General features: G+C 68.8%; 55 protein-coding genes (1 of these 55 only partly in view). 11 read left to right on the top strand and 44 right to left on the bottom strand.

Features of this window, described 5'->3' with window-relative positions:
* From QSV35_RS19005 to murC, 7 genes are all read right to left on the bottom strand, one after another.
* Window positions 1–167, bottom strand: partial view of a DivIVA domain-containing protein gene (locus tag QSV35_RS19005; RefSeq protein ID WP_286290533.1) — the 5' end (the start) only. It extends 400 nt beyond the left edge of the window; only the first 167 of its 567 coding nucleotides appear in the window; the start codon lies at window positions 165–167; its stop codon lies beyond the left edge, outside the window.
* A 91-nt stretch (window positions 168–258) separates the two neighbouring features.
* On the bottom strand, window positions 259–558 hold the full coding sequence (locus QSV35_RS19000; RefSeq protein WP_286290531.1) for a YggT family protein: 300 nt from the start codon (window positions 556–558) through the stop codon (window positions 259–261).
* A gap of 13 nt (window positions 559–571) precedes the next feature.
* Window positions 572–1,042, bottom strand: coding sequence for a cell division protein SepF (locus QSV35_RS18995; protein WP_286290529.1), 471 nt, complete (start codon window positions 1,040–1,042; stop codon window positions 572–574).
* Between the two features lie 33 nt (window positions 1,043–1,075).
* The gene (locus tag QSV35_RS18990) at window positions 1,076–1,762 is read right to left on the bottom strand and encodes a YggS family pyridoxal phosphate-dependent enzyme (protein ID WP_286290528.1); all 687 of its coding nucleotides are present in this window, start codon (window positions 1,760–1,762) and stop codon (window positions 1,076–1,078) included.
* Between the two features lie 47 nt (window positions 1,763–1,809).
* A complete protein-coding gene (gene ftsZ, locus QSV35_RS18985; protein ID WP_286290527.1) occupies window positions 1,810–2,988 on the bottom strand; it encodes a cell division protein FtsZ in 1,179 nt (392 codons plus the stop codon).
* A gap of 193 nt (window positions 2,989–3,181) precedes the next feature.
* The gene (locus tag QSV35_RS18980) at window positions 3,182–4,165 is read right to left on the bottom strand and encodes an FtsQ-type POTRA domain-containing protein (RefSeq protein WP_286290526.1); all 984 of its coding nucleotides are present in this window, start codon (window positions 4,163–4,165) and stop codon (window positions 3,182–3,184) included.
* A 3-nt stretch (window positions 4,166–4,168) separates the two neighbouring features.
* On the bottom strand, window positions 4,169–5,581 hold the full coding sequence (gene murC, locus QSV35_RS18975) for a UDP-N-acetylmuramate--L-alanine ligase (protein ID WP_286290524.1): 1,413 nt from the start codon (window positions 5,579–5,581) through the stop codon (window positions 4,169–4,171).
* A 108-nt stretch (window positions 5,582–5,689) separates the two neighbouring features.
* Between murC and QSV35_RS18970 the strand changes: the two genes are divergently transcribed.
* Window positions 5,690–6,058 carry a GntR family transcriptional regulator gene (locus tag QSV35_RS18970; RefSeq protein WP_286290523.1) on the top strand — a complete coding sequence of 123 codons (369 nt, stop codon included), beginning with the start codon at window positions 5,690–5,692 and terminating at the stop codon, window positions 6,056–6,058.
* Here the strand turns inward: QSV35_RS18970 and QSV35_RS18965 are convergent, their stop codons facing one another.
* The 10 genes from QSV35_RS18965 to QSV35_RS18920 all read right to left on the bottom strand — a co-directional run bounded on the left by QSV35_RS18965 (window position 6,059) and on the right by QSV35_RS18920 (window position 17,000).
* A complete protein-coding gene (locus QSV35_RS18965; RefSeq protein ID WP_286290522.1) occupies window positions 6,059–7,135 on the bottom strand; it encodes a UDP-N-acetylglucosamine--N-acetylmuramyl-(pentapeptide) pyrophosphoryl-undecaprenol N-acetylglucosamine transferase in 1,077 nt (358 codons plus the stop codon).
* 9 nt (window positions 7,136–7,144) lie between these two features.
* On the bottom strand, window positions 7,145–8,416 hold the full coding sequence (gene ftsW, locus QSV35_RS18960; protein ID WP_419956871.1) for a putative lipid II flippase FtsW: 1,272 nt from the start codon (window positions 8,414–8,416) through the stop codon (window positions 7,145–7,147).
* Entirely contained in the window at window positions 8,376–9,920 is a 1,545-nt protein-coding gene (gene murD / locus QSV35_RS18955) for a UDP-N-acetylmuramoyl-L-alanine--D-glutamate ligase (protein ID WP_419956873.1), read from the bottom strand. Before murD ends, ftsW begins: the two co-directional genes overlap by 41 nt.
* Entirely contained in the window at window positions 9,917–11,020 is a 1,104-nt protein-coding gene (gene mraY / locus QSV35_RS18950; protein WP_286290520.1) for a phospho-N-acetylmuramoyl-pentapeptide-transferase, read from the bottom strand. Before mraY ends, murD begins: the two co-directional genes overlap by 4 nt.
* The gene (locus tag QSV35_RS18945) at window positions 11,017–12,429 is read right to left on the bottom strand and encodes a UDP-N-acetylmuramoyl-tripeptide--D-alanyl-D-alanine ligase (protein WP_286290519.1); all 1,413 of its coding nucleotides are present in this window, start codon (window positions 12,427–12,429) and stop codon (window positions 11,017–11,019) included. The genes mraY and QSV35_RS18945 overlap by 4 nt, the downstream gene beginning before the upstream one ends.
* Window positions 12,430–12,452: 23 nt before the next feature.
* Window positions 12,453–14,240: a peptidoglycan D,D-transpeptidase FtsI family protein gene (locus tag QSV35_RS18940; protein ID WP_286290518.1), complete on the bottom strand. Its 1,788-nt coding sequence runs from the start codon at window positions 14,238–14,240 to the stop codon at window positions 12,453–12,455.
* A gap of 4 nt (window positions 14,241–14,244) precedes the next feature.
* Window positions 14,245–14,898, bottom strand: a complete 654-nt coding sequence (ftsL, locus tag QSV35_RS18935; RefSeq protein ID WP_286290517.1) for a cell division protein FtsL — start codon at window positions 14,896–14,898, stop codon at window positions 14,245–14,247.
* Complete coding sequence (rsmH, locus tag QSV35_RS18930; protein WP_286290516.1) at window positions 14,895–15,866, bottom strand: 16S rRNA (cytosine(1402)-N(4))-methyltransferase RsmH; 972 nt, start codon at window positions 15,864–15,866, stop codon at window positions 14,895–14,897. Before rsmH ends, ftsL begins: the two co-directional genes overlap by 4 nt.
* 99 nt (window positions 15,867–15,965) lie before the next feature.
* Window positions 15,966–16,397 carry a division/cell wall cluster transcriptional repressor MraZ gene (gene mraZ / locus QSV35_RS18925; protein ID WP_286290594.1) on the bottom strand — a complete coding sequence of 144 codons (432 nt, stop codon included), beginning with the start codon at window positions 16,395–16,397 and terminating at the stop codon, window positions 15,966–15,968.
* Window positions 16,398–16,634: 237 nt separating this feature from the next.
* Window positions 16,635–17,000, bottom strand: coding sequence for a DUF3040 domain-containing protein (locus tag QSV35_RS18920; RefSeq protein ID WP_286290515.1), 366 nt, complete (start codon window positions 16,998–17,000; stop codon window positions 16,635–16,637).
* Between the two features lie 65 nt (window positions 17,001–17,065).
* Between QSV35_RS18920 and QSV35_RS18915 the strand changes: the two genes are divergently transcribed.
* Complete coding sequence (locus QSV35_RS18915; RefSeq protein WP_286290514.1) at window positions 17,066–18,145, top strand: polyprenyl synthetase family protein; 1,080 nt, start codon at window positions 17,066–17,068, stop codon at window positions 18,143–18,145.
* 9 nt (window positions 18,146–18,154) lie between these two features.
* On the opposite strand, the gene QSV35_RS18910 is transcribed toward QSV35_RS18915, so the two are convergent.
* Entirely contained in the window at window positions 18,155–18,499 is a 345-nt protein-coding gene (locus tag QSV35_RS18910; RefSeq protein WP_353618991.1) for an Rv2175c family DNA-binding protein, read from the bottom strand.
* A gap of 208 nt (window positions 18,500–18,707) precedes the next feature.
* On the opposite strand from QSV35_RS18910, the gene QSV35_RS18905 reads away from it, so the two are divergent.
* Both QSV35_RS18905 and pknB read left to right on the top strand, forming a co-directional pair.
* Complete coding sequence (locus QSV35_RS18905) at window positions 18,708–19,913, top strand: LysM peptidoglycan-binding domain-containing protein (protein WP_286290512.1); 1,206 nt, start codon at window positions 18,708–18,710, stop codon at window positions 19,911–19,913.
* 97 nt (window positions 19,914–20,010) lie between these two features.
* Entirely contained in the window at window positions 20,011–21,972 is a 1,962-nt protein-coding gene (gene pknB / locus QSV35_RS18900; RefSeq protein WP_286290511.1) for a Stk1 family PASTA domain-containing Ser/Thr kinase, read from the top strand.
* Between the two features lie 68 nt (window positions 21,973–22,040).
* On the opposite strand, the gene QSV35_RS18895 is transcribed toward pknB, so the two are convergent.
* Genes QSV35_RS18895 through QSV35_RS18885 form a run of 3 tightly spaced genes read right to left on the bottom strand, consistent with a single transcriptional unit; the run spans window position 22,041 to window position 25,060 of the window.
* Entirely contained in the window at window positions 22,041–23,378 is a 1,338-nt protein-coding gene (locus QSV35_RS18895) for a class II 3-deoxy-7-phosphoheptulonate synthase (protein WP_286290510.1), read from the bottom strand.
* Window positions 23,379–23,419: 41 nt separating this feature from the next.
* Window positions 23,420–24,109 carry a lysophospholipid acyltransferase family protein gene (locus tag QSV35_RS18890; RefSeq protein WP_286290509.1) on the bottom strand — a complete coding sequence of 230 codons (690 nt, stop codon included), beginning with the start codon at window positions 24,107–24,109 and terminating at the stop codon, window positions 23,420–23,422.
* Window positions 24,110–24,124: 15 nt separating this feature from the next.
* On the bottom strand, window positions 24,125–25,060 hold the full coding sequence (locus QSV35_RS18885; RefSeq protein ID WP_286290507.1) for an ROK family glucokinase: 936 nt from the start codon (window positions 25,058–25,060) through the stop codon (window positions 24,125–24,127).
* A gap of 133 nt (window positions 25,061–25,193) precedes the next feature.
* Between QSV35_RS18885 and QSV35_RS18880 the strand changes: the two genes are divergently transcribed.
* Entirely contained in the window at window positions 25,194–27,026 is a 1,833-nt protein-coding gene (locus QSV35_RS18880) for an AMP-dependent synthetase/ligase (protein ID WP_286290506.1), read from the top strand.
* 55 nt (window positions 27,027–27,081) lie between these two features.
* Here the strand turns inward: QSV35_RS18880 and def are convergent, their stop codons facing one another.
* From def to QSV35_RS18865, 3 genes are read right to left on the bottom strand one after another with little or no spacing between them, the layout of a single operon-like run.
* Entirely contained in the window at window positions 27,082–27,570 is a 489-nt protein-coding gene (def, locus tag QSV35_RS18875) for a peptide deformylase (protein ID WP_286290505.1), read from the bottom strand.
* A 4-nt stretch (window positions 27,571–27,574) separates the two neighbouring features.
* Window positions 27,575–29,689: a MinD/ParA family ATP-binding protein gene (locus QSV35_RS18870; RefSeq protein ID WP_353618990.1), complete on the bottom strand. Its 2,115-nt coding sequence runs from the start codon at window positions 29,687–29,689 to the stop codon at window positions 27,575–27,577.
* Between the two features lie 54 nt (window positions 29,690–29,743).
* On the bottom strand, window positions 29,744–33,151 hold the full coding sequence (locus QSV35_RS18865; RefSeq protein ID WP_286290504.1) for a pyruvate carboxylase: 3,408 nt from the start codon (window positions 33,149–33,151) through the stop codon (window positions 29,744–29,746).
* A gap of 73 nt (window positions 33,152–33,224) precedes the next feature.
* On the opposite strand from QSV35_RS18865, the gene QSV35_RS18860 reads away from it, so the two are divergent.
* A complete protein-coding gene (locus QSV35_RS18860) occupies window positions 33,225–34,037 on the top strand; it encodes a ParA family protein (RefSeq protein WP_286290502.1) in 813 nt (270 codons plus the stop codon).
* 53 nt (window positions 34,038–34,090) lie between these two features.
* Here QSV35_RS18860 and QSV35_RS18855 read toward each other — a convergent pair whose 3' ends face one another.
* The 3 genes from QSV35_RS18855 to QSV35_RS18845 all read right to left on the bottom strand — a co-directional run bounded on the left by QSV35_RS18855 (window position 34,091) and on the right by QSV35_RS18845 (window position 35,928).
* Entirely contained in the window at window positions 34,091–34,636 is a 546-nt protein-coding gene (locus QSV35_RS18855; RefSeq protein ID WP_286290501.1) for a MerR family transcriptional regulator, read from the bottom strand.
* 99 nt (window positions 34,637–34,735) lie between these two features.
* Entirely contained in the window at window positions 34,736–35,434 is a 699-nt protein-coding gene (gene ftsR, locus QSV35_RS18850; protein ID WP_286290500.1) for a transcriptional regulator FtsR, read from the bottom strand.
* A complete protein-coding gene (locus tag QSV35_RS18845; protein ID WP_286290498.1) occupies window positions 35,434–35,928 on the bottom strand; it encodes an FHA domain-containing protein in 495 nt (164 codons plus the stop codon). Before QSV35_RS18845 ends, ftsR begins: the two co-directional genes overlap by 1 nt.
* 182 nt (window positions 35,929–36,110) lie before the next feature.
* Between QSV35_RS18845 and QSV35_RS18840 the strand changes: the two genes are divergently transcribed.
* On the top strand, window positions 36,111–36,464 hold the full coding sequence (locus QSV35_RS18840; RefSeq protein ID WP_286290497.1) for a hypothetical protein: 354 nt from the start codon (window positions 36,111–36,113) through the stop codon (window positions 36,462–36,464).
* Window positions 36,465–36,489: 25 nt separating this feature from the next.
* Here QSV35_RS18840 and QSV35_RS18835 read toward each other — a convergent pair whose 3' ends face one another.
* Window positions 36,490–36,897 carry a four-helix bundle copper-binding protein gene (locus QSV35_RS18835; RefSeq protein ID WP_286290494.1) on the bottom strand — a complete coding sequence of 136 codons (408 nt, stop codon included), beginning with the start codon at window positions 36,895–36,897 and terminating at the stop codon, window positions 36,490–36,492.
* A gap of 102 nt (window positions 36,898–36,999) precedes the next feature.
* On the opposite strand from QSV35_RS18835, the gene QSV35_RS18830 reads away from it, so the two are divergent.
* On the top strand, window positions 37,000–37,638 hold the full coding sequence (locus QSV35_RS18830) for a copper resistance CopC family protein (protein ID WP_286290493.1): 639 nt from the start codon (window positions 37,000–37,002) through the stop codon (window positions 37,636–37,638).
* 10 nt (window positions 37,639–37,648) lie between these two features.
* Window positions 37,649–39,046: a dihydrolipoyl dehydrogenase gene (gene lpdA / locus QSV35_RS18825; protein ID WP_286290492.1), complete on the top strand. Its 1,398-nt coding sequence runs from the start codon at window positions 37,649–37,651 to the stop codon at window positions 39,044–39,046.
* Window positions 39,047–39,207: 161 nt separating this feature from the next.
* Here lpdA and QSV35_RS18820 read toward each other — a convergent pair whose 3' ends face one another.
* Window positions 39,208–39,822 carry a CYTH domain-containing protein gene (locus tag QSV35_RS18820; protein WP_286290482.1) on the bottom strand — a complete coding sequence of 205 codons (615 nt, stop codon included), beginning with the start codon at window positions 39,820–39,822 and terminating at the stop codon, window positions 39,208–39,210.
* Entirely contained in the window at window positions 39,815–40,042 is a 228-nt protein-coding gene (locus QSV35_RS18815) for a response regulator (RefSeq protein WP_286290480.1), read from the bottom strand. The genes QSV35_RS18820 and QSV35_RS18815 overlap by 8 nt, the downstream gene beginning before the upstream one ends.
* A gap of 96 nt (window positions 40,043–40,138) precedes the next feature.
* On the opposite strand from QSV35_RS18815, the gene glgP reads away from it, so the two are divergent.
* Window positions 40,139–42,694 (top strand): alpha-glucan family phosphorylase, encoded by a 2,556-nt coding sequence (gene glgP, locus QSV35_RS18810; protein ID WP_286290479.1) that lies wholly within the window; start codon window positions 40,139–40,141, stop codon window positions 42,692–42,694.
* A 147-nt stretch (window positions 42,695–42,841) separates the two neighbouring features.
* On the opposite strand, the gene QSV35_RS18805 is transcribed toward glgP, so the two are convergent.
* Window positions 42,842–43,153 carry a YciI family protein gene (locus tag QSV35_RS18805; RefSeq protein WP_286290478.1) on the bottom strand — a complete coding sequence of 104 codons (312 nt, stop codon included), beginning with the start codon at window positions 43,151–43,153 and terminating at the stop codon, window positions 42,842–42,844.
* Window positions 43,154–43,287: 134 nt separating this feature from the next.
* Between QSV35_RS18805 and QSV35_RS18800 the strand changes: the two genes are divergently transcribed.
* Complete coding sequence (locus QSV35_RS18800) at window positions 43,288–44,955, top strand: GspE/PulE family protein (RefSeq protein WP_286290476.1); 1,668 nt, start codon at window positions 43,288–43,290, stop codon at window positions 44,953–44,955.
* A gap of 48 nt (window positions 44,956–45,003) precedes the next feature.
* Here QSV35_RS18800 and QSV35_RS18795 read toward each other — a convergent pair whose 3' ends face one another.
* From QSV35_RS18795 to QSV35_RS18735, 13 genes are all read right to left on the bottom strand, one after another.
* Window positions 45,004–46,695, bottom strand: coding sequence for an MFS transporter (locus QSV35_RS18795; RefSeq protein WP_286290474.1), 1,692 nt, complete (start codon window positions 46,693–46,695; stop codon window positions 45,004–45,006).
* Window positions 46,696–46,842: 147 nt separating this feature from the next.
* Window positions 46,843–48,081 (bottom strand): type II secretion system F family protein, encoded by a 1,239-nt coding sequence (locus tag QSV35_RS18790; protein ID WP_286290473.1) that lies wholly within the window; start codon window positions 48,079–48,081, stop codon window positions 46,843–46,845.
* A 1-nt stretch (window position 48,082) separates the two neighbouring features.
* A complete protein-coding gene (locus tag QSV35_RS18785) occupies window positions 48,083–49,219 on the bottom strand; it encodes a type IV pilus twitching motility protein PilT (protein ID WP_286290472.1) in 1,137 nt (378 codons plus the stop codon).
* A complete protein-coding gene (locus tag QSV35_RS18780) occupies window positions 49,216–49,959 on the bottom strand; it encodes a hypothetical protein (RefSeq protein ID WP_286290471.1) in 744 nt (247 codons plus the stop codon). The genes QSV35_RS18785 and QSV35_RS18780 overlap by 4 nt, the downstream gene beginning before the upstream one ends.
* Window positions 49,959–50,609 (bottom strand): hypothetical protein, encoded by a 651-nt coding sequence (locus tag QSV35_RS18775; RefSeq protein WP_286290470.1) that lies wholly within the window; start codon window positions 50,607–50,609, stop codon window positions 49,959–49,961. Before QSV35_RS18775 ends, QSV35_RS18780 begins: the two co-directional genes overlap by 1 nt.
* Window positions 50,609–51,754 (bottom strand): type IV pilus biogenesis protein PilM, encoded by a 1,146-nt coding sequence (gene pilM / locus QSV35_RS18770; RefSeq protein WP_286290469.1) that lies wholly within the window; start codon window positions 51,752–51,754, stop codon window positions 50,609–50,611. The genes QSV35_RS18775 and pilM overlap by 1 nt, the downstream gene beginning before the upstream one ends.
* A gap of 70 nt (window positions 51,755–51,824) precedes the next feature.
* Window positions 51,825–52,682, bottom strand: a complete 858-nt coding sequence (locus QSV35_RS18765) for a prepilin peptidase (RefSeq protein WP_286290468.1) — start codon at window positions 52,680–52,682, stop codon at window positions 51,825–51,827.
* A complete protein-coding gene (locus QSV35_RS18760; protein ID WP_286290467.1) occupies window positions 52,682–54,295 on the bottom strand; it encodes a hypothetical protein in 1,614 nt (537 codons plus the stop codon). Before QSV35_RS18760 ends, QSV35_RS18765 begins: the two co-directional genes overlap by 1 nt.
* A complete protein-coding gene (locus QSV35_RS18755; protein ID WP_286290466.1) occupies window positions 54,292–54,831 on the bottom strand; it encodes a prepilin-type N-terminal cleavage/methylation domain-containing protein in 540 nt (179 codons plus the stop codon). The genes QSV35_RS18760 and QSV35_RS18755 overlap by 4 nt, the downstream gene beginning before the upstream one ends.
* Window positions 54,828–55,226 carry a type IV pilus modification PilV family protein gene (locus QSV35_RS18750; RefSeq protein WP_286290465.1) on the bottom strand — a complete coding sequence of 133 codons (399 nt, stop codon included), beginning with the start codon at window positions 55,224–55,226 and terminating at the stop codon, window positions 54,828–54,830. Before QSV35_RS18750 ends, QSV35_RS18755 begins: the two co-directional genes overlap by 4 nt.
* Before the next feature lie 81 nt (window positions 55,227–55,307).
* The gene (locus QSV35_RS18745) at window positions 55,308–55,727 is read right to left on the bottom strand and encodes a prepilin-type N-terminal cleavage/methylation domain-containing protein (protein ID WP_286290464.1); all 420 of its coding nucleotides are present in this window, start codon (window positions 55,725–55,727) and stop codon (window positions 55,308–55,310) included.
* A 229-nt stretch (window positions 55,728–55,956) separates the two neighbouring features.
* On the bottom strand, window positions 55,957–56,316 hold the full coding sequence (locus QSV35_RS18740) for a prepilin-type N-terminal cleavage/methylation domain-containing protein (protein ID WP_286290463.1): 360 nt from the start codon (window positions 56,314–56,316) through the stop codon (window positions 55,957–55,959).
* A 104-nt stretch (window positions 56,317–56,420) separates the two neighbouring features.
* The coding region (locus QSV35_RS18735; protein WP_286290462.1) for a prepilin-type N-terminal cleavage/methylation domain-containing protein at window positions 56,421–56,775 on the bottom strand (355 nt) is incomplete at its 5' end.

The following is a 56,775-nucleotide window of genomic DNA, read 5'->3' as shown; positions in this document are numbered from 1 at the left end:
TCGAGCGAGGCGACCTTGGCCTTCAGCTCGTCGTTCTCCGCGATGGTCTTGCGCCACTCCACGACGATCTCGTCGAGGAAGTCATCGACCTCGTCCGGGTCGAAGCCCTCCTTGAAGCGAACGTGCTGGAACTGCTTGGTGACGACGTCATCCGGAGTCAATGCCATGGTTTTCCTCTTTCGGGGCTCGGGGCTGGCCGATGTCTGGGGGTGACGAGCCGGGTGTCGGTTCGTCCTTGCAAGCATAGCCGCCGCTCTTTCACCCCGCGAGGGAGCGGGTCACCCCGATGAGGATGAAGCAGAGCAGCAGCGTCAGTGTGAAGGCGAGATCGAGCGCCACGGGCCCGATCCGCAGGGGAGGGATGAAACGGCGGAAGAAGCGGATCGGCGGATCCGTCACCGTGTAGACGACCTCGGCCGCGATGAGACCGGCGCCGCGCGGACGCCATTCGCGATTCAGCATGGGCATGAAGTCGAGGATCATGCGCGCGAGCATCACGAACACATAGACGAGCAGCAGCGTGTTCAGGATGAGCGCGATGAGGGTGATCACACCCACAGACGCTACCCGGTCACGACTGGGTGAACGGCGCAGCCTCCGGGTCGGCCTGTGCGACCGTGCCGTCGCCGGACACGGCGACGTTCTCCGGCGACAGCAGGAAGACCTTGCTGGTGACGCGCTCGATGCGACCGTAGAGCCCCATCGACAGGCCGCTCGCGAAGTCGATCAGGCGCCGCGCGTCCGAGTCGCTCATCTGCGAGAGGTTGATGATGACGGGGATGCCGTCGCGGAAGTTCTCTGCGATGACCTGGGCATCCCGGTACTGCTTGGGATGCACGGTGAGGATCTCGCTGACGGCGGTCGCGACGGGCTGGCGCACGACCTCCGGGCGGCGGATCGGCGTCACCGGGGCAGCGGGCTTGTCGACCACTGCGGATGGCGTCGACTTGCGCGGGGCGGGCTGGGACACCTGCTCCTCGTAGGCCTCTTCCTCATCGGCGAGTCCCAGGTAGACCATGGTCTTCTTCAGCGGGTTCGACATCGCATTCCTCCCATTGCTTCGTCTGTTCCGAGGTTAACCGCGGGTCGGCCGCGGTCCGGTGATTGCCGACCCGATCCGCAGGTGTGTCGCACCGCAGGCGATCGCCTCCGCGAAGTCGGCCGTCATGCCGGCGGAGATCCAGGTCGCATCCGGCGCGATGCGCCGCACGCGCTCTGCGTAGCCCGCGAGTCGTTCGAACGCGGGCGCGGGATGCTCGTCGAGAGGAGCGACCGCCATCACGCCGCGCAGCTGCAGGGATCGGCATCCCTCGACGTGTTCGGCGAGCTTCTCGAGGCCGTCAGGCGTCACTCCGCCGCGTCCGGGGTCGGCTGTGAGATTGATCTGAATCAGGACGTCGAGGTCCGGCGTGTCGTCGTCGGCGACCGCATCGAGCGCGTCGGCGAGACGCGCGCGGTCGACGGAGTGCACGACGGATGCCGCATCCCGGATCGCGCGCGCCTTGTTGGTCTGCGCCTGTCCGATGTAGTGCCAGCGCAGACCGTCGAGACGACCGAGCTCGGCCGTCTTCGCGGTGAGCTCCTGCTGGCGGTTCTCCCCCACATCGCGAACGCCGAGGCCGTAGAGGCTCGCGACGAGGTCGGCGGGATGGAACTTCGTCACGACGATGCGCGTGATCTCGGCAGGGTCGCGCCCCGCCGCTCTCGCCGCGTCGGCGATCCGGGCGTCGACCGCGGCGAGGCGGGCGGCGAGGTCTTCCATGCGTGTGTCGGTCGCTTCCTCAGCGGTGGATGCCCGTCGGGGCCCGCTTACTTCAGGAACTCGGGGATGTCGAGGTCGTCGTCGCCGAACGCGGACTCGTAGCCCGACTCGGGCACGCTGACCGCGACGGGGACGCGCTCGGCGATCTCCTCGCGCTCCGAACCTTCGAGGGCGGGCTCGGTCGTGCTCTGCCCGATCGTCGCGGCGGTGCTGGGCACCGGAACGCTCGACGAGGAGACGGGGCGCGTGTCGTGCACGGTGTCGATCCGCAGCGACGGCTCGCCGCCGTCGAAGCCTGCCGCGATCACTGTGACGCGCACCTCGTCGCCGAGCGTGTCGTCGATCACCGTGCCGAAGATGATGTTCGCCTCGGGGTGCGCCGCCTCCTTGACGAGCTGCGCCGCATCGTTGATCTCGAAGATCCCGAGGTTCGAACCGCCCTGGATGGACAGCAGCACGCCGTGGGCGCCCTCGATCGACGCTTCGAGCAGCGGCGACTCGACCGCAAGCTCGGCCGCCTTGATCGCACGATCCGCCCCGCGCGCGGAGCCGATGCCCATGAGGGCGGAACCGGCGCCCTGCATGACCGACTTGACGTCCGCGAAGTCGAGGTTGATGAGGCCGGGGGTCGTGATGAGGTCGGTGATGCCCTGGACACCGGCGAGGAGCACCTGGTCGGCCGTGGCGAAGGCCTCGATCATCGAGATGCCGCGGTCGCTGATCTGCAGCAGCCGGTCGTTCGGGACGACGATGAGGGTGTCGACCTCTTCCTTCAGCTTCGCGACACCCGCCTCGGCCTGGCTCTGACGGCGACGGCCTTCGAACGAGAACGGCTTGGTGACGACGCCGATCGTCAGTGCGCCGATGGACTTGGCGATGCGTGCCACGACGGGCGCGCCGCCCGTGCCGGTGCCGCCACCCTCGCCCGCCGTGACGAAGACCATGTCGGCGCCGGCGAGCGCCTCCTCGATCTCCTCGGCGTGGTCCTCCGCAGCGCGTCGGCCGACCTCGGGGTCGGCGCCGGCGCCGAGACCGCGGGTCAGCTCGCGGCCGACGTCGAGCTTCACATCGGCGTCGCTCATGAGCAGCGCCTGGGCGTCGGTGTTGATCGCGATGAACTCGACCCCGCGCAGCCCCAGCTCGATCATGCGGTTCACGGCGTTGACACCACCGCCGCCGACGCCGACGACCTTGATCACTGCGAGGTAGTTCTGGTTCTGGCTCATGCCGGTCTCCCTATCGTCCCGAACCGTTTATCGCTTAAACCTTCAACCTCATGTAGAGGTTTAAAGAATTGCCCGGTATGCAATTCCTGAATTCGAAGGTAAGCGGGCCCATTGCGCGCGCCCGCATTCGGTTCGGCGTGTCACACAAGTCGGTCCAGGACACGACCGCGGAACGCCGATTCGCAGGCGCGATTCAGCGGAAGACGACCGCTCCGGCCGACGAGACGTCATACGCGCTGACGGATCCCGGCGCCTTCGCCTTCATCGCCCTCTCCAGCACGAGGGCCTTCAACGCCGACTGGTCGGCGCTCCCCCACACGACCTGCGTACGCGTGCCGCCGAGGGTGAAGGTGACGTCGTCGGGAGTGGTCGCCGTCGCCGCGGTGACCTGGCTGCGGATGGCCGCCGGGAGCGCACGCATGACCTGGCCGAGCGAGTCGAACGCCGACGAGTGCACGTTCGGCACTGTGATGAGCGGCTGCCCCGCGGGCGGGGTCGTCGTGGTGGACAGGGCGACGCCGGCCGCATCGACGACGGTGTAGCCGGCATCGCTCTGGATCGCGCCGACCGGGGTGCGCTCGACGATCCGCACGATGAGCTCATGCGGCGGCATCGCCTCCAGCGTGTACGACTCGACGAGCGGGAACCTCACGAGGGCCGCCTTCACCGCACTCTCGTCCACGAGCGGCAGCGGAGTGCCGAGCTGGCTCGCGAGCGCCTTCTGAACGTCGACGGCCTTCAGCTGCGACGTGCCCGCCACCCGGATCTGCTCGACGGCGAACAGCGGACTGTACGCGGCGCCGAGCGTCACGAGAACGAGCAGGACGAGGGATGCGGCGACCCCGATCCAAATCGCGCGCCGTCGGCGCTGGCGACCGGTGAAGCGGCGCACTTCCGCGCGCAGCGCCTTCCGTCTGGCGCGCGCCGCGCGCCAGACGTCCCGCATCCCGACGGACTCGCTGTCAGTCGCGTGCTCGTCCGGCGTCGGCCCGGCCGCATCCTGCTCGTCGACGCGTGCCCCCGGGGGCGGCGCGTCGATCGGAGTCACGGGAGCGAGCAGTGCAGAGCTCTCCGCCTCGGGCGCGAGAGAACCCGGGAGGGGCTCGACGGGCGGACGCGACCCGCCCCCGCGCGCGGGCTTCTCAGCCTGCGGCGGGAGCGGCGTGGGTCGCTGCACGGGTCACGCCTCGCCGGCGCCGTCGGAAGGCTCGCAGAGCGCGGCGAGCACCTGCGGGATGATCTGGTAGACGTTGCCGCAGCCGAGCGTGATGACGTAGTCGCCGGGCCGGGCGATCGACGCGGTGTAGTCCGCGGCATCCTGCCAGTCCGGCACGTAGTGCACGTGGGACGGGTCGGCGAACCGCGAGGAGACGGTCTCGCCCGTGACGCCGGGGATCGGATCCTCGCGCGCACCGTACACGTCGAGCATCACGGTGTGGTCGGCGTAGGTCTCGAGGACTTCGGCGAACTCTCCGGCCATCAGCTGCGTGCGCGAATACGTGTGGGGCTGCTGGATGGCGATGATGCGGCCGTCCCCCACCACGGTCCGCGCGGCGGCGAGCGCTGCGGCGACCTCGGTCGGGTGGTGCGCGTAATCGTCGAAGACGCTGACGCCCCGTTCGACGCCGTGCAGCTCGAAGCGGCGGATCGTGCCGGTGAAGCCCTCGATCGCGCGCACTGCGGGCTCGAGGTCGTAGCCGAGCGAGAGGAGCACGGCGACGGCGCCCGTCGCGTTGACCGCGTTGTGGGCGCCGGGGATCGGCAGTTCGGCGTCGACGACCTCGCCGTCGTACTCGACGGCGAAGGAGACGGGACCGTCCGTGCGGATGTCGCGAACGCGGACGCCGGCATCCTCCGCCGTGCCGAACGTGAGGACGCGCGGGTGCTTCAGGCGCTTCGTGACCTCGACGGCACCGGGGTCGTCGGACGAGATGACGACCACCTCGCGCGCGCCGTCGCCGAAGCGCGCGAACGCGTCGAGGAAGGCGTCATGACTGCCGTAGTGGTCCAGGTGGTCCGGATCGACGTTCGTGATGAGCGCGATCGACGTGTCGTAGAGGAGAAACGTCCCGTCGGACTCATCCGCCTCGATCACGAAGAACGGGTCCGCGCCGCTGCCGCTGGACACGCCGAGCTGCGAGATCACGCCGCCGTTGACGAAGTTGGGGTCGGCGCCGAGCTCCTTGAGCGCCGTGACGATCATGCCGGTGGACGTCGTCTTCCCGTGTGCGCCGGCGACCGAGACGAGCCGACGTCCGCCGATCAGCCAGTACAGGGCCTGCGAACGGTGGATGACCGGCATCCCCCGCTCCTTCGCAGTGATGTACTCGGGGTTCTCCGGCCAGATCGCACCGGTGTGGATCACGGTGTCGGCGTCGCCGAGATTGGCCGCGTCATGGCCGACGTGCACGCGCGCGCCGCGCGCGGCCAGGCTCTGCAGCGCGGCGCTGTCGGCGCGGTCGGAGCCGGACACGGCGATCCCGCGGTCGAGGAACATGCGGGCCAGGCCCGACATGCCGGATCCGCCGATGCCGATGAAGTGCGCGGAACGGATGTCGTCGGGAATGGGGAGGCTGAGGTCGGGTCGGATCATGGCCCTACGAGTCTAGGTCGGGCACGGGACGCGGTCGCCCCGGCACGCCCGGTCTTCACTCGGTGATTTGTATTGACACAATTGGCCGGGCATGCCACCATCACACGCATGATCGTCATCGACCCGGCATCTCCGACGCCGCCGTTCGAGCAGCTCCGCGCACAGCTCGTCGCGGCGGTCTCCACGGGCGAGCTGGTGCCCGGCGACCGTCTGCCGACCGTCCGCGGGCTCGCCGAGGACCTCGGCGTCGCGCCCGGCACCGTCGCCCGGGCCTACCGCGAGCTCGAGGCGGCCGCGGTCATCGAGACGCGCGGACGCAAAGGGAGCTTCGTCCGCGGCGGCGACGATCCGGTGCGCGCGCAGGCGCGACGCGCCGCAGAGGCGTACGCGGAGCAGATCCGGCTGCTGGGACTCGACCCGGATGACGCCCTGGCCTTCGTGGCGGCCGCGTTGCGCGAGAGTCCGAAGCTCGCCTGATCAGCGGCCGGCGAGGGACTCGTCGAGGAGCTCGATGACGTTCTCTGTGCCGCGCCGTGTGCCGACGCCGGCGGCGGCCTCGCGCATCCGCGCGAGTCGGGCCTCGTCCTTCAAGAGCGGAAGGATGTCGGATCGCACGCGATCTCCGGTGAAGGCGGCGTCCGGGATGATGAACGCCGCGCCGGCCTCGACCTCGGCGGCCGCGTTGAGCGCCTGCTCGCCGTTGCCGACGGCGTAGGGGACGAAGACGGCCGGGATGCCGAGGGCGGAGATCTCGCTGACCGTCGCGGATCCGGACCGGGACACGATGAGGTCTGCGATCGCGTACGCGAGGTCCATCCTGTCGACGTAGCGCTTGACGACGTACCCCGGAACGCCGGGGTCACCGAGATCGGCACGCTCGCCCGTGACGTGGAGGAGCTGCCACCCGGCATCCAGCACGTCCTGCCACGACCCGGCGAACGCCTCGTTCAGGCGCTGCGCGCCGAGCGAGCCGCCGAACACGAGGAGGGTCGGGCTCGCGGCATCCAACCCGAAGTGCTCGGCTGCCGCCGCACGGGTCGCCGCAAGATCGAGGTCGACGATCTCGCGACGCAGCGGCATGCCGACGACCCTGCCGCCGCGCAGCTTCGTGCCCGGGAACACGACGCCCACGCGGGCCGCGCTGCGCGCGCCGAGGACGTTGGCGAGGCCGGGCTTCGCGTTCGCCTCGTGGACGACGAACGGGACGCCTTCGCGACGGGCGGCGACGTAGGCCGGGGCGGATGCGTATCCCCCGAAACCGATGACGACGTCGACGCCGCGCGTGCGGATGTGCTCGCGCACCTGGCCGATCGCGGTGCGGTAGCGACGCGGGAACGTCGCGGCGGCGCGTCCGGGGCGCCGCGGGAAGGGCACCTTGTCGACGATCAGGAGCTCGTAGCCCCGCTCGGGGACGAGCCGCGACTCGAGCCCCTCCTTCGTGCCGAGGACCAGCACGACCGCATCGGGGTCGCGGGCCTGCAGACCGTCTGCGACCGCAAGGAGCGGGTTCACGTGCCCGGCCGTACCGCCGCCGGCGAGGAGGTATGTCGTCACCGTTCGACCCTACCGGGCGGAGGTGACCGCCTTCTTGCGGGGCCGGACCGCAGCCGGCGCCGCTCCCTCGATCACCGCGTCCCGACGCGGCAGCGTTCTGGTGAACGACAGCAGCACCCCGCAGGCCACCAGGCTCGAGACGAGCGATGTCCCCCCCTGCGACATGAGCGGGAGCGGCACGCCGAAGGAAGGCAGCAGCTGCAGCACGACGGCGATGTTGATGAAGGCCTGCCCGACGATCCACAAGACGATCGCGCCCGAGACGATGCGCACGAACGGGTCGTCGGTGCGGCGCACGATGCGGAAGACGGCGATCGCGAAGATCGCGAACAGCGCCAGCACGACGCAGCATCCGATCAGACCCAGCTCTTCGCCGACGATGGAGAAGATGTAGTCGTTCGACGCGACCGGAAGCCACCCGTACTTCTGCTTCGAATTGCCGAGGCCGACTCCGAAGACGCCGCCCGTCGCGAGGCCCCAGATGCCGTGCAGCGGCTGGTAACACGTGTTGTAGTAGTCCGCCAGGCAGTCGGGATTCAGGAAGCTGAAGATGCGGCGGCGGCGGTCTTCAGACGTCGCGGCGAGGATCACGACGACCGCGACGGCGGCGAGCATCGGGATCGCGAACATCCGGAGCTTCACGCCCGCGAAGTACAGCGCGGCCAGCGCGATGAAGAAGAGGATGATCGCCGTGCCGAGGTCGTGTCCTGCGAGGTCGGTCGCGATGACGGCTCCGGCGACCGGGACGACCGGGATGAAGACGTGCTTCCAGCTCGCGAGGAGCGACGCCTTGCGCGCCAGCACCGCCCCTACCCACAGCACGAGGCCGAGCTTCAGGAACTCGGCCGGCTGCGCCTGGAACGAACCGATGTGGATCCAGTTGCGGTTTCCGTTCACCGCGTCGCCGAGAGGCGTGAACACCAGCAGCTGGAACGCGGTCGTCGCGAGCAGGAGAGGCCAGGCGATCTTCTTCCAGAAGGCCACGCTCGCGCGGCTCGCGATGAACATCAGCGGGATGCCGACCGCGGCGAACATCGCCTGCTTGAGCACCGAGTCGTACGGCGACTGACCGTTCGCCGCGGAGTTCGCCGCCGTGGCCGACAGGATCATGACGAGGCCGAAGCCCGTGAGGATCAACGCCGTCGAGGCGATGAGGAGGAACTCCGGCGAGACCGGGGCGAAGACGCGGCCGAGCGAGATGCGGGCGGCGAGGCCGCGGCGCTGCTCGCCCTCGAGCGGATCAGCTGTGTGAATGGGTGGCCGGGTCGTCGTGGTCGTCACCGGTCCCCCCTCCGAACCTATCCCGCACGGCCTGGGCGAAGCGCCGGCCGCGATCTGCATACGACGCGAACTGGTCGAAGGAAGCTGCAGCAGGTGCGAGCAGGACGACGTCGCCGTCCTGCGCGATCCCGGATGCGAGCTCCACGACACGCGCCATGACATCTTCAGTCTCGCCGTGGTCGACCTCGAAGACCGGGACTGCGGGCGCGTGTCGCGCGAACGCCGCGACGATGTCGCCGCGCTCGACGCCGATGACGATCGCCGCCTTCGCCGAGGAGCCGCGGGCTGCGACGAGCTCCGAGATGTCGACTCCCTTGAGGAGCCCGCCGACGACCCACACGGCGCCCGGGTAGGCGGCCATCGAGGACGCCGCGGCATGCGGGTTCGTGGCCTTGGAGTCGTCGACCCAGGTGACGCCCTCCGCGACGGCGACGATCTCGATCCGGTGCGGGTCGAGCCGGAACCCGTCGAGCGCGTCGCGGATCGCGCGCGGCTCGATGTCGAGCGAACGGGCGAGAGCTGCGGCGGCGAGGATGTTGGCGACCACGTGCGGGGCCGCGAGGCCGCGTGCGCGCAGGTCGTCGAGGGTCGTGAGCTCGAGTGCGCTGTGGTGGCGGTCCTCGAGGAAGGCGCGATCGACCAGGATGCCGTCGACGAGCCCGAGATCGCTCGGGCCCGGGGTGCCGAGATCGAAGCCGATGGCGCGCGCGCCCTCGACGACATCGGCCTCTTCGACCATGCGGCGGGTCGCCGCATCCGCCTTGTTGTACACGCACGCAACGCGCGTGTTCTCGTAGACGACGGCCTTCGCGTCGCGGTACGCCTCCGCCGAGCCGTGCCACTCGAGGTGGTCGTCGGCGAGATTGAGGCACACGCTCGCGTGCGGCGAGAGCGCGTCTGCTCCCCCGACCTGCAGGCCGAGGTACCAGAGCTGGTGGCTCGAGAGCTCCACGACGAGGACGTCGAAACCGGACGGGTCGCGCACGGCATCGAGCACCGGCACGCCGATGTTGCCGCAGGGTGCGGCCCGCAGGCCGCCCGCCGCGAGCATGGTCGCGGTGAGCCGCGTGGTCGTCGTCTTGCCGTTCGTGCCGGTGACGAGCACCCAGTCCGCGGGTCGCCCGTCCGGCCGCACGACCTTGTCGCGCACCCGCCACGCGAGCTCGACGTCGCCCCACAGGGCGATCCCTTCGCCGCGCGTCCACGCGATGACGGGATGCGTCGGCGCGAAGCCCGGCGAGGCGATGACGACTTCGGGCGCGAACGCGACGAGTTCGTCGGGCACCGCATCCATGGGACCCGTGTGCAGACGCGCCCCGATCACCGGAAGCAGTCGCGCGTACTCCTCGTCCGCGGACTCCGTGACCACGAGGACGTCGGCGCCGAGTTCGGCGAGCGTGTCTGCGACCGAGAAGCCGGTGACCGACAGGCCGAGCACCGCGACGCGCAGCCCCGTCCAGTCGGCGTTCCAGCTGTGCAGCGCTTCGAGACGGGACGAGCTCATACCGATGACAGCCATTCGACGTAGACGAGACCGACCCCGCTGACCGCGAGCATCCCCGCGATCAGCCACATGCGCACGACGATCGTGATCTCGGGCCAGCCGCGCATCTCGAGGTGGTGGTGGAAGGGGCTCATGAGGAACATGCGTTTGCCGCGCGTGACCTTGAAGTAGAGGCGCTGCAGGATGACGGATCCCGGTGCGATGACGTAGACGCCGGCGACGACGAGCAGGAGAAGCTCCGTGTGGGTGAGGATCGCCATCGCCGCGAGCACGCCGCCTATCGCCATCGAGCCGACATCGCCCATGAAGACCTCGGCCTTCGGGGCGTTCCACCAGAGGAACCCGACGAGAGCGCCGACGAACGAGGCCGAGACGATCGCGAGGTCGAACGGATCGCGGGTCGTGTAGCAGGCCGCGATCACGGCCTGGTGTGCACGATGGCACGACTCGTTCCACTGCCAGAAGGAGATGAGGCTGTACGCGCCGATGACGAAGACGCCGCAGCCGGCGGCGAGTCCGTCGAGTCCGTCGGTGAGGTTGACGCCGTTGGAGGTCGCGAGGCCGATCAGCGAGATCCAGGCGAGGTAGAGGATCCAGCCCAGGATGGCACCGAACGCGAAGAGGTTCAGCCATGGGATGTCGCGGAAGCCGGAGATGTACGTGGACGCCGGCTCGAGCTTGTACTGGTTCGGGAAGTTCAGCGCCATGATGCCGAACGGCACGACGACGATCAGCTGCCCGATGATCTTCCGCCAGCCGCTGAGTCCGAGGCTGCGCTGCTGACGGAGCTTCATGTAGTCGTCGATGAAGCCGACCACGCCGAAGCCGACCATCATCCAGAGGACGAGCCAGCCGGACAGCGTCGGCGGATTGCCGCCCGTGTAGCAGCCGATGAGGTACCCGACGATCGTGCCCGCGATGAAGATCGTGCCGCCCATCGTGGGCGTGCCGCGCTTCGCGCCGTGGCTCGGGTTGCGGACGTCCTCCGGAGTGCGGATGACCTGGCCCCAGCCCCACTTGCGGAACAGCCGCAGGAAGACGGGCGTGAGGAACAGCGTGAAGGCGAGCGAGATCGCCGCCGCGGAAAGGATGGACCTCACGAGAACGATTCTCCCAGACGATCCCCCAGGAAGCGGAGACCCGCGGAGTTCGACGACTTGACGAGTACGCGGTCGCCGTCGCGCAGTTCGCCGATGAGGTACTCGTACGCCTCATCCGCCGTGCCGAAGAAGACGGCTTCGCCGTCCCACGACCCTTCGCCGACCGCCGCGAGGAACATCCGGCGAGCCTCGGCTCCGACGATCACGATGCGCTGGATGCGCAGGCGGACCGCGAGCTCGCCGATGCGATCGTGCTCCTCCCCCGCGTATTCGCCGAGCTCGCTCATCGCGCCGAGCACCGCCACCGTCCGCTCTCCGGGTGCGGCGATCTGGGCGAGTGTGCGCAGGGCCGCCGCCATCGAGTCGGGGCTGGCGTTGTAGGCGTCGTTGATGATGCGGACGCGGTCGGAGCCGAGCGGCTGCATGCGCCACCGCTCGGCGAGCTCGAGGGTCTCCAGGCGCGCGACGGCGTCGTCGAGCGACACGCCGAGCGCCGTCGCCGCCGCGATCGCCGCCAGCGCGTTGCCGACGTGGTGGGCGCCGAGCACGCGCAAGTGGAGCGGGATCCCGACGCCGTCCGCGGTGACGGTCATCCGGGTTCCGGATGCCGTGACCTCGACGTCGCTCGCGCGCACGTCCGCGGTCTCCCCCTGGCCGAACCAGCGCACCTCGACGCCGCCCTCGGCGGCGATGGCCGCCATCGAGACGACCCGGCCGTCGTCGGCGTTCAGGACGGCGAGACCGCCCGGGGCGACGGCGCGGACGAGCTCGGACTTCGCCGCCGTCGTCGCCTCGATGCCGCCGAAGCCGCCGGCGTGCGCCATCCCGACCATGAGGACGATGCCCACGTCGGGCGTCACGAGACCCGCGAGCTTCGCGATCTCTCCCGGCGCGGCGGCACCGAACTCGCTGACCAGATACGTCGTGTCATCCGTCACACGCAGCATCGTGAGCGGCGCGCCGACCTCGTTGTTGTACGACCCGCGCGGGGCGATCGTCTCGCCCTCGTCCTGCAGGATGCGGGCCAGCATGTTCTTCGTCGTCGTCTTGCCGTTGGAGCCGGTGATCCCGACCACGCGGAGGCGGCCGAGGGCCCGCACCCGGGCCACCACGTCACGGGCGAGGTCGGCGAGGGCCGTCACGACGTCCGGGACGACGATCTGCGTGACCGGCTCCTCCACGACGTGCTCGACGATCGCGAGGACGGCTCCCGCCTCGACGGCACGGCCGACGAAGAGGTGTCCGTCGGTCGTCTCGCCGGGCTTGGCGGCGAAGACGCCGCCGGGCTCCATGACGCGGGAGTCCGTGTCGACGATCCCGGACACGACGGTGTCGGGGGTATCGGATCCGTGGAGGTGGATGGTGCCGCCGAGCACGGCGGCGATCTCGGAGAGAGTGAGCGCGATCATGACTTCCTGGGGCGGGCGCCGTGTCACCCGAACTGCGGGAGCTCGGTCGGCGCCGTCGTGGACGGCATGACGCGGTAGGTCTTCAGAACCTGCGTCATCGCCTTCTGGAACGCGGGGGCGTTGGCCGTAGACGACCTTACCGTAGAGGGCGAATCGAGCGTCACGGCGACCAGGTACTGCGGGTCGTCCGCGGGGGCGAAGCCGATCATCGTCGTGAAGTACAGCCCCGCGCGGTAGCGGTGGGTCACCGGGTCGACCTGCTGCGCCGTGCCGGTCTTCGTCGCGATGCGGTAGCCGGGGATCTGGACGATCTTCGAGTACGAGGCCTGCATGGCGACGTTCTCGAGGATCTCCCGCATGTCGGCGGAGGTCTGCTCCGAGATCACGCGGGTCGGAGCCGGCAGCTTCGGTGTGACGACGGTGCCGTCGCCGCGGGTGCAGGACTCGACCAGCTGCAGCGGCATCTTCATCCCGCCGTCGGCGATGGCCGTGTACGCGCTCATGAGCTCGGGGACGGTGGTCGTGAGGCCCTGACCGTACGACGTGTCGTACCGCATCTGGTTGTCCCACTCCTTCGCGGGGTGGATGAGCCCCTTCGCTTCGCCGGGGAATCCGATCGCGCTCCCGTCGCCGATGCCGAACTTCTTCAGATAGGCGTAGCGCAGGTCGAGCGACATGCGCTCGCTGAACTTCGAGATGCCGGCGTTCGACGAGTTGATGAGGACGCCGGCCAGCGTGTAGTTCACGAGTCCGTGGCCGGTGGCGTCCTTCACGACGGCGCCGTTCGGGAAGTGCATCACGTCGGTCACCTGCGCGGTCGACAGGGGCGTCTGACTCGCGCCGTCGATCAGCGCGGATGCGGTGAGGCCCTTGAAGGTGGAGCCGGGCTCGAACGTGTCGGTGAAGATGTGGCTGCGGCGGTCTTCGGCAGCGGACGCGCTGACGTTGTTCGGGTCCACCGTCGGATACTCGGCCGCGGCCTTGATCTTCCCGGTCTTGATGTCGACGACGGTGATCGTGCCGCGCACGGACTTGGTGTCCTGGACCTGCTCCTGGATGAGCTGCCCCATGTACCACTGCAGGTCGGAATCGATCGTCAGCTTGACGGTGCCGCCGTCGACCGCGGGCGCCTCCGACTCGGATCCGGGGATGATGACGCCGTCCTTGCCCTTCTCGAAGGTGAGCAGGCCGTCCGTGCCGCTGAGGCACTGGTTCTGCGACATCTCCAGACCGGCGAGCGCCTTGCCGCCATCGCCCATGAAGCCGAGCAGGTTTCCTGCGACCGCGCCGTTCGGGTAGGTGCGCAGGGAAGCCGAGAAGCACGAGATGTACCCCGCGCCGAGCTCCATGAGCTTGCGGTACTGATCGGTCGTCAGCCCCTTCTTGAGGTACGCGAAGTGGGAATCGGGGTTGGTCGCCAGGGCATCGGAGACGATCTTCTCCACCTCCGCCGTGGTCTGCCCCGTGATCGCGCCGATCTTCGCGGCGATGTCCGGCCACTGCGTGACGGTGCTCGTGCCGTCCGCGTTGCGGGTCTTCACCTTGCCGGCGTTCTTCGGATCGAGCTGGCAGTTGTACTGCAGCACGCTCGTGGCGAGCACCGTGCCGTCGGCGTCGACGATCGTCCCGCGCTTGCTGACCAGCTTCTTCGAGTCGCCGAGGCCGAAGGACATCGCGTCCGCGATGTGCTCGCGGGCGCTCACCACCTGGATGTCGGTGAGACGGATGACGAAGACGGCGAGGATGGCGAGGATCACGACCGTCACGATCGCCGTTCGACGGCGGGGGCCCCTGGTGCTGCGGGTCGTCATGACTTCAGTGTGTGCTCGGCGAGGGCAGACCGTCGGTCAGCGCCGGGGGTGTCGCCGGATTCGCAGGCGGAGGCGTCGCGTCGGTGCCGGTCGCGCCATCCGTCGTCCCTGCTCCTGTCGTCGCATCCGTCGCCGGAGGCGCCGTGCGGTCGCCTGCGGTCAGCGCGGGGTCGGTCACGAGCGGTGTGTTCGCGATGAGGGCGTTCGGAACGGATCCGCGGTCGCGCACATCGACGCTCGAGACCCACGTGGAGGGCGCGGCGTTGCCGAGGAGCGCCCCGTCACTGAGGCGCAGGTACGACGGCGGCTGCCCGACGACCATCCCGAGGGCGGACGCGTTGGCCGCGAGGAACTGGGGCGAGCTGAGCCCGGTCACCTCGTCGTACAGCACCTGCTTCTGAAGCGTGAGGGTGCGCTGCTGCTGCGTCAGCTTGGAGACGGCGAACGTGCTCTCCGTCGTGAGGATCGACAGCGTCATCTGAGCGGCGCCGATCGCCAGGACCCCGGCGATCGCGACCATGGCGTACACGATGCGCGGACGCCGGCGACGGACGCGCGGGGCGACCGCGTGCAGCCGCTGCCCGCGCTCCTCGGGCAGTTGCGGTGCCCGACGAGGAGCCCGTAGCGGCGACGCGGCCGCCGAAGTCGCGGTGGTCATGATGCCTCCCTCGCTCGTCCGTCTCGAATCCGTTCAGCCGCGCGCAGCCGCACGGGGGTAGCCCGGGGGTTGCGCGCCTTCTCCTCGTCGGAGGCGAGTTCCGCGCCCCGAACGAGCAGCCGGAACCGCGGCGCATGCTCGGGCGGCTCGAACGGCAGCCCCGCGGGCGCCGTCGACGACGTCGCATCGGCGAACTCGCGCTTGACGATGCGGTCCTCCAGGGACTGGTACGCCAGCACGACGATGCGCCCGCCGACCGTCAGCGCGTCCAGGGCTGCGGGGATCGCCCGCTCCACGGCGGTCAGTTCGGCGTTCACTTCGATGCGCAGCGCCTGGAACACGCGCTTGGCAGGGTGTCCGGTGCGCTGGGCCGCCGCGGGGGTCGCGGCCTGCAGGATCTCGACGAGTCGGCCCGACCGTTCGATCGGGGCGGTCGCGCGCGCGGCGATGATCGCCCGCGCATACCGCCCGGCGAGCTTCTCCTCGCCGTAGCGCTCGAAGATGCGCCGGAGGTCGCCCTCGCCGTAGGTCGCGAGCACATCGGCCGCCGTCATCCCCGTCGTCTGGTCCATCCGCATGTCCAGCGGTGCGTCCTGCGCGTAAGCGAAGCCGCGTGCGGCCTCGTCGAGCTGGAGGGAGGAGACGCCGAGATCGAACAGGATGCCGTCGGCCCTCCCTCCGGGAGCGTGGGCCTCAACCGCCTCGCCGATGCCGTCGTACACCGTGTGGACGAAGGTGACCCGGTCACCGAAGCGCCGGAGCCGCTCCCCCGCGATGCGCAGGGCGTCGGTGTCGCGGTCGAGCCCGATGACGTGCAGGCCCGGGAAGCGCTCGAGGAACGCCTCGGTGTGACCGCCCATCCCGAGGGTGGCGTCGACGAGGACGGCCCCGTCGCGTGCGACGGCGGGCGCGAGCAGCTCGATGCACCGCTCGAGCAGAACTGGGGTGTGGATGTCTCGGATGCTCATGATGTCGGATGGGCTCCTGGACCCTGATCCCCCACCGTCGCGACCTGGCACCGGGGAAGTGGCGTCAGGGCGTGAACGGGTGGAGATCACAGCCCAGGATCAGAACAGGCCCGGGATCACCTCCTGTTCGAGTTCTGCGTAGCCGGCTTCGTTCTCCTCGGCGTAGGTGTTCCACGCCTCGGCGTTCCAGATCTCCGCGTGGGCGCCGACGCCGGTGACGACGAGCTCGCGGTCGAGCCCTGCGTACTGACGCAGATGCGGCGGGACCGTGATGCGGTTCTGGCTGTCGGGAATCTCAGCGCTCGCTCCGGCGAGGAACATGCGCATGAAGTCGCGGGCCTGCTTGTTGCTGAGCGGCGCCTCGCGGATCTTCTCGTGCACGCGCTCGAACTCCGCGGTGCTGAAGACGTACAGACAGCGCTCCTGACCTCGGGTGACGACGACGCCCTTGCCGAGGTCGTCGCGGAACTTCGCAGGAAGGATGACGCGGCCCTTGTCGTCCAGCTTGGGAGTGTGCGTGCCCAACAGCATCGCCAAACCACCCCCTTCGTCCGGCCCCCCCGTGAGGTTTGTCCCCACCGTACTCCACTTTCCTCCACTTCGCCTCCCTCTGGCACGAGAAATCGCGGATCAGCCGCCACCTGGGCAGAAGGAGGCGCCCGTCGGGGGCATCGCGTGGCGGTTCGAGTCAGCGAGCCGTCACCTGATCAGGGCACAAAAAAACACCGGCCCGAGGGCCGGTGTCGCTGTCGTGGAGGTAAGTGGAACTCAGCGCTCCCCCTGCCGCCGATCCCAACGGTCGTTCATGCGGTCCATGAAGGACGTGCCGGAACCTGATCCCTTGGGGGTGGACTCCTTCTTCTGCTTCGTCAGGCCGTTGCGAGACGGAGTGACGGCCAGGATCACGCCTGCGAGCATGGCCACGAAGCCGAGCACGCCGATGATCACCAGCTGGGACACGACCCCCGCAAGCAGCCCGCCGATGCCGACGAGCACGAGGAGCGTGCCGTACACGATGTTTCGATAGCTGAGGGAGCGCCCATCACGCTGGGCGGACACGACGTCCGCGTCGTTCTGCATGAGATGGCGTTCCATCTCATCGAGCAGACGCTGCTCCTGTTCGGAGAGTGGCATTGGTCCCCCTCGGTCGGGCCAGGTGCGTCGATTCTACGCGCGCGTTTCCTTACTAGGCTAGGCCCGTGTCACCAGCTCCGGATCCGATCGCGGCGGTTTCCCAGCGTGTCGATACGTTCCTTCGCTCGCAGCGCGACCTGACCGCCTCGATGGGCCCCGAAGCGGCCCTCGTCGTCGAGGCCGGAGCGGCATCCGTGGCCGGGGGAAAGCGTCTTCGCGCGCGGTTCTGCCTGGCCGGCTGGCACAGCGTGACCGGTGCGGATCCGTCCCCCGCGGCGATCGCCGCGGCCGGTGCGCTGGAGCTCTTCCACGCCGCGGCCCTCGTCCATGACGACGTCATCGACAACTCCGACACCCGGCGCGGCAAGCCCGCCGCCCATCGGGCGCTCGAGGGGCATCATCGGGATGCCGGATGGCACGGGGATGCCGAATCCTTCGGCCGCGCGGGCGCCGTCCTTCTCGGCGACCTCCTCGTCGCCTGGAGCGACGATCTCTTCGAGGAGGGCCTCAAGACGGCGTCCGCCCCGGTCGCGCTCCGCGCACGTGCCGAGTACGCCACGATGCGCCGGGAGGTGACGATCGGCCAGTTCCTCGACATCGCAGAGGAGTCCGCGTTCCGAACCGAGCCCGACGATCGCCACGCGGCCCGCGCGCTGCGCGTCGCGTCGCTCAAGTCCGCGCGCTACAGCGTGCAGCAGCCGCTCCTCATCGGGGCGGCGCTCGGCGGATCGGATGCCGCGCAGCACGAGGCGCTCGCGGCGTTCGGCCACCCGCTCGGCATGGCCTATCAGCTGCGCGATGACGTGCTGGGCGTCTTCGGCGACGAAGCCGTCACAGGCAAGCCGTCGGGCGACGACCTGCGCGAGGGCAAGCGCACCGTGTTGGTGGCCTACACGCGGGAAGCGCTGCCCCTCGGCGCCCGCCGGGTCTTCGACGAGCTGATCGGCGATCCGGGACTGGACGCCACGCAGATCTCGTCCCTGCAGGAGACGATCGTGCAGACCGGCGCGCTCGAGCGCGTGGAGGCCCTCATCGCGGACTACGCCCACGAGGCCGACCGCGCGCTCAGCGGCGCGCGCCTCGACAACGCGGCGGTCGGCGAACTGCGCGACCTCGCCCGCGCGTCCACGACGCGCACGGCCTGAGGAGCGAACTCAGGCGAGGGTCTGCGCGACGCGGCGCACTTCGCTCTTGCGCCCCTGGAGCAGGGCGTCGATCGGCGAGATCCCGATCGTGTCGTCGACCTCGAGCAGCCAGTCGATCACCTCGTCGTCGCCGAATCCTGCATCCTGCAGCACGATGATCGTGCCGCGCAGCGAGGACAGCGGATGCCCGTCGACGATGAAGATCGACGGCACCTTGAAGGCGCCGTCCCGGCGGCTGCCGATGAGCTGATGCTCGTCGAGAAGACGGCGGACCCGGCCGAGCGGCTCGTTCAGCACCTCCACGAGGTCGGGCATGGTCAGCCAGTCGGTCGTGGTGCGTTCGTCCGTGCTCACACAGCCACTATCTCACCTGCGCGCCGCACGGTGCAGACCGCGCGAAGGTGCACCCATCCGAAACGAATGCACCATAAGCGAAAGAAAGATCGATAGTCACATTCGACACTTTCGTCACATCCATCACTCCAGCACGACCGGTTGACACACATCACCACGCGTGACACGGTGGCAGAGACCGATTCCGGCATCCGGGGGGAGATCGATCATGTGGAATCCGCTTCGTGCCGCTGTGGCGGTGCCGACGACCATCGCCGGCTCGCTGGCGCTCTCGCTGAGCGCGCTGCCTGCCACGGCGGCCGTGCCCGAGCGCGCCGCCGTACCCGAGCTCGGCGCCCTGGCGCGCACGGCTCCGTCGTCGGCCTTCACCTCGACGGCGCACGAGGCATCGCTCCCTGCGTCCGCCGTCCGCACAGCTGTCACCGCTCCGGCGACGTACACCGTGCGCAAGGGAGACACCGTCAGCGCGATCGCCCGGCGATATGGCCTCAGCATGAACGACGTCCTGTCGCGCAACGGGCTCACCGTACGATCGGTGATCTACCCGGGCCAGGTGCTCCGGCTCACCGGAGCTCCGGCATCGGCGCCCGCTCCCGCGGCGGCACCCGCTCCCGCTGCGGCGCCCGCCCCTGCATCCTCCGGGTCCGTCTACGTCGTCGTGCGAGGCGACACGATCACCCGCATCGCCCGCGCACACGGGGTGAGCACGACCGCGCTCCTGCAGGCGAACCGCCTCGCGGTGTCCTCCATCATCTATCCCGGGCAGAAGCTGACGATCCCGGGCGCCATGGTGCCCGCGTCGGCGCAGACGCCGGTCGCCCAGGCGCCCGCACCGGCCCCCGCTCCCGCGCCCTCCGGATCGACGTACACGGTCCGCGCCGGCGATACGATCACGGCGATCGGCAACCGATTCGGAGTCACGGTGGACGCCGTGCTCCACGCCAACGGGCTCTCCCGGTCGTCGATCATCTACCCGGGTCAGCGCATCGCGATCCCGAGCCCCACCGGCCTCACCGCCGAACAGACCGCGAACGCGCAGCTCATCATCCGGATCGGCCGGCAGCTCGGGGTCTCCGATCGCGGCATCGCGATCGCACTCGGGACGGCGATGCAGGAGTCGGGGCTGCGCAACCTCTCCTACGGCGATCGCGACTCCATCGGGCTGTTCCAGCAGCGACCGAGCTACGGCTGGGGAACGCGCGCCCAGATCGCGGATGCCGAGCGCTCGACCCGCGTCTTCTACGGCGGGCCGCACGACCCGAACGGCACCGTGACCCGGGGGCTTCTCGACATCCCCGGATGGCAGTCGATGACTTTCGCGCAGGCGGCGCAGGCGGTGCAGAACTCGGCATTCCCGAACGCGTATGCGCAGTGGGAGGCTCCCTCCGCCCGCTGGCTCGCCGCGCTCGGCTGAATCCGGCGGACATGGGGATGCTGGGGGCTTGCTGGGACGCACGCGTACCCGCGGGGCGCTCACGGAGCGCGGGCCGCGGCATCCGTAGACTTTCAGAGTGAGCACGAGTCAGTCGTTCGACCCGCTGATCGGCCGACTCGTCGACGGCCGGTACCGGGTCCGCGCGCGCATCGCGCGCGGGGGGATGGCGACCGTGTACGTGGCGACCGACCTCCGCCTCGAGCGGCGCGTCGCCCTCAAGGTCATGCACGGGCACCTGAGCGACGACGCGGTCTTCCAGAGCCGCTTCATCCAGGAGGCCCGCGCGGCGGCGCGCCTGGCCGACCCGCACGTGGTGAACGTGTTCGACCAGGGCCAGGACGACGACATGGCGTATCTCGTCATGGAGTACCTGCCCGGCATCACGCTGCGCGAACTCCTGCGCGAGCAGCGGCGCCTCAGCGTCCCGCAGGCGGTCACGATCATGGATGCGGTGCTGTCCGGCCTGTCTGCGGCGCACCGCGCCGGCATCATCCACCGCGACGTGAAACCCGAGAACGTGCTGCTGGCAGAGGACGGCCGCATCAAGATCGGCGACTTCGGCCTCGCCCGCGCGGCGTCCGCGAACACGGCCACCGGGCAGCAGCTGCTCGGCACCATCGCATATCTGGCCCCCGAGCTGGTGACGCGCGGCACGGCGGATGCGCGCAGCGACATCTACGCCCTCGGCATCATGCTCTACGAGATGCTCACAGGCGAACAGCCGTACAAGGGCGAGCAGCCCATGCAGATCGCCTACCAGCACGCCACCGATTCGGTGCCGCGTCCGAGCGTGAAGAACCCCGGCGTGCCGGAGCAGCTCGACGAGCTCGTCCTGTGGGCGACCGAGAAGGACCCGGACGAGCGCCCCGCCGATGCCGGAGCGATGCTCGACCGCCTCCGCGAGATCGAGGACCAGCTGGGCCTCGGCGCTCAGGTCGCACGCACGCTCGCGGTCCCGGCGGTCACCACCCCGGTCTCCCGTCTCGACTCGAACGAGCTCACCGCCGTGCTGCCGGCGACCTCTTCCCTGGCGGTCGCCCCGATGGCGCAGCCCGCTGCCGCGGAGGCCGACAACGCGACGCGCCTGCGCACCGCCACGAAGCGCCGTGCCTCGCGCGGCGCGTGGATCCTCGTCCTCGTTCTGCTCGCCGCCGCGTTGACCGGCGGCGCGGGCTGGTGGTTCGGATCCGGACCAGGGTCGCTCATCGCGGTGCCCACGGTCGCCGGCGGGACGTTCGCGCAGGCGCAGACGACGCTCGCGAAGCTGGGGCTCAAGGCCGTGCAGAAAGACGAGTACAGCACCGACGTCGCCGCGCAGACCGTCATCGGCTCGAACCCGGATGCCGGTGCCCGCGTCGCCAAGGGCAAGACCGTCACCGTCCTGGTCTCCGCGGGCCCCGCGCCCCACGACATCCCGGCACTGGCAGGCATGTCGGCGGCCGAGGCACGGAAGAAGCTCGAAGAGGCGAAGGTCGCGGTCGGCGACGATGTGAGGGTCTTCACGGATGCCGAGAAGGGGAAGGTGGTCGCCGCATCCATCACCCCGAAGGGGGGCGGGGCGGCGATCGACTGCTCGAAGGGGTGCACGGTCCACGAGGGCGACTCGGGCTCGCTCGAGGTGTCTGCCGGGAAGCTCCCCGATGTCGCCGGCAAGAGCGTCGACGACGCGACGTCCCTGCTGACGGACAAGGGCCTGCAGGTCTCGGGCAACACCGTGCAGCAGAACAGCGACACCGTCGACAACGGGAAGGTGATCGGCATCGCCCCGCGCGACGGCGGCGGCCTCTGGCGGGTGAACGACACCGTCACCCTGATCGTCTCGAAGGGCCCCCAGCTGTTCCCCGTGCCGGATGTCACGGGAAAGACGCGCGATCAGGCGAAGAAGATCCTCAGCGACGCCGGCTTCACCCCGACGTACGCGGACGTGTGGAACATCTTCCTCGACAGCGCGACGCAGGTGCAGTCGCAGAAGCCCAAGGGCGGTGCGATGGAGCCCAAGGGCACCGAGGTGCAGCTGCGCATCCAGGCCACCGGCTGACATGAAGGCGGCCGCCGCGCCCGCTCGGATCGAGCAGTACGCGACGGCCGGAAGTCAGCCCGAGCGCGTCAGCGCTTCTCGAGCTCCTCGGCCACGAGGAACGCGAGTTCGAGGGACTGCATGTGGTTCAGGCGGGGGTCGCACAGCGACTCGTACCGCGTCGCGAGGGTCGCCTCGTCGATCTGCTCCGAACCGCCCAGGCACTCGGTGACGTCGTCGCCAGTGAGCTCGACGTGGATGCCGCCGGGGAACGTGCCGACCGCGCGGTGCGCCTCGAAGAATCCGCGCACCTCGTCCACGACGTCGTCGAAGCGGCGCGTCTTGTAGCCGGTCGGCGTCGTGATGCCGTTGCCGTGCATGGGGTCGGTGACCCACAGCGGAGTCGCACCGGAGTCGCGGACGGCCTCCAGCAGCGGCGGCAGCGCGTCGCGGATCTTCCCGGCGCCCATGCGCGTGATGAAGGTGAGGCGCCCGGGCTCGCGCTCGGGGTCGAGCTTGTCGATGAGGGCGAGCGCCGTCTCGGGCGTCGTCGTCGGGCCGAGCTTCACGCCGATGGGGTTGCGGATCTTCGAGAAGTAGTCGACGTGCGCCCCGTCGAGCTCGCGCGTGCGCTCGCCGACCCAGAGGAAGTGGGCCGACGTGTTGTACGGCGTGCCGGTGCGCGAGTCGATGCGCGTCATCGGCCGCTCGTAGTCCATCAGCAGGCCCTCGTGGCCGGTGTAGAACTCGACCCGCTTCAGCTCGTCGAAGTCGGCGCCGGCGGCCTCCATGAACTTGATGGCACGGTCGATCTCGATGGCGAGGCGCTCGTACTGCTGATTCGCCGGGTTCTGCGCGAAGCCCTTGTTCCACGAGTGCACCTCGCGGAGGTCGGCGAAGCCGCCCTGCGTGAACGCGCGGATCAGATTGATCGTGGATGCGGCCGTGTGGTAGCCCTTCAGCAGCCGACCGGGCTCGGCCTGCCGCGAGGCCTCGGTGAAGTCGTAGCCGTTGACGATGTCGCCGCGGTACGCCGGCAGCGTGACGTCGCCGCGCGTCTCGGTGTCGCTCGAGCGGGGCTTGGCGAACTGCCCGGCCATGCGGCCCATCTTCACGACGGGCATGGACGCGCCGTACGTGAGGACGACGGCCATCTGCAGCACCGTCTTGATGCGGTTGCGGATCTGCTCGGCGGTGGCACCCGCGAACGTCTCCGCGCAGTCGCCGCCCTGGAGGAGGAATGCACGACCGGATGCGGCCGCCGCGAGGCGGTCGCGCAGATTGTCGACCTCACCGGCGAACACGAGGGGCGGGAGCGTCGCGATCTCCGCGGACACCGCGGCCACGCGGTCGGCATCCGGCCAGGCCGGCTGCTGCTTGATGGGCAGAGAACGCCAGTGGTCGAGGGGATCCAGCTGCTGAAGCATCCGCTCAGTCTATCGGCGCGGCATCCACCCCCCGCGCCGTGCTACGACGTCGGAGCGACGGCTCTCGACTTCACCGTCGAGGCGTACACGTCCTCGTACTCCTGCGCGCCGATGCGCTGCAGCTCGACCATGATCTCGTCGACGACCGAGCGCAGGACGAACCGGTCGCCCTCCATCCCCTCGAAGCGGGAGAAGTCGAGGGGCTCCCCGATGATGATGCCCACCCGGCCGATGCGCGGAAGGCGCGTGCCGATCGGCATGACAGCCCCCGTGTCGACCATCACGACCGGGATGACCGGAACCCGCGCTTCGAGCGCCATGCGGGCGATGCCCGTCCTGCCGCGATAGAGCTTGCCGTCGGGGCTGCGAGTGCCCTCCGGGTAGATGCCGAGGAGGTCTCCGTTGCCGAGCACGCCGAGGCCCGCATTGAGCGACGCCTCGGACGCCTTCCCGCCCGTGCGGTCGATCGGGATCTGCCCGGTGCCCGCGAAAAACAGCCGCTGCGCCCATCCCTTGATGCCCTTGCCCGTGAAGTAGTCGCTCTTGGCGAGGAACGCCATGCGGCGGTCGAGCAGCAGCGGCAGGAAGATCGAGTCGGAGAACGAGAGGTGGTTGCTGGCCAGGATCGCCGCACCCTCGGCCGGGACGTTGCGCCGCCCCACGATCCACGGGCGGAAGACCGCCTTCACGATCGGTCCGATGATGAGGTACTTGAGGATCCAATAGACCATACGAGGATGCTCCCGCTAGTCGGCCTGCGCCGCCAGGTCTGCCACGCCGATGAGACCGGCGTCGTTCACGAGCTGTGCGATCGCGAATTCGGCTCCCGGCCGCTCGCCCGCCCCGGGGAGGTGCTCGTCGTACGCGGCCCGCATCGGATCGAGGAGGGTGTCGCCGAGCTGGGCCACTCCCCCGCCGATGACGAACAGCTCGGGGTCGAGCACCGCCTGGAAGCCCGCGCACGCCTCGCCGAGTGCGCTCGCGACGCGGCGCAGCGCCTCGGTCGCGCCCGGGTCGCCCTCGAGGACGAGCCGCGAGACGGCCGTCCCCGGGATCTCACCCTTCTCCTCGCGGACCGCGGCGAGCCGCACGCCGATGCCACCCGCATCCGCGATCTCGTTCGCCTCGCGCTGGAGCGCCCGGCCGGAGGCGTACATCTCGATGCATCCGCGCTGGCCGCAGCCGCAGAGGTGACCGTCGCGGATGTGCCGGATGTGTCCGAGTTCGCCGGCGATCCCGTTGCCGCCGCGGAAGAGCCGTCCGCCCGTGACGATGGCGCCGCCGACCCCGGTGCCCATCGTCAGCATGACCATGTCGTGCGTGCGCCGTCCTGCACCGAAGCGGAACTCGGCCCACCCGGCCGCATTGGCGTCGTTCTCGAGCGTGATCGGCATCGAGAGGCGCTCCTGGAGGTTGTCGCGCAGCGGCTCGTTGTGCCAGTCGATGTTGGGGGCGTGCAGGATGACCGCGCGGTCGCGGTCGATGAACCCGGCCGCCGCCACACCGACCGCCGCGATCTCGTGGTGCTCGCCGAGGTGGCGCACCATCGCCGCGACCGCATCGGTCAGCGCCGCGGGGTCTGCGGGGGTGTCGACCCGGAGCTTCTCGAGGATGTTGCCGCCGGCGTCGACGACGCCTCCGGCGATCTTGGTTCCACCGATGTCGATTCCGACTGTGAGCACCGGTGCAGTCTAGCGGCGGTCGTCAGGGCGCCCCGCCAGACCGCCGTGGCATCCAGCCAGAAGGGTGTCTCCGGCGCCTGACATAGACTCGATACACGACCGCATCCCCGAGCGGTACCAAAGGAGTTGCCCCGTGAGCGTCGTTCAGTTCGAAGTGCCCGCCGTCGTCCCTGCCGACCCGAGTGCGAACATCGCCGACCTGCTGGTCGAGCGTGTGAAGGCGACTCCGGACCGTGCACTGTTCGCCGTCCCGGACGGAGCCGGATGGCGTGACATCTCCGCTGCCGAGTTCCAGCGCCAGGTCATCGCGCTCGCCAAGGGCTTCGTCGCCGCCGGGATCGAGCCCGGAGACAAGGTCGGGTTCATCGCCCGCACGACGTATGAGTGGACGCTCGTCGACTTCGCGCTCTTCTATGCGGGCGCCGTCATGGTGCCGATCTATGAGACCAGCTCCACCGCGCAGGTGCACTGGGACCTGTCGGACTCGGGCGCGATCGCGTGCATCACCGAGCTGCCCGCGCACACGCAGCGCCTCGTCGAGGCCCAGGCCGACCTTCCGCTCGTGCGCACGACGTGGGCGATGCACGAAGGTGCGCTGGCCGATCTCGTCGCCGCGGGCGCCGACGTGCCCGACGCCGAGATCGAGCACCGCCGTCAGCTCGCCAACGGCGACGACATCGCGACGCTCATCTACACGTCGGGCTCGACGGGCCGCCCGAAGGGATGCGTGCTCACTCACTCCAACTTCGTCGAACTGTCGCGCAATGCCGCCGTCGCCCTCTCCGATGTGGTGCAGACGCCGGGGGCGTCGACGCTGCTGTTCATCACGACCGCGCACGTGTTCGCGCGGTTCATCACCGTCCTCGCCATCCACGCCGGCGTGAAGACGGGCCATCAGCCCGACACCAGCACGCTGCTGCCCGCGCTCGGCTCGTTCAAGCCGACGTTCCTCCTCGCCGTCCCCCGTGTGTTCGAGAAGGTGTACAACTCCGCCGAGCAGAAGGCCGAGTCCGGCGGCAAGGGCAAGATCTTCCGCTCGGCGGCGAACACCGCGATCGAGCACTCCCGCGCACTGCAGGAGGGCCGCCGCATCCCGCTGTGGACCAAGCTGAAGTTCGCCCTCTTCGACCGCCTCGTCTACAAGACGCTGCGCGAGGCGATGGGCGGCAACGTCAAGTACGCGGTGTCCGGATCTGCGCCGCTCGGCGCGCGCCTCGGCCACTTCTACGCGTCGCTCGGCATCACGGTGCTGGAGGGCTACGGTCTCACCGAGACCACGGCGCCCGCGACGGTGAACCTGCCGACCAAGACCAAGATCGGCACGGTCGGTCCGGTGCTGCCGGGTGTCGGCATCCGCCTCGCCGACGACGGCGAGATCATGGTGCGCGGCATCGACGTGTTCCGCGAGTACTGGAACAACCCGGAGGCCACGGCGGCAGCGTTCGACGACGGCTGGTTCAAGACCGGCGACCTGGGCTCGTTCGACGCCGAGGGCTTCCTCACGATCACCGGCCGCAAGAAGGAGATCATCGTCACCGCGGGCGGCAAGAACGTCTCCCCCGCAGTGCTCGAGGACGCGATCCGCGCGAACCCCGTCGTCGGCCAGGTGGTCGTCGTCGGCGACCAGCGCCCGTTCATCGGCGCGCTCGTCACACTCGACACGGAGATGCTGCCGACGTGGCTCGCCAACAACGGCCTGCCCGCCGACATGTCCCTCGACGACTGCGCGAACAACCCGCAGGTGCGCGCCGAGGTGCAGCGGGCGATCGACGGCGCCAACACGCTCGTGTCGCGCGCGGAGTCGATCCGCAAGTTCACGATCCTCCCGACGGAGTGGACCGAGCAGAGCGGGCATCTGACCCCGAAGCTCAGCATCAAGCGCAACGTCATCCTGAGCGACTTCGGCGGCGCCGTCGACGAGCTCTACAACGTCCCCGTCAAGACGACGCACACCGCGATCGGCTGAGCCGGGGCGCAGCGCATACGAGGACGGCGGCCGAGGAATCGGCCGCCGTTCTTCGTCACCAGCTGGCTTCGCGGACCTCGCGCATCGCCGTCTTGCGGCGCTCCGGATCGAGACGGTCGAGGTACAGCTTGCCGTCGAGGTGGTCGGTCTCGTGCTGGAGGGCCTGCGCGAGCAGTCCGTCCCCCTCGAGGATCACCTCGTCGCCGTCGAGGTCGATGCCGATCACCTTCGCGTGCGGATGCCGCATGACGTCGTGCCAGAGGCCGGGGACGGACAGGCATCCTTCACCGGTGAGCACCGGCTCCCCCGAGACCTCGACGAGGACGGGATTCAGGATGTATCCGATCTCACCGTCGATGTTGTAGCTGAACGCGCGCACGCCGACGCCGATCTGATTGGCCGCGACCCCGGCGCGACCCGGGAGCTCGACGGTGTCGACGAGATCGCGCACGAGGGCGCGCACGCCGTCGTCGATGTGGCCCACCGGCGCGCACGTCGTGCGCAGCACCGGGTCGCCGAAGACACGGATGGGACGGACCGCCACGGCGCTACGCCGCCTGGTCGAGCTGGCGGAGCCCCTCGACGACGATCGCGGCCAGCTCGCGGGCGGCATCGCGGGTGGCGGGCTGCAGCTCGCGGAACGAGATGGCGGTGCCCGCCGCGATGTGCGCGTCGTACGGCACGCGCACCACCGCACGCACCCGGGAGCGGAAGTGCGCCTCGAGCTCGTCGGGCAGCACGAGCGGAGAGCCCGGGCGCTGGTTGTTCAGGACCACCACCGCACGGCGCACCTTGTCGGCGAAGCCGTTGGCCTCGAGCCACGTGAGCGTCTCGGACGCCAGACGCGCCTCGTCGACGCTGAGGCCGGCGACGATCACGAGCTCGTCGGCCATGTCGAGCGTCGCGCCCATCACGGAATGGACGATGCCGGTGCCGGTATCGGTGAGCACGAGCGAGTAGTAGTGCGCGGCGACGGATGCCACATCCCGGTAGTCGTGGTCGCTGAACGCCTCCGACACGTGCGGATCGGCGTCGGACGAGATGACGTCGAGACGGGTCTCGTCGCGCGCGACGATCGTCGAGATGTCGTTGAACCCCGTGACCGAGCCGCGCAGACGCGCCAGATCGCGCACCGTGCGGCCGCTCGGCCGCGAGATGCGCTCCGCGAGGGTGCCGCGGTCGGGGTTGGCGTCGATCGCGATCACCCGGTCGTCACGGGCGTCGGCCAGGGCCATGCCGAGGAGCGCGGTGACCGTGGTCTTGCCGACGCCGCCCTTGCGCGAGAGGACCGGGATGAAGCGCGCGCCGCCGGCCAGGGGCGCGGAGATGCGGCCGTCGAGCTCCTTGCGCGCGCGAGCGCGCTTGCTGTCGCCGAGGTTGATGCGCTTCAAGGAGAGCGAGTACACCAGCTGCTGCCAGGCGCCTTCGGGCTCCGTGCGACCGACCTTCGCCTGGTCGAGCAGGCGATCGGCGGTCAGGAGGTCGGCGCTCTCGCGATTCGGCTCGAACTCGCCGACGCGCTTCGAGGTGAGCGTGACCTCCTGGCGGACCACCGCGATGCGCTCGGTCTCGTGCACCTTGTCGGTCTCGTTCACGTGTTCCTCTCCGGCTTCCTGCTCGGCATCGGTCATGGCCTGGCGCAGCGCCGACCGCGTCAGCGGATCGGTGATCGGCTTCACCTCGTCCATGTATCCCCCCTCGTCGTCTGCCGCGAGGACGTCGTCGCCGAGATCGTCGACGATCTCCTCCACGACGATCTCATCCACGACGAGGTCGTCGAGGCCGGACTCGTCGGCGGCATCCGCCGTCTCGTCCTCCGGCTCCAGTTCGACCTCCGGCTCGTCCACGGCGGGCTCGTGCGCGTGCGCCGAGCCTCCGGCGACGTCGCCCGCCTCCGTCTCATCCTCGACGACGAGGACGTCGTCGTCCAGATCCCCGGACTGCTCCGCCTCGGTCTCGGGACCGGACTCGTCGTTGTGGGGCGGGAGGCCGTCCATGGTGAAGCCGGCAGCGGCGAAGGCTGCATAGGGATCGATCGGAGCGTCGTGATGCGGGCCGTCGACCACGGCGGCCTCGACCTCGACCTCCTCATCGACCTCGGCGAGGTCGACGTCGTCGATCCCGGCGTCATCGAGATCAGTCTGATCGAGCTCGATGTCGTCGAGGTCGTCTTCGTCCGCGACGCCGTCTTCCGCGGCGACGTCGCCACGGGCGACGTCGCCGCGGGCGACGTCGCCGTCGGCGATGTCATCGACATCCTCGACGTCATCGGCCGGGGCCTCTGCATCCTGCTCTGCGCCCTCGTCGACGATCTCCGCCTCGACGATCTCCTCGACGTCGGCATCGATCGCTTCCGGAGCGCCATCGGCCGCGACCGCGGCGTCGGAGCCGTCGTCGCCCTCGGTGAGCGCCGCAGCATCCGTCGCGGCCACCGGCTCGACGTGCAGGTCGTCCACGGCGAGCTCGCCCGCGACGATGTCGTCGTCGAGGTCGCCGTCGTCGAGCTCGTCGTCTTCCGACCCGATCGGCATGCTGACGCTGACGTGCTCGGTGCTTCCGAAGATGCCGATGCCCGTGGTGTCGATGCTGCCGGTGTCGCTCAGGACGCCGTGCTCATCCTCGTCGGCATCGTCGGGGGTGTTGTCGTTGCGGTCTGAAACCACTGGGGAGATCTCCAGAAAAGCTCGGGGCCGTCGGGGTTCCGGCCACCCACCAGGCTACTGGGCGGGACGGACCACCAGCAAAAGGTCGCCGGCATCGACCTGCTGCGTCCCGTTCAGCGCGACCCGCTCCACGACCCCTCCGACGGGGGCGTTGATGGCCGCCTCCATCTTCATCGCCTCGATGGACGCCACCGCCTGACCCGCCGCGACCTGGTCGCCGACCGCGACCTTCACCGTCACCGCGCCCGAGAACGGAGCGGCGACATGTCCGGGCACCGTCGGGTCCGCCTTCTCGGCCTGACGCACCTCGACGTCGATCGATCGATCGCGCACGAAGACGGGCCGGAGCTGGCCGTTGAGGGTCGTCATCACGGTGCGCATGCCCTTGGCATCCGCCTCGCCGATCGCCTCGAGGCCGACGTAGAGCTGCACGCCGCGCTCGATCTCGACGACGTGCTCGGAGCCCGGCGCGAGTCCGTAGAGGTAGTCGGCCGTATCGAGCACGCTGAGGTCTCCGTACGTGTCGCGCGCCTGGGCGTACGCGCGGGCGGGACCGGGGAACAGCAGCTCGTTGAGGGTGGTCCGGCGGGTCGCGGAGTCGGCGGCGAGCGCCTCCTCCTGCGGCGCGGTCAGCGGCGTCGTGCCGATGCGCACGTCGCGGCCCTGGAGCACCATCGTGCGGAACGGCTCGGGCCAGCCGCCCGGCAGATCGCCCAGCTCGCCCGCCATGAAGCCGACGACGGAGTCGGGTACGTCGTAGCGCTCGGGGTGCGCGGCGAAGTCCGCGGGGTCTGCGCGCACCGCCGCGAGCGCGAGGGCGAGATCGCCGACGACCTTCGACGACGGCGTGACCTTCGGGACACGCCCCAGGATGCGGTCGGCGGCGGCGTACATGTCCTCGATGAGCTCGAAGTCCTCGGAGAGCCCGAGCGCGATCGCCTGCTGGCGCAGGTTCGAGAGCTGGCCGCCCGGGATCTCGTGGTGGTAGACGCGCCCGGTGGGACCGGGCAGCCCCGACTCGAACGGACGGTAGACGCGGCGCACCGCCTCCCAATACGGCTCGAGGTCCGAGACCGCCGCGAGCGACAGCCCGGTGTCGCGATCGGTGTGTGCGAGGGCCGCGACGAGCGCGGAGAGGGAGGGCTGGCTCGTCGTACCCGACATGGGGGCGGCGGCCGCATCCACCGCATCCGCGCCCGCGGCGCTCGCTGCCAGCAGCGTCGCGAGCTGCCCGCCCGCCGTGTCGTGGGTGTGCACGTGCACGGGGAGGTCGAAGCGCTCCCGCAGGGCCGACACGAGGCGCGATGCGGCCGCCGGCCGCAGGAGCCCCGCCATGTCCTTGATCGCGAGGATGTGGGCTCCCGCGCCGACGATCTGCTCGGCCAGGCGCAGGTAGTAGTCGAGCGTGTAGAGCTGTTCGGCCGGGTCGAGGAGGTCTCCCGTGTAGCAGAGGGCCACCTCGGCGACCGAGGTGCCGGTGGCGAGCACGGCATCGATCGCGGGACGCATCTGCGAGACGTCGTTGAGCGCGTCGAAGATCCGGAAGATGTCGATCCCGGATGCCGCCGCCTCGCGGACGAACGCATCCGTGACCGCCGTCGGGTACGGCGTGTAGCCCACCGTGTTCCGACCGCGCAGCAGCATCTGGATGGCGATGTTCGGCAGAGCCTCCCGCAGCTTGTCGAGCCGCTCCCACGGGTCCTCCGCGAGGAAGCGCAGCGCGACGTCGTACGTCGCCCCTCCCCACGCCTCGACCGACAGGAGCTCAGGCGTCAGCCGCGCGACGTATGGGGCGACGGCGACGAGGTCCTTCGTCCGCACGCGCGTGGCGAGCAGCGACTGGTGGGCATCGCGGAACGTCGTCTCCGTGACGGCGAGCTCGGTGCGGGCGCGGAGGTCCGTCGCGAACCCGACCGGGCCGAGCGCGAGCAGCCGGTCGCGCGATCCCGCAGGCGCCGGCACGGACAGGTCGACCGCGGGCAGCTTCAGGCGCGGCTCCACGACCAGCGGATTGTCGCCGTTCGGCTTGTTGACCGTGGCGTCCACGAGCCAGGACAGCACTTTGGTGCCCCGGTCCTTCGATTCGCGTCCCTGCAGCAGCTGGGGCCGCTCGTCGATGAACGAGGTGCTGATGTCGCCGGCGACGAAGTCCGGATCGTCCAGGACGGCCTGCAGGAACGGGATGTTCGTGGACACCCCGCGGATGCGGAACTCCGCCAGCGCGCGGCGGGCCCGGGTGACCGCCGCCCCGAAGTCGCGACCGCGGCACGTGAGCTTCGCGAGCATCGAGTCGAAATGCGGGCTCACCTGCGCGCCGGCGGCGGTCGTGCCGCCGTCGAGGCGGATGCCGGCGCCGCCCGGCGACCGGTACGTCGTGATCTTGCCGGTGTCCGGCCGGAAGCCCTGGCTCGGGTCCTCTGTCGTGATGCGGCACTGGAGGGCCGCACCCCGCAGGCGGATCGCATCCTGCTCGAGACCGAGTTCCTTCAGCGTCTGCCCCGCCGCGATCCGCATCTGGGACTGGACGAGGTCGACGTCCGTGACCTCTTCCGAAACGGTGTGCTCGACCTGGATGCGCGGGTTCATCTCGATGAACACGACCTCGCCGGTGCGCGGCCCCGCGGTCTCGAGGAGGAACTCGACCGTTCCGGCGTTCTCGTACCCGATCGACTGGGCGAAGGCGACGGCGTGGCGGTACAGGGCGTCGCGGATCGCAGGGTCGAGATTCGGCGCCGGCGCGATCTCGATGACCTTCTGGTGCCGGCGCTGCACCGAGCAGTCGCGCTCGAAGAGGTGCACCGTGTGCCCGGCGCCGTCGGCGAGGACCTGCACCTCGACGTGCCGGGGGCGCAGAACGGCCTGCTCGAGGAACATGCGCGGGTCGCCGAAGGCGCTGTCGGCTTCGCGGGATGCGGCGGCCAGCGCCGCGGGGAGGTCCGCCTTCGACTCGACGCGCCGCATACCGCGACCGCCGCCGCCGGCGACGGCCTTCGCGAACAGCGGGAAGCCGATCCCGTCGGACTGCGCGACGAGGGATTCGAGATCGTCGGATGCCTCGGTCGACCGCAGCACGGGCACGCCGGCGGCGATCGCATGGTGCTTGGCGGTCACCTTGTTGCCCGCCATCTCCAGCACGGATGCCGGAGGACCGATGAAGACGATCCCGTTCTCGGCCGCCTTGGCCGCCAGCTCCGGATTCTCGGAGAGGAAGCCGTAGCCCGGATAGATCGCGTCCGCGCCGGACTCGAGGGCGACGCGGACGATCTCGTCGACATCGAGGTACGCCCGGACCGGATGCCCCTCCTCGCCGATCTGGTACGCCTCATCCGCCTTCAGCCGATGCAGGGAATACCGGTCCTCGTAGGGGTAGACGGCCACGGTTCGAGCACCGAGCTCGAACGCCGCACGGAAGGCACGGATGGCGATCTCACCGCGATTCGCGACCAGGATCTTGCGGAACATGCACACCTCGCAAGGGGCGTAGGGGCGGACGCTGAGTGTGCTCACAGCCTAGGGGACGGTAACGTAGAGCCTCGTGCACGTCCTTTCCGTCAGCTCGCTCAAGGGCGGTGTCGGCAAGACGACCGTGACTCTCGGACTCGCGTCGGCGGCCTTCGCCCGTGGTGTCCGCACGCTCGTCGTCGACCTCGACCCGCAGTCCGACGTGTCCACAGGAATGGACATCCAAGTCGCGGGTCGCCTGAACGTCGCCGACGTTCTCGCGAACCCGAAGGAGAAGACCGTCCGGCAGGCGATCACCTCCAGCGGCTGGACCAAGGTCCACCCGGGGACGATCGACGTCATGATCGGCAGCCCGTCCGCCATCAACTTCGACGGACCGCACCCGAGTGTGCGGGACGTGTGGAAGCTGGAGGAGGCGCTCGCCGCGGTCGAGGCCGACTACGACCTCGTCCTCATCGACTGCGCGCCGTCGCTGAACGCCCTCACGCGCACCGCGTGGGCGGCGAGCGACCGCGTCGTCGTCGTGACGGAGCCGGGTCTGTTCTCCGTGGCTGCGGCCGACCGTGCCCTCCGCGCGATCGAGGAGATCCGCCGCGGACTCTCGCCCCGTCTGCAGCCTCTCGGCATCGTGGTCAACCGCGTGCGTCCCCAGTCGATCGAGCACCAGTTCCGCATCAAGGAGCTGCGCGACATGTTCGGCCCGCTCGTCCTCTCCCCACAGCTGCCAGAGCGCACGTCGCTGCAGCAGGCGCAGGGCGCGGCGAAGCCGCTGCACATCTGGCCCGGCGACTCCGCTCAGGAGCTCGCGGGCGACTTCGACGCGCTGCTGGACCGCGTCATGCGCACCGGCCGGATCCCCGCTCCGGAGACGCCCACCGGCGTCTGAGCCACCCAGACTGAGAAAGCCCCCGGTTCGCCGGAAGCTTCTTCGTCCGTGGATCAGGCGGTGCGCTGGGCGCGGCGCTGGGCGAGCTCGTCGACCGCGTCGAGCACCTGCGGGTCGAACTCGACGAGGCTCGTCTCGACCTCGCGCAGGACCTTGCCGACGGCGATGCCGAAGACGCCCTGGCCGCGGCTGACGAGATCGATGACCTCGTCGTTGGACGTGCAGAGATAGACCGACGCCCCGTCGCTCATGAGCGTCGTGCCGGTGAGATCGCGGATGCCGGCGGCGCGCAGCTGATCGACCGCGGTGCGGATCTGCTGCAAGGAGATGCCGGTGTCGAGGAGTCGCTTGACGAGCTTCAGCACGAGGATGTCGCGGAAGCCGTAGAGGCGCTGGGACCCGGACCCGTTCGCTCCGCGCACCGTGGGCTCGACGAGTTCGGTGCGCGCCCAGTAGTCGAGCTGGCGGTAGGTGATGCCCGCCGCGCGAGCGGCTTCCGCACCCCGATAGCCCACAGTGGAGTCCATCAACGGCAGGCCGTCGGTGAAGAGAAGATCGTCGACGAACTGCGGTTCGCCCGATGCGTCACCAGCACTCATTCCGCGCTCCTCCCCCCACTGGATTCGACCCTTTCAACGGTAGAGGAGCGATGCCCCTCCGACAACGACCCCGCACCTCGGCGTGTCGGCCTGGACGGCTCAGCCGAGCATGCGATCGACGGCTGCGCGCACGAAGATCGAGCGCAGCTCGTCGAGCCGATTCGACAGCTCGGGCGCCAGTTCACTGGCCTTCGCGCGGGATGCGGCGTCGGTGCGCCGCAGCAGCGGCGCGAGCGCCGATGCCACCAGCGCCGCCTGTCGTTCTGCGGACTGCACGAGTGTGCGCACGTGGCGGGGCTCGATGCTGTGCCGATCGAGCGCGACGAGCGTGCGCAGCGTCGCGAGGTGCTGGTCGTCGTAGGTCTCGGCGGCCGGAAGCACGCCCGTGCTCACGGCGTCGTTGAGCAGCTGCGGCGTCGCTCCGGACGCGGACAGCAGCTCCTCCCGGCGATAGCGCCGCGGTGCCGGCACGATCGACGGCGGCGTCAGTGGCGCAGGCTCGCGCCCTGCGTCGAGGTCGTCCAGGTACTCGCGGATGACGACGAGCGGGAGATAGTGGTCGCGCTGAAGAGTCAGCGCGAGACGGAGGCGCTCGACATCCTCGTGCGTGAACTTGCGGTACCCCGACTCCGTGCGCCGGGGCGTCACGATCCCCTGCACCTCGAGGAAGCGCAGCTTGCTGCTGGTCAGTTTCGGGAATTCAGGTCCGAGCCGTGCGAGCACCTGGCCGATGCTCAGAAGTGCGGCGCGTCCGCCGGCTGCCGCCCCCCCGCGACCGCCTGACTGCAACGCGGACATCAGGAGCTCGGTGCCTGCTGGAGGTCTGCGGGCGACACGAAGAAGTTCAGGCGGAACTTGCCGATGCGGACCTCGGCGCCGTTGACGAGGGCCGAGCGATCGACGCGCTCGCCGTTGACGTAGGTGCCGTTGAGCGAACGCTGGTCGACGATCTCGAAGGATGTCCCCTCGCGGGTGACCTCGGCATGTCGCCGCGACACCGTGACGTCGTCGAAGAAGATGTCGGCCTCGGGATGACGACCCACGGTCGTGACGTCGGCATCGAGCAGGTAGCGCGCTCCGGCGGTCGGTCCCGACCGCACGATGAGGAGCGCGGAGCCGCTCGGCAGCGCTTCGATGGCCGCGAGCTCGGCCTCTGTCAGGTCGGAGCCGAACGGGACGAACGACAGGTCGGACTCGTGCCCGAATGTCTGCGTCGTGTCGTTGAGCGGACCCGGCCCGCTGTCGGCCGACCGCCGGATTCCTCCGGGGTCCGTCTGGCGGTTCTCGTCCACGTCGCCCTCCCTCTCCTTCAGACTATCGGATCGCCTCAGCGGCGGAAGCCGCACGTGACCCGCATCCATCGCCTGCCACCCATCGTGGCGGAGTGTTTCGGCCTGTGTCGCTCGACGTGACCCGGCCGGCCCCCCGCCCTAGCCTGGTGTGAGTAAACGACCCTAGTGAAAAGGAGCGATCCGTGTCCACCTCGCGCAGCCCCATCCCGCCCCTCGAGGTGCGTGAGCGTGCTGCGTGCATGTGCGACCACGGATCGACCTGCTCGTCGTTCGACCCCGGACACGCCGTGCACCTGATCCAGGCGCGTCTCGCATCGGCCACGCCGTCCGAGTGGGTGGACGCGGTCGTCGAGGCCGTAGACCCGGAGGCGGGCACTCTCGTGCTGCGCACCATCGCCGACGCCGCCCCCATCCTCGTGTGGAACGGAGCCGGCGCGGCACGCGAACTGACGCCCGGGGCGCCGGTCGCACTGCACGGGCGCTACCACGTGCTCGCGGACGGGCGCCGCCGGTTCAACGTCCTGCGCGACATCTGACCCGCAGACGTGTGAATGGCGACCCTCAGGCCGCCATCATCATCGAGTTCTTGACCGCCATGCAGGCATCCATGCACGCCTGGCAGGCCTGAGCGCACATCTTGCAGACCGCGCTCATGTCGGCGTGCTCCATGCACTCGTCCATGCACGTCTGACACATCGCCATGCAGGCGTCGAGCATCGCCATCATGCTCGCCGGGGTCATGCCCTGCATCCGCATCATCGCGCGCATCATGGTGTTGCACATGTCGGCGCAGTTCATGCAGGCGGGCGAACACCCGTCCATGAGCTGCACGGCGCACACCGTGCACGCCTGCTCGCACGCCGAACACGCGTCCATGCAGGCCTGCATGAGGACCATGTCCATGTCTGCGTCCATGCCCGGCATCGACATCATGTCCTGCGACATCATGCCCATCATCATCGCGTCCATGCCCCCTCCGTTCTCTCGGGCAGCAGGAGGGCGCTCCCGCCGCATGCCGCCCATGGTAGGCGCGTGTCCGCGCGGGCGGAAGGGTCGGATTACGCTCGGACGGTGCGATCAGGGAGAGCTCGTCGGATGCGGCTGGCCGCGGCATCCGTCGCGCTCGCCGTGCTTGCCGTGCTGGGGGCGGCGGCGCCCGCATCCGCGCACGCCGATCTCGTCTCCACGGACCCCGCAGCGGGAGCTTCGCTCGCGACCCTCCCGGAGAAGATCACCCTCACCTTCACGGAAGCGCCCCTTCCCGGCGACGGCATCACGTTCGTGCAGGTGACGGATGCCGCGGGCGGCTCCCTGACCGTGGGAAAGCCGCATGTCGAGGGAACGGTCGTCACGCAACAGCTCACCGGGACCGCGGCAGGACCCGTCGACGTGCTCTACAAGGTGGTGACCCCTGACGGGCATCCGACGAGTGGCGAGTTCCATTTCACGGTCGCCGGAACCGCCCCGACACCGACACCCACGCCGACTCCGACTCCGACAGCGACCACGCCGGCGGAGGATGCCGCGGCACCGCCTGCGTGGGAGCCGACTCCCCCGCCCACCGCATCCGGCGTCGGAGACGTCATCCCGCTCCTCGTGATCCTGACTGCGCTGTTCGCTGCGCTCGTCGGAGCGGTCGTCGTCCTGCTGCGCGCACTGCGCTCTCGGAGGCCCGACGCCCGCCGCTCGGAGCCGGATTCCGACCGATAGGCTAGATGGTATGCCTCACTACGACGTCGTCATCCTTGGCGCGGGCCCCGGCGGATACGTCGCGGCCGTGCGCAGCGCACAGCTCGGCCTCTCCGTCGCGATCATCGAAGAGAAGTACTGGGGCGGTGTGTGCCTCAACGTCGGATGCATCCCCTCGAAGGCGCTCCTGAAGAACGCCGACCTTGCCCACACGTTCCACGCGAAGGCCGACCTCTTCGGCATCTCGGGCGACGTGCACTTCGACTTCGGCGTCGCCTTCGACCGCAGCCGCACGGTCGCTGCGACCCACGTCAAGGGCATCCACTTTCTGATGAAGAAGAACAAGGTCACGGAGTACGACGGCCGCGGCACGTTCGTCGACGCCCACACGATCGACGTCGCGCTGAACGGCGGCGGGTCCGAGCGCGTCACCTTCAACAACGCCATCATCGCCACGGGCTCGACGGTGCGCCTCCTGCCGGGCGTCCAGCTCAGCGAGAACGTCGTGACCTTCGAGGAGCAGATCCTCACGCGCGAGCTGCCCGGGTCGATCGTCATCGTGGGCGCCGGCGCCATCGGCATGGAGTTCGCGTACGTGCTCAGCAACTACGGCGTGAAGTGCACGATCATCGAGTTCCTCCCCCGCGCCCTCCCCAACGAGGACGAGGAGGTCTCGAAGGAGATCACGCGCCAGTACAAGAAGCTCGGCGTCGAGATCCTCACCTCGACGAAGGTCGAGTCGGTCACCGACCACGGCGATCGCGTGTCGGTGACGTACACCGCTCAGGACGGCACCGCCGGCCAGATCGACGCCGACAAGGTCCTCATGTCGATCGGCTTCGCGCCGAACGTCACCGGCTTCGGCCTGGAGAACACGGGCGTCACGGTCACCGAGCGCGGCGCGATCGACATCGACGACCACATGCGCACGAACGTCGAGGGCATCTACGCGATCGGCGACGTCACCGCGAAGCTGCAGCTCGCCCACGTCGCCGAGGCACAGGCCGTCGTGGCCGCGGAGACCATCGGCGGAGCCGAGACCATGACGCTCGGCGACTACCGCATGATGCCGCGCGCGACCTTCTGCAACCCGCAGGTCGCGTCGTTCGGCCTCACCGAGCAGCAGGCGATCGACGCCGGCTACGACGTCAAGGTCGCGAAGTTCCCGTTCTCCGCGAACGGCAAGGCCAACGGCCTCGGCGAGCCGGTGGGCTTCGTGAAGGTCATCGCCGACGGCGAGCACCTCGAGCTCCTCGGCGCCCACATGATCGGCCCGGACGTCTCGGAGCTGCTGCCCGAGCTCACGCTTGCGCAGAAGTGGGACCTCACGGCCCTCGAGGCCGCGCGCAACGTGCACACGCACCCGACGCTGTCGGAGGCGCTGCAGGAGGCGTTCCACGGTCTTTCGGGACACATGATCAACCTCTAAGCTCTCGCTTGTCGCTCGACGCCGCCCCGACCGAAGCCGGGGGCGGCGTCGAGTCGTTAACGCGGGCTCGCGTCTCGATCTGCGCGCCTCCCCGACGTCAGCGACTCCCGACGACACGCGACGCGACGCGGCCCGCGTCGGCGGGAGTCGCTGATGTCGCGTCAGGCTGACAGGACGCGCTGGAGCTTCGAACCGGATGTCGCGGGTCGCCCGCCTGCGGCCGCGACGAGCTCGTCGGCCGCGGCGAAGAACGCCGCGACGTCCTCGGGGGCCGCGGGGCCGAGCTCGACCTCCCACTCGCGCCACGAGTCCTCGGCGCCGGTGCGCTCGGCGCGGCCGGTCACGCGGTCGTCGACGACCTCTGCGACCAGGGCGCCGGATGCGTCGAGCAGGGCGTAGGCCGTGCGGGCGTTGCGGATGCGGGCCAGCGGCAGGAACGGCGGGGCGGCGTACGGGGCGAGTGCCTGCACGAGCGCATCAGGCACGACGATCTCATCGCTCGGCGCATCCAGCGGCCAGTGCCATTCGTGGCGGCCGTCCGCGGCCGAGGTCTTCACGTGCCAGCCCTCGTCGGGGCCGCCGGTGCGACGGCGCAGCGCGATCGCCGACCGCGCGAGCGCCAGGTCGGCCGTGTCGAAGTAGGTCGCGTCCAGTGGCCGCAGCTCCGGCGCGCCGACCGCCGTCACGCGGGGCAGCCGCATCCAGTCCGGCAGGACCGTGTCGGCCTCGACGTCGTACTTGCGCTCGACCTCTACCGAATGGGTCGGCTCACTCATCCCGGCCGTCGGGATCGGGATTGATGTCCTCCGTGGCCTCGTCGAACACGAAGCGCGCCTCCGTCGGACCGTCGTGGTCGCCCGTGTTGGCGTCGGAGCCGGCGCGCCGGTAGATCAGCTGCCCCTCGCCGTAGGGGACGATGAGCGAGTCCGAGACACCGGGCTCGAGCGGGATGATCTGTCCGTCGAGCGGTCCCCCGGAAAGTCGTGCGATGGCCATCTCTACCTCCTGGCGTCAGCCTAGTGCCGCACCCGTCACTGGGCGTGGAGGACTCGACGGGTGCAAGCGCTTCCACTCTTCCCCTAGACTCGCCGTGTGAAGGCCATCCGCACGTTCACCATCCGTCCCGTCCTCGCAGAGTCGCTCGCGCCGCTCGACGCACTGGCAGCGAACTTCCGCTGGTCGTGGTCGCGCACACCGCGCGACCTGTTCGCCTCGATGGACCCGGAGCTGTGGTCGCGCATCGGGGAGAACCCGGTCAGGATGCTGGGGGCCATCGGCCAGCAGCGCCTCGACGAGCTCGCCGCGGACCCCGAGTTCGTCGCGCGCGTGCAGGCCGAGGCGGAGAGTCTGCGCGGCTATCTGACCGGCGACCGCTGGTTCCAGCAGCTCGAGGGCGACAAGCCGGCGCACATCGCGTACTTCTCCCCCGAGTTCGGCGTCGACGGCTCGCTCCCCCAGTATTCGGGCGGGCTCGGCATCCTCGCCGGCGATCACCTGAAGAGTGCGAGCGACCTGGGCGTGCCGCTCACGGGTGTCGGCCTGTTCTACCGTTCGGGCTACTTCCGTCAGTCGATCGGCGACGACGGCTGGCAGCGCGAGAGCTACCCGCTGCTCGATCCGTACGGCCTCGGCCTCACGCTCCTGCGCGACCACGACGGCGCGCCCGTCGAGATCACCCTCGACCTGCCCGGTGACCGCCGGCTGTCGGCGCGCATCTGGATCGCCGACATCGGTCGCGTTCCGCTGCTGCTGCTGGATGCCGAGACCCCGTCGAACACCGACGAGATGCGCCGCGTCACCGACCGGCTCTACGGCGGCGGCGGCGAGCACCGTCTGCTGCAGGAGCTCCTCCTCGGCGTCGGCGGCGTCCGGGCCGTGCGCGCGTTCTCGGCTCTGACCGGGCGCCCGCAGCCCGACGTCTTCCACACCAACGAGGGGCATGCGGGGTTCCAGGGCCTCGAGCGGATGGCGGAGTTCTCGACGCAGAACGGTCTGAGCTTCGACGAGGCGCTCGCGCAGGTGCGCGCATCCACCGTCTTCACCACCCACACCCCCGTGCCGGCCGGCATCGACCGGTTCCCGCGCGATCTCATCGAGAGCTTCCTCGCGAGCAGCCTGTTCACCGGCATCGACCCGGCGCGCGCGCTGTCGCTCGGCCTCGAGGACTACCCGGGCGGCGACCAGGGCGTCTTCAACATGGCGGTTCTGGGCCTGCATCTCGGCCAGCACGCCAACGGCGTCTCGCTCCTGCACGGCAAGGTCAGCCGCGGGATGTTCGGTCAGCTGTGGCCGGGGGTCGACACCGATGAGGTGCCGATCGGCTCGATCACGAACGGTGTGCACGCCCCGACGTGGGTGCACGCTCGCCTCAAGGCTCTGAGCGAAGAGCGGTTCGGCGACTCCCACACGGCCACCCACGACTGGACCGACGCGTCGCGCGTCTCCGACGCCGAGCTGTGGGGCGTCCGCCAGGAGATGAAGGCGGAGCTCGTCGCCGAGGCGCGGCGGAGGGTCGCCGCATCCACCGGCGACGCCGTCACCCCCGCCTGGATGTCGGACCTCCTCGACCCGGATGTGCTGACCATCGGATTCGCGCGCCGCGTGCCGACGTACAAGCGCCTCACCCTGATGCTACGCGACCCCGAGCGTCTCACGCGCCTGCTCACCGACCCCGAGCGACCCGTGCAGATCGTGATCGGCGGGAAGTCGCATCCCGCCGACGATTCCGGGAAGATCCTCATCCAGCAGCTCGTGCGCTTCAGCCGTGACCCGAAGGTGCGCGGCCGGATCGTCTTCCTGCCGGATTACGACATCACGCTCGCGAAGACGCTCTACCCGGGCTGCGACGTGTGGCTCAACAACCCGCTGCGTCCGCTCGAGGCGTGCGGCACGTCCGGGATGAAGGCCGCGCTCAACGGCGCCCTCAACCTCTCGATCCTCGACGGCTGGTGGGACGAGTGGTTCGACGGCCGCAACGGCTGGGCGATCCCGACGGCGGACACCGCCGCGAGCGACGAGGAGCGGGATGACGTCGAGGCGGCCGCGCTCTACGACCTCATCGAGCATCAGCTCGCCCCGGCGTTCTACGACCGGGAGGCGGGGATCCCCACCGGCTGGCTCGGGATGGTGCGCCACACGATGACCGAGCTCGGCAAGAAGGCGACGAGCGACCGGATGGTGCGCGACTACGTTCAGTCGCTGTACGTTCCGGCGGCGGCCCATGACGCGGCACTCCGCGCGGACGGCTTCGCGCAGGCGCGAGAGCTCGCCGCCTTCATCGCCCGGGTGCGGACCGCGTGGCCGGCCGTGCGTGTGGCCAACGTGGATGGCACCGGCATCCCGCAGCAGGCGCAGGCCGGCGACGTGCTCGAGGTGCACGCGAGCGTCGCGCTCGACGGCCTCTCCCCGGATGACGTCGCCGTGGAGCTCGTCTACGGGCGGATCGACGAGGACGACGACCTCGGCGCCGACCGCCGCATGGCGCGCCTCGAGGCCACGGGCCCCGCCGGCCCCGACGGACTGACGATCTTCTCCCGCCGCCAGGCGCTCGATATCACCGGTTCATTCGGCTACACGGTCCGGGTCGTGCCGGCGCATCCGCAACTCGTCTCCGACGTCGAGCTCGGACTCATCGCCTTCGCGTCCTGACGCGTCCGCCCGAAACAGGAGCTTCGGCGAATACAGGATCATCCGCGCCGGATCGACCTGTTCCGGCGAATGCTCCTGTTCCGGGGGCAGGGAAGGTCGTCGACAACAGGAAGGCCGGATCCCACGGGACCCGGCCTTCCTCCGTTTCTACATCCCGGGCGGGGGCACCGCCTCGTAGACGTCGATGACGCCGCCCATGGCGCGGTGTGGGTGACTCGTCAGGAGCACCTCGACGGCCTCGGGCGACTCGGCCTCGATGAGCGAATATCCGCCCACCCAGTCGTCGGCGCCGTCGGAGACGGCCTTGGTCGGGTTGCCGAAGTCGGTGAGGGCGTCACCGGCGTTCGCGGCCCAGTCCATCCAGGCCTTGTTCATGGCGGCGCCCTCCTCGGGCGTCGGTTCGGGCATCGCTGCGACGGCAGCGGGGTCGGCCTTGTACAGCAGCAGATAGGTGGTCATGCGCACATTGTCGCCCCGCGCGGACCCGCGCGGAAGAGCCCTGCGAAAGTCTTCCGAATGGGGATTCCCGGTGCGGTTCGCGGACCCGCTTCCGCGCCCGCCCATAGGATGGCACCCTGGGGAATGGGGATTCCATGCGTGGACTTGCACAGACGCTCGTGCTGACGGGGGCGGTTCGCGCCGCTGACATGTCGGCGGCGCTGGCCGAGGTGGGCGACGGGCCGGAACTGGCGCGGGCGATCGTGGCCGGCGGCCTTGCGACGGATGCGCAGGTCGCCGAGGCGGTGGCGCTCAACACGGGTCACAGGTACGTCGACATCGGTCTGCTGACGATCACGCCGGATGTCATCGGCCTCGTGCCCGGGACGCTGTGCCGGAAGTACCAGATGCTGCCGATCGAGCGCTCGGGCGACCAGTTGAAGGTCGCGATGCTCGATCCGACCGACATCATCGCGATCGACGACGTCGCGTCGATCACCGACCTCAGGATCAATCCGGTCGTGGCGGCTGCCGACGCCCTGGCGCAGGCGTTCGAGCGGTATCTCCGCAGCGACGACGAGCTGAGCGACCTGTCGGAGCAGATCGGCGAGTCGGCCGCGGCATCCACCGTCGTGTTCACCGAGAGTCTCGAGGAAGGGGATGCCGACGCGCCCATCGTGCGCTTCGTGAACCTCCTCATCACGCAGGCGATCAACGACCGCGCGAGCGACATCCACATCGAGCCGGGTGAGCGCTACCTCACGGTGCGGTTCCGCATCGACGGCGTGCTGCACGAGATGCAGCGGGCCGACCGGGCCATCCAGGACGGCATCATCTCGCGCCTGAAGATCATGTCGGCGATCGACATCGCCGAGCGCCGGCGCCCGCAGGACGGCCGCCTCTCGGTCACGCACGAGGGTCGCCAGGTCGACCTCCGCGTCGCGACGCTGCCGACGGTGTGGGGCGAGAAGATCGTCATGCGCATCCTGGACAACTCCGGCCAGGCCATGTCGATGGGCGATCTGAAGTTCTCCCAGCACAACGAGTCGCTGTTCCGCGCGGCGATCGGCCGCCCGCACGGGATGGTGCTGGTCACCGGGCCCACCGGGTCCGGCAAGTCGACGACGCTGTACACGGCGCTGCGCACGGTCGCGAACCCGCGGATCAACGTCATCACCGTCGAAGACCCGGTCGAGTACCGGATCCCGGGCATCAACCAGGTGCAGGTCAACAACCGCGCGGGGCTCACCTTCGCCACCGCACTGCGGTCGATCCTGCGGTCCGACCCCGACGTCGTGCTCGTGGGCGAGATCCGCGACCAGGAGACCGCGGTCATCTCGATCGAGGCGGCGCTCACCGGGCACCTCGTGCTCTCCACGCTGCACACGAACGACGCCCCTTCCGCACTCACGCGTCTCACCGAGATCGGGACCGAGCCGTTCCTCGTCGCGACGGCGCTCTCGGCGGTCATCGCCCAGCGCCTCGCCCGGCGTCTGTGCACCCGCTGCCGCGAGCCGCTCAGCGAGACGCCGGACGTGCTGATGGGGCTCGGGATGCCTGCCGACCTCATCGAGGGACATCAGCTGTTCCGCGCCGTCGGGTGCAACTCGTGCTCCGGAACCGGGTACCGCGGACGCCTCGCGCTCCACGAGGTGATGCCGCTGACGGACGAGGTCGAGCAGCTCATCGTCGGCCGGGCGACCGGCACCGAGATGCGCGAGCTCGCGCTCGCTCAGGGCATGATCGCCCTCCGCGACGACGGCTGGTCGAAGGCCGCACAAGGCCTCACGACGATCGAAGAGGTGCTGCGCGTCTCGGTGTGAGGCGCTCGGTGTGAGGCGTTCAGTGTGAGGCGTTCGGTGTGAGCCGCTTCACTCCCCCGCGACGCCCGCGACCGGCGGTGCCATCACCGACGTCCGCGCGGTCCGCACACCGGCACGGTCGAGCATCGACGGCGACGGCGTGGCGGCCTCGAGCGCCTCGCTGAAGTCGGTGCCGGGGATGTGGAGCATCTCGCACTCGGTGGCCGTGGTGACCGTCGCGGAGCGCACGGTGCCGTTCAGGAGCCCGAGCTCCCCGACGTAGCCGGGCGCTTCGACATCGGGGAGCTCCACGGAGACGCCGTCGTCGCGGACGGCGCTGATCGCGAGGGTCCCGTCGGTGAGGATCCACAGCGCGTCGGACGGGTCGCCCTGACGGATGATCGTCTCGCCCGCGGGAACGGTGCGCTCCTCCGCATCCTCGGCGAGGTGCTCGAGGAGGCTCCGCGGAGCACCGGCGAACAGGTCGAGGCGTTCGAGGATGCGGGTGACCGGCTCCAGGCGCGCGGCCTTCTGCGCCATGTCGCGGTCGAGCCGGCGCAGCACCGGCAGTCCGAACAGACCCAGCAGGGGGAAGCCGAGGCCGATGACGCCGAGCGCCCAGGCGATCCCGAACTGGGCGAGCAGCCAGCTGCCCATGATGGAGGCGAGTACGGCACTCGCGAGGATCAGCACGTCGACCGTGCCGAGCACGCGCCCGAGCACGTCGCGCGGCAGGTCGCGCTGGAGGGTGGTGAACGCGAGGACGTCGACGATCACCATCCCGACTCCGCTGATCAGCTGCAGCAGCATCGCGTTCGGGACGGTGCCCACGAACACGCTGAGCCACAGCGGAACGCACTGGAGGAACAGCGCGCCGATGATGAGCAGCGTCAGGCGTCTCGATCCGGTGAGCCGCTGGGCGAGCGCCGCGACGACGACGCTTCCGAGGGCGTTGGAAGCGAGGAGCAGAGCGTAGCCGGTCGTACCCCCGCCGAGGTGCTGCGCGAGCGACGGCATGAGCACGTTCGCCGCGTTCGCCGCGGCGGAGTCGAGCACGAGGAACATCGTGAGCACGAGCGCCTTGCGATGGTGCCCGAGCGCCGACACTCCCGAGATCCACTGGGTGAGAGCGCCGCCGCCCGCCTCCGCACTGCCGCGCGAGCGCACCCGCAGCGCGCGATACAGGAGCGCCGCGACCAGGTAGCTCACGGTGTTGATCAGCACGCCGTACACGGGTTCGCCGGTGAGGAGCAGGAGAGCTCCGATGCCGGGGCCGAGGACCACGATCACGCTCTCGAGCAGCGCGAACAGAGCGTTCGCCGCCACGAGATCGGACTCCGGAACGGACTCCGGAATGAGGGCGCCGGATGCCGGTCGCACCGGCGAGCACACGGCGGTCAGAACCGCGACGCTGATCAGCAGCGCCCACAGCGGGGCGTTGAACGCCACGACCGCGGCGATCCCGAGCGTGACGACGGCGGCGAGGCTCGCGCTGACCATGAGGACCGATCGCCGGTCGTACCGGTCGGCGAGGACGCCCGCATATCCGCCGCACAGCATCCCGACGACCCACCGCACGGTGACGAGCGCGGTGATCCAGCCCGCCGAATGCGTGCGCTCGAAGACGTAGGAGATGAGCACGACGTTGTACGCCCACGTCGCGCCGCCGTCGGCGATGAAGGCGAGCGCGAGGATGCGGAGGTCGTGATGCTTCAGAGCGTCGACGAAACGCGGTTTCGCAGCGCGCCCGGGTCCGGCCATGCTCGAATGATCGCGCCGCGCGCGGGTGTGCGGCATCCGTGATCTCACGGATCTTTCCGGTGACCCCGGATGGGTCGGCCCCTGCCTCGCGAGGGTGCACTCGTTGGAAACCAGTACACCCTCGCGAGTGAAGGTGGGACCGATGCTTTAGTGTTGCTTGGCGAGGTCGCCGTACAGGGTGAAGATCGGCAGGTAGAGCGAGATGACCATCGAGCCGATGACGACGCCCAGGAGCACAATCAGGATCGGCTCGAGCGTCGAGGAGAGCTGCTCGGTGGCGGTCGCGACCTCGTCCTCATAGAACTCGGCGATGCTGGCGAGCATGTCGGACAGCGTGCCCGACTCCTCCCCGACCGCGACCATCTGCGGGACCATCGGCGGAAAGACCTGTGCGTTCGCGAGCGGCACAGAGAACGACTTGCCGGCACGGATCGAGTCCTGGATGTCGCGCACCGCCTGCTCGATCTTCCAGTTGTTCGACGCCTGCCCGACGATCGACAGCGCCTGGATGATCGGCACACCCGCCGACAGCATCATCGAGAGGTTCCGGGTGAACCGGGCGACGGCCATCTTCGTCGTGAGCGGCCCGAAGATCCAGAGCTTCAGTTTGATCGGGTCCCACACCCTCCGGAACGAATCGGTGTGACGGTTGCGCATGTACCACGTCCACGCGACCAAAACCACGATCACGATGAGCGGCAGGATCCAGTACATGTTGTGTGAGATGTTTACGAGGATCTGTGTGGGCAGAGGCAATGACGAGCCGAGGCCCTTGAACATGTTCTCGAACACCGGCACGACGAAGGTCACCATCACGAGCACGCCGATGATCGCGATGATGAGCACGATGATCGGGTAGGTGACTGCGGCGCGGACCTTGTTGTGGAGCTCCGCCTCCTTCTGGTAGTTCTCGGCAATGGAGACGAGCGCGGCCCCGAGGAAGCCACCGGTCTCGCCGACGCGCACGATCGAGATCATGAGCGGCGGGAAGATCTTCGGATGCTGCGCCAGTGCGGCGGAGAAGGATGAGCCGCCCTCGACGGATCCGGCGACCGCGATGATCGCCGGCTGCAGCTTCTTGTCGCGCGTCTGCTCGGCCAGGATGTTCAGCGTCCGCATGAGCGGCAGTCCGGCGTTGATGAGCGCCGCCATCTGCCGCGAGAAGATCGCGAGGTTCTTCGAGCTCACCGTTCCGCTGAGACTCGGGATGTTGATCTGCGTGTGGAGCCCGGTCGTCGACTTGGCAGTGATGTTGAGGGGCATGAGCCCCTGGGCCTTCAGCTTCGCGACGACGGATGCCTCGCTCGAAGCCTCGAGCGTTCCCTTGACGGCCGCTCCACTCACGGAGTCGACCGCGTGATAGGTGAACTCCTGGACGACGGCCATCTCACACCCCCCAGACCGGGACTTGTCGTTCGCCGTGCTCCGCCCAGCCCTCGGCATCCACTTCCTGCGCCTGCACGTAGACGCCCTCGAGGCTCTTCGGGTCCTGAGCGAAGGCACGCGCGACCTGGATCGCGATCTCTCCGTCCTGCACGAGGCGTTTGAGGTCCTGGTCGAGCGTGTGCATCCCGAGCTGCGTGCCGGCCTGCATCGACGTCACGAGCTGGGCGACGTGCCCCTCGCGGATGAGGTTCGCGACCGCGGGCGTGTTGATGAGCACCTCGGTCGCGATCGTGCGACCTTCGCGCTGGGACATCGGCAGCAGCGTCTGGCTGATAACGCCCTGGAGCGTGTCGCCGAGCTGCGTGCGGATCTGCGCCTGCTGATCGTGCGGGAACACGTCGACGATGCGGTTGATCGATTTCGCCGCGCCCTGCGTGTGCAGCGTGGAGAGGACGAGGTGTCCGGTCTCCGCCGCGGACAGTGCCGCAGAGATCGACTCCGGGTCGCGCAGCTCGCCGATGAGGATGACGTCGGGGTCCTGGCGCAGCACGCGGCGCAGCGCTTCGGAGAAGGAGGCGGTGTCGACACCGATCTCGCGCTGGTGGATGAGCGACATCGCGCTCGCGTGGTGGAACTCGATCGGGTCCTCGATCGTGATGATGTGCGCCGGCCGCGTGCGGTTGATGATGTCCACCATCGACGTGAGCGTCGTCGACTTGCCGGAGCCCGTGGGGCCGGTGAGGAGGACTAGTCCGCGCGGCTTCAGCGCGAGGTCGCGGCAGATCTCGGGGGCGCCGAGTTCCTCAAGCGTGTAGACGCGCTCCGGGATGAATCGCAGGGCCGCGGCGATCGACCCCTCCTGCCGGAACGCGTTGACCCGGAACCGCGCGAGTCCCGGAGCGTTGTAGGCGAGGTCCACCTCGCCGTGCCGGTCGAAGGCGGCGCGTTGCGGCTCGGTCAGGAGGCCGAACAGCGACTCCGCAAGCCACTCGGTTGTGATGGTGTCCTCGAACCCCGGGATGGGCATGAGGTCGCCATCGACGCGCATCAGCGGCGGCCGGTTCGCTGTCAGGTGCACGTCGGAGGCCCGCCGTCGGCCCGCGGCCGCCAGCATCCGGTTGAGCTCGGTGTCGATCACTTCGTTGCTCCCGTCGCGATCGGCGCTCCGTCGACGAAGGTCAGCGCGTTGACGGATGCTTGAGCACTTCCATTGTTCTGCGCGACGACACTCGAGACGTTGGAGAGAAGACGCGGACCCTCGCGCAGCGCATCGAGAAACGCGGTGATCTGATCCAGATTCACGGCCGTCACGGTGATCGTGAAACCGATCTGAGTGCGCGTCGTCGACGGGGCCGGAGCGGCAGGCTGGGCAGTGGTGCCTGCCGCAGCGCCTGTGGCAGCGTTCTCCTGTGCCGTCTGGGCGTTCGACTGGTCGCGATCGTTCTGCGCCTGTCCGACGATGCCACTCGCCGTCGCACTCGGCGATGGCGCCGGCACGGGTGCGGGCTGTCCGTTGGCCTGCGCTCCGACCGGCGGGACGAACGCCGCAGGAGTACCTGCGGCGATGCTGGTGATCGTCACGCCGCTGGACTGCGCTGCCCGCCCCACGAGTGCGAACACATCATCGAGATGCGGCACTGCCGGGATCTGGGCACGTAGCTCGGCGACAGCCGCATCCGTCTCGGCCTTGTTCTCCTTCGCCTTCGTCAGCGCGTCGACCTGCGCCTGATAGAGCTTGTTCGTCTGGTCCACCTGATCCGCCGACGCCAATGTTCCGAGCGCCTGAGTGGCGAGAGGCATCGCGACGAGAAAGATCCCGAGCGCGAGGACGGCGACGGCGACGAGGATGCCGATGAGATTGATGAGCTGCTTCGGCATCACTTGGCCGCCTTCACCGCGTACTGACCGGAGTAGATGGTCTGGTTGAACGTCACCGTCAGCTGGTACTGGTAGTCGCCGCCCTTGGTCGCTCCTCCGGTCACCGACTTGCCGTCGGCGTAGATCACGGTAGGGATCGCACGGATCGCGCGGATGGTCGCGGCCATGTCGAGGGGCGTGGCGCTCGCGACGGTGTAGGTCCCGCTGAGGCCTACCGCGGTCTTCGGGTCGGCGCCGGGTACCGGATCACCCCCGGATACCACGTTGAAGCCCGTCAGGCTGGTACCGGGCGGGAGTGCGCCCGCGATGGCTCCGACGACAGGAGACCAGGCGAAGTCGGCGCCCATCGCCTCAGCGCGGAATTGAGTCAGTTCCCTCTGTGTGGCCAGTGCGCTGTTGATGTCGGACAGACCTGCCAGCTCGGTCAGCAGGGTATTGGTCTGCGCCTGAGCCGAGGCGAGACGGATGTTTGCGACCAGGGTGAACGCGTATGCAGCCGCGATGACGACGCACGTCAGGACGACTGCGCCGAGCACGCCCCAGACCCATTTGCGGGTCAGCGATTCGCGCTCCCGTCGCTCGATCTCCGATCGCGGCATGAGATTGACTCGGGGCGCCCCCGCGAATACGAGGTCAGGCTGGCGGGCCATCAGCGGTCCTCTCCGAGTGCGATGCCGACGGTGGAAACGAGGTTGAGCGCGAGTTCACCGGCCGGCACCGCCCCGCGGATCTGTGCAATAGCGTCAACACCGACGGCATGGATCGGGATGTCAATCGCTGCCGCGAGGGCGCCGGCCATCCCCGGGACCGCTGCTCCCGCCCCGCTGATGATCACACCCGCAAGCGGCAGTGCGCCGTCGCGCCCGGAATAGAAGGCGAGAGTCGAGCGCACCCGTGCGACGACGTCGTTGATCGACGGGTCAGGTCCGGTGCCCCGTGCCTGCCCGCGGGTGCGCGGAAGGATGCCGCTGGTCGACATCGGCACGGTAGGCACTTCACCAGTCGCCGCGCCCGTAGCCTGCGGATCCCCCGCCGGCGCCATCGCGAACATGGCCTCGAGCTCGTCTCCATTGCCGGTGCCCGAGCCTGTCGAGGGGCCGTTCGCGGGAGGCGCCGGCATCGGCACCTGCTGTCCCCGCGCTGCAGCAGCCGCTCGCGTGGCGGCCGCCGTCGGCACGTCGACGGGGATGAGGCGCACGAAGTACGGTACCCCGCCCCGCGCCACGACGACCTGGGTCGTGTGGTCGCCGATATGAACCATCGCGACGGCAGCCCCGGCGTTGGCGATGACGGCCGAAGCGCGGGCGAGACCGAACGCCGTGAGATCGACGCCGACGACTCGCAGCTTGGCGCGCCCCAGCGTAGAGATGATCTGCTCGATCGTCTCGGAGACCGCCGCGACGAGGAGCCCGTTGACCTGATCGCCTTCCTGTCCGAGCGGGTAGAAGTCGAGCACCGCCTGGCTGACGGGTACCGGCAGCAGATCCTGCACCTGATATGGCAGAGCCTGCTTCAGCAAGTCTGGACGCATCGCCTGCGTCGAGTACTCGCGGACGAGGATGCGGCGACTGGCGACGCCCAGCGTGACGTCGCGGGCTTTGATTCCGGCGCCCGACCACAGTTGGCGTACGGCGACCGCGACGGCACCCTGGTCGATCACCTCGGAATCACGCGCGGTCTCCGGGGGCAACGGGACCTCCCCGAAGGCGGTGACGATGGGCTTGCGCCCGTGGACGACCTCGACAGCGCGCACGCTCTCTTCGGTGATCTCTATGCCTACGGCTGTCTTGGCCATCGGCCCTCCCCCAAAGGTCTTGGTCTTGTTTCCCAGTAAACGTTCGGTCCTCGAGCTTGTCGAGGGGTTGCTATGTCCCGGAGAGCATTGCGACATACCAATTCGCTAGCGGCTGTCCGAAGAAGATGCCCACCCAGGCGCCGGCGAGCATCCACGGCCCGAACGGGATGGCCGTCTTCCGCCCCGCTCTGCGGAACAGGATCAGAGCGATCCCGAAGAGCCCGCCAAGGACGAACGCGGCGAACGCCCCCACGATGAGCGCTCCCCAGCCGAGCCAGCCGAGGTAGATCCCGACGACACCCGCGAGCTTCACGTCTCCCCCGCCCATGCCGCCGGGACGGATGAGGCGCAGGAGGAAGTAGAACGCGTACAGCACGGCCATGCCGATCGCCGCGCGGATCAATGCGGCCCAGTCGTTGGTGAGCGTCGCCGCTGCGGCGAACAGGATTCCGGCGACGAGGTAGCTCGGCAAGACGATCTGGTTCGGCAGCCGGTGCGTATCGAGATCGATGACCGTGAGCACGATCGAGATCGCCGCGAAATACAGGAACGCGACGAGCACGAGCCAGAATGCAGCGCCGGTGATGTCGGTCGTTGAGCGAGCGAACCGAGTCGAAAGGTCGTAACCCGATGCTCCCAGGGCAACCCACGCGATCAACGCGAACGCGAACCCGGTCACCAGCTCGACCGCCGGATATCTCGGCGAGATCGCCTCGCCGCACTCGGCGCATTTCCCGCGCAACGCGAGCCACGACAGGACCGGGACGTTCTGCCATGCCCGGATCGAGGCACCGCACTTCGGGCATCGGCTTGCCGGCACGATCGACATCCCCGCCGGAACCCGGTACGCGACGACGTTGAGGAACGAACCGATGACGAGTCCGAGGAGTCCGGCGAAGGCAACGATGAAGATGGCGAAGGGCGCCACTACTGCTCCATCTGCGAGGACAGGCTGGGAGGATGCACGGTGGTCTGGATCGTGCCGTTGTTCCCGTTCAACACCGCGTCCTTGATGTAGCAGCCGAGGTTGATGAGCGGCGTCCACGCCATCGGCTGGCACGTGAAGTTCGGCTGCACCCAGTGGTTCGGACTCGTTTCGTTATCGGCGGCGTAGAACTGCCCGCTGAACATGACCTGATTCTGGTTCAAGTTGTTACCCAAGCCGCAGGGTGTATAGAACATCAAGTACGGCGCGACAGTCAGATTGTTGCTCTGGTTGTACGTGTCGACGGGCTGCGTCGGGCTCGGACCGCAGTTCGGCCCCGCAAGTGTCGGGTTTGCATCGGCATGGATGAAGAAGAGTTGCGGTACGGGCGACCCGCTCGAAACGTTGCCCGTGACGTTGACATTCATGATGGCGGAGGCGGGCACGAGGAAGACCGCAGAGGCTGTCACCACGCCACCTCCCATCGTGATCGTCACGTTTGTCGGGCAGTTCGAATAGTCGAACCCGAACCGGGTGTTGCCTCCAGTGGGAGGCGTCTGCAAGTCACTAGACACGTTATAACTGCAGTTTCCGGCGGCGATCGTCTTCCACTGGACGTTCGTCCCCCACTGGCTCTTGTCGAAGCCGATATCGAGCCAGTTGGTCATTGCATAGACGTCGTCGAGGCTCGGGTTGAATGCGTTGGCAGATGGTGACGGCGTGACGTTCTGGGTCGGTGTCGGACTTGTCGAATTCTGTGTTGTGACCACACCCCCGGCCGAGACATTGCCGTGGATCGTCGTGTTCTTGAGATCGATGTTGGTCGAGGACAGGACATCCTTCCACACCACGGAGTTGCTGGCGTCCACGCTGATCCCGCTAGGCGGGCCCGATGGGCCGCCGAATGCCGTGCAGTTCTGGCAGGCGAGCGTGCCTGTCGTCGCGTCGGTCTGCGTCCCGATCACTGTCTGCGATCCTGTGATCCGGATCGCATCGCGGGCATAGATATTCCCGTTCACGTTGCACTTCGCGCTGATGTCGACCCCACCACGGGGAACCCACAGGTCCCCTGTGATCGTCGACTGAGACGTACACGTGTAATTGCCATCGCGGATGACGACATCGCCCTTATAGGTCGACTGGGTGAGCTTGAAAGTGCCCGAGAAGTACGCGAGCGATCCGCCCGGCTGTTGATCCGTCGTCACCAACCGCTGATACTGCGACACGACGGTCGTCTGATCGCCGCCCGGCCCAACGCCGGTCGACGTGATCTGGATGGTCGCGGTCGCGGACGAGCTGAGACAGTTGTCGGTCAAGTGCGCGGCATCCGACCCGAAAAGGGCGGAGACGTTCTTGTACACCGGGGTAGACGAGTCGGAAATGGACTTCGTGCACCCGTTCGCCATGACTGCGGCAAGCATGGCGTCGCGGCCGGACTCGGCAGCCACGAAGGCTTCGGTCTGACTCTTGTTGGTTTGATTCGCCTTGAGGGTGAACAGCAGGCTCGCTCCGATCAGGGAGGCGATGACGAATCCGACCAGCATCACAACGACGACCATGACGAGCGCGACCCCGGACTCCGGATCTTCGTCGTGTTCGTGGCGCAGGAATCTCATGACCAGCATCCTCCCCCCGCCCCAGGGGACGTCCTCAGTGAAACCGTCCCGGTGATCGTTACCGGCGCAGCGGCAGTGGGGATGCTGAACGCATACACGACGGTACGGCCGTTCAGCGTGAAGAACGTCGCCGGTGCAGGTGCGGGGGATGTCGGCAGCGCGACGTTCGTCGCCCACGCCGAGGGCGAAGAAAGCGTCGAACCGGATGTTCCCTGCGCAACGTAGAGGCCCCCGCTGCCATCAACCCAGAAGACCTGGCACTGCCGCGAGTCGGTGTACGGCGTGCGGACCCACAGCCTCGAACCGCCGTCGGTCAGCTGCGCGGCGACTCCGTTGCGAACCGCGCGCTCGATGGTCTGTCCGACGAGCTGCCCCTTGTTCGTCGCCTGTGTCGTCGTCGTGACGTCGTTCTGCGCGCGCCACGAGTTGACGAAGATCAACGCGATCACAGAGCCCATGATGCCGAGCAGGACGACGACGACGATCAGCTCGACGAGTGAGAGTCCGTCGTCGTCTGGTGCCTTGTTCGTGGTCATGGCAGATAGATCTTCGCAGTCACTGTGGCCAGCCCTGAGCCGTTGCTGTCCTTCGCATTGAGCGTCAGGACCACGGCTTGCTGATGGGTAGAAGTCGTACACGACGGCAGGGGGCCGGTGATGGAAAAAGTCCGGCCGCGGCCGTCAGTTGCCGTGGTCCCGGGGTTCGCCGCCGCCTGGAGATCCGCACATGCGACCGAAGTATTGTTCCGCAGCTGCTCGATCCTCGCGTTGAGAGCGCGGGTCGCGGTAGCGGCCGAAGACTGTTCGGACGAATAGCGGATGCCACTGTACAGCGACGGCAGGATCGCCACAGCGATCAGCGCGAGCAGAAAGAACGCGATGATCACTTCTATGAGGCTGAATCCCTCATCGTCGGGCTTTCGCACCAGCATCCGGCTCCCCAGCTACGGATTGGAATGGGCGGGAATCCAGTCTAACGGGACTCCCGCCCATCGACGTGGCTAACGGCTGTCCTAGGGGCAGCCGGGCCCCGCATGCGCCGGCGACCCACTCGTATACGTGGAGCCGCTGGCGGCCCACGCGTAGACGCAAACGTTGCTCACATCAGTGCTCGACGCCTGCATCTGTACCGTGATGCCATTCGAACCAGCCGAAGATGCAGCCGTGCTCGGGTCCACCGTGGTCGCCCCAGAGACATTGGTACCGGCAAACGCGGCCGCAGCGGCCGTCGCACCGTTCGCGGCCGCAGCCTTGACCGCGTTGTCTGCCGCCTGCTTCTGGATGTTCATGAAGATCGGAATCGCAATCGCAACCAGAATGCCGATGATCACAACCACGATGATGAGCTCGATCAGCGAGAAGCCCTCCACGCCCGTCTCTTCCTTCTTCCGCCGCTTCGCAGCATCGATGTAATTGCTTACAGTCACGCGCATGCGCTTACTCCCCAGGTATTGTGAAATTACTGCTCCGATTCGACAGCAGGCATCCGTATTGACTGAGCCAATTTGAGTACCCACTCCCCAGAGTGAGAACGTCGTCGTCACCACAGTGATGCCGACATATCCCCACCCGCGAGTGTCCGCCTGCCAGCATTCCGCGTCAACAGTCTGTGGTTATCAGTTTGCTGTGCATCCGTTCATCACCCACGTTCAATCGACAGTCTCACGGACACCCAGGGCCAGCAGTGGCGATCTTTGCATAGCCCTTAGCGGTTACGCAGAGGTCGGTGGCGTTGGTCCCGGACGTCAGGTCGACAGAAATACTGTCGCGGCCTGCACTTTTGGCGGCGGCCGAAGGATCTGTAGGAGCTGAAGACCCCTGAGCGAACGAGGCTGCTGCGGCGGCTGCACCATTCGCGGCGGCGGCCTTGACAGCGTTCGTCTGCGCGTTTGACTCGACGTTCATGAAGATCGGCATAGCGATGGCGACGAGAATACCAATTATCACAACCACAACGATCAACTCGATCAATGAGAAGCCGTCCTGCGATTTGTCCGAATCTGCTCCCTCGGACCGCCCCATTGTTACTCGCATATGAACCGCTCCAACCCCGTGCAGTTGTCACAGTCCGGTGGAATCGGTCTTGCAGACCCCACCGGACTGGTGCACCTCGGCCGATCTCGGGATTACGGGCAGCCCGGACCAGTGTGGAAAGTCGAGCCGCTTGTGTAGGTGGAGCCGCTGGCGGCCCACGCATCCACGCAAACGTTGCTCACATTGGTGCTCGACGCCCGCATCTGTACCGTGATGCCATTCGAACCAGCCGAAGATGCAGCCGTGCTCGGGTCCACCGTGGTCGCCCCAGAGACATTGGTACCGGCAAACGCGGCCGCAGCGGCCGTCGCACCGTTCGCGGCCGCAGCCTTGACCGCGTTGTCTGCCGCCTGCTTCTGGATGTTCATGAAGATCGGAATCGCAATCGCAACCAGAATGCCGATGATCACAACCACGATGATGAGCTCGATCAGCGAGAAGCCCTCC

Origin of the sequence: Microbacterium candidum (assembly GCF_030315975.1) — a bacterium.
Classification (GTDB): Bacteria; Actinomycetota; Actinomycetes; order Actinomycetales; family Microbacteriaceae; genus Microbacterium; species Microbacterium candidum.
Note: the sequence above shows the minus strand (reverse complement) of the source record. Positions and strands in the feature narration are given on the sequence as shown.

Bases quoted from the DNA above. Each gene is read 5' to 3' on its own strand.
- QSV35_RS18995 (WP_286290529.1), bottom strand. From the start codon at position 1,042: ATGTCGAACCCGCTGAAGAAGACCATGGTCTACCTGGGACTCGCCGAT.
- QSV35_RS18990 (WP_286290528.1), bottom strand. From the start codon at position 1,762: ATGGAAGACCTCGCCGCCCGCCTCGCCGCGGTCGACGCCCGGATCGCC.
- ftsZ (WP_286290527.1), bottom strand. From the start codon at position 2,988: ATGAGCCAGAACCAGAACTACCTCGCAGTGATCAAGGTCGTCGGCGTC.
- murC (WP_286290524.1), bottom strand. From the start codon at position 5,581: ATGATCCGACCCGACCTCAGCCTCCCCATTCCCGACGACATCCGTTCC.
- QSV35_RS18970 (WP_286290523.1), top strand. From the start codon at position 5,690: ATGATCGTCATCGACCCGGCATCTCCGACGCCGCCGTTCGAGCAGCTC.
- murD (WP_419956873.1), bottom strand. From the start codon at position 9,920: ATGAGCTCGTCCCGTCTCGAAGCGCTGCACAGCTGGAACGCCGACTGG.
- QSV35_RS18945 (WP_286290519.1), bottom strand. From the start codon at position 12,429: ATGATCGCGCTCACTCTCTCCGAGATCGCCGCCGTGCTCGGCGGCACC.
- QSV35_RS18940 (WP_286290518.1), bottom strand. From the start codon at position 14,240: ATGACGACCCGCAGCACCAGGGGCCCCCGCCGTCGAACGGCGATCGTG.
- ftsL (WP_286290517.1), bottom strand. From the start codon at position 14,898: ATGACCACCGCGACTTCGGCGGCCGCGTCGCCGCTACGGGCTCCTCGT.
- rsmH (WP_286290516.1), bottom strand. From the start codon at position 15,866: ATGAGCATCCGAGACATCCACACCCCAGTTCTGCTCGAGCGGTGCATC.
- mraZ (WP_286290594.1), bottom strand. From the start codon at position 16,397: ATGCTGTTGGGCACGCACACTCCCAAGCTGGACGACAAGGGCCGCGTC.
- QSV35_RS18920 (WP_286290515.1), bottom strand. From the start codon at position 17,000: ATGCCACTCTCCGAACAGGAGCAGCGTCTGCTCGATGAGATGGAACGC.
- QSV35_RS18905 (WP_286290512.1), top strand. From the start codon at position 18,708: ATGTGGAATCCGCTTCGTGCCGCTGTGGCGGTGCCGACGACCATCGCC.
- QSV35_RS18895 (WP_286290510.1), bottom strand. From the start codon at position 23,378: ATGCTTCAGCAGCTGGATCCCCTCGACCACTGGCGTTCTCTGCCCATC.
- QSV35_RS18890 (WP_286290509.1), bottom strand. From the start codon at position 24,109: ATGGTCTATTGGATCCTCAAGTACCTCATCATCGGACCGATCGTGAAG.
- QSV35_RS18865 (WP_286290504.1), bottom strand. From the start codon at position 33,151: ATGTTCCGCAAGATCCTGGTCGCGAATCGCGGTGAGATCGCCATCCGT.
- QSV35_RS18855 (WP_286290501.1), bottom strand. From the start codon at position 34,636: ATGAGTGCTGGTGACGCATCGGGCGAACCGCAGTTCGTCGACGATCTT.
- ftsR (WP_286290500.1), bottom strand. From the start codon at position 35,434: ATGTCCGCGTTGCAGTCAGGCGGTCGCGGGGGGGCGGCAGCCGGCGGA.
- QSV35_RS18835 (WP_286290494.1), bottom strand. From the start codon at position 36,897: ATGGACGCGATGATGATGGGCATGATGTCGCAGGACATGATGTCGATG.
- lpdA (WP_286290492.1), top strand. From the start codon at position 37,649: ATGCCTCACTACGACGTCGTCATCCTTGGCGCGGGCCCCGGCGGATAC.
- QSV35_RS18820 (WP_286290482.1), bottom strand. From the start codon at position 39,822: ATGAGTGAGCCGACCCATTCGGTAGAGGTCGAGCGCAAGTACGACGTC.
- QSV35_RS18815 (WP_286290480.1), bottom strand. From the start codon at position 40,042: ATGGCCATCGCACGACTTTCCGGGGGACCGCTCGACGGACAGATCATC.
- QSV35_RS18805 (WP_286290478.1), bottom strand. From the start codon at position 43,153: ATGACCACCTATCTGCTGCTGTACAAGGCCGACCCCGCTGCCGTCGCA.
- QSV35_RS18800 (WP_286290476.1), top strand. From the start codon at position 43,288: ATGCGTGGACTTGCACAGACGCTCGTGCTGACGGGGGCGGTTCGCGCC.
- QSV35_RS18795 (WP_286290474.1), bottom strand. From the start codon at position 46,695: ATGGCCGGACCCGGGCGCGCTGCGAAACCGCGTTTCGTCGACGCTCTG.
- QSV35_RS18790 (WP_286290473.1), bottom strand. From the start codon at position 48,081: ATGGCCGTCGTCCAGGAGTTCACCTATCACGCGGTCGACTCCGTGAGT.
- QSV35_RS18780 (WP_286290471.1), bottom strand. From the start codon at position 49,959: ATGCCGAAGCAGCTCATCAATCTCATCGGCATCCTCGTCGCCGTCGCC.
- QSV35_RS18775 (WP_286290470.1), bottom strand. From the start codon at position 50,609: ATGGCCCGCCAGCCTGACCTCGTATTCGCGGGGGCGCCCCGAGTCAAT.
- pilM (WP_286290469.1), bottom strand. From the start codon at position 51,754: ATGGCCAAGACAGCCGTAGGCATAGAGATCACCGAAGAGAGCGTGCGC.
- QSV35_RS18760 (WP_286290467.1), bottom strand. From the start codon at position 54,295: ATGAGATTCCTGCGCCACGAACACGACGAAGATCCGGAGTCCGGGGTC.
- QSV35_RS18755 (WP_286290466.1), bottom strand. From the start codon at position 54,831: ATGACCACGAACAAGGCACCAGACGACGACGGACTCTCACTCGTCGAG.
- QSV35_RS18750 (WP_286290465.1), bottom strand. From the start codon at position 55,226: ATGCTGGTGCGAAAGCCCGACGATGAGGGATTCAGCCTCATAGAAGTG.
- QSV35_RS18745 (WP_286290464.1), bottom strand. From the start codon at position 55,727: ATGCGCGTGACTGTAAGCAATTACATCGATGCTGCGAAGCGGCGGAAG.
- QSV35_RS18740 (WP_286290463.1), bottom strand. From the start codon at position 56,316: ATGGGGCGGTCCGAGGGAGCAGATTCGGACAAATCGCAGGACGGCTTC.